Origin of the sequence: Pseudoalteromonas arctica (assembly GCF_012927645.1) — a bacterium.
In the GTDB taxonomy this organism is placed as follows: domain Bacteria; phylum Pseudomonadota; class Gammaproteobacteria; order Enterobacterales; family Alteromonadaceae; genus Pseudoalteromonas; species Pseudoalteromonas arctica_A.
Genome location: NZ_JABBMT010000013.1, coordinates 1 through 57,671, shown reverse-complemented (window position 1 = coordinate 57,671; position 57,671 = coordinate 1). Strand labels below are relative to the sequence as shown.

The following is a 57,671-nucleotide window of genomic DNA, read 5'->3' as shown; positions in this document are numbered from 1 at the left end:
CACTAATGAGTGATGCAAATTCACGTAGTATTGTATCGAATCAACCAGGCTTGCATGAAAAGCTCGATGAGATAGTCACGAAGCATTTAACTGCCGAGTTTAAAAAGCCTATTGCAGCACATACGCAAGCGGCGTTTGATGAAGTGAATGCAAAGGTGCAGGCATTTGCTGGGCCACTTATTTTAGATTCGTGTTGTGGGGTAGGTGAAAGCACCGCTAATTTAGCTAAACGGCACTCTAATGCGCTGGTGATTGGTATTGATAAATCATCACATCGTTTAGATAAGCATGATATAGAATATAAACAAACTGACTCAGGTCAGTATATTTTAGTGCAAGCGGACCTTAATGACTTTTGGCGTTTAGCTGTGGCTGCCAATTGGCAGCCAACGCATCATTATTTACTGTATCCAAATCCGTGGCCTAAGGCTAAACATATTCAGCGTCGTTGGCATGGTGCGGCTATTTTCCCATTTATTGTTAAATTAGGTGGGTTGTTAGAAGTTCGCAGCAATTGGGATATATACGTTAAAGAGTTTGCTCAAGCACTTAAATTAGCAGGGCAATCGTGTGAAGTTGAGCAATATGGAAGTGATATTGCTATCACTCCATTCGAACGTAAATATTGGGCGAGTGGTCAACAGAGTCATCGTTTAGTTATTAACTTAACTACAGGTTGATTTAATCGATCGTAACGGCTTAGTGATCGCAGCTATATGTGGCGCAGGCTTGGCAAGCTAGTTGCTTTACCTTAGCGTCACATTCGGCTTTTTAAGTACATTGGATATGGTTCGAATAACCTGTACCAGAATCATCGATAACAACCCGCACACCACGACTTTTAACCATGGCATATACGTAATTTATATTTAACGTATTATTAACGCGTTAGCTGACTCTGAAAGTTACCGACTTTTTTGTTGGTATTCGGTTGATGATAAATATTAATCAATTTATCATTAATTTGTCATGCAATTGGCTACTTTGGTGGCTTTATACGAGACATTTCTACTCTATTACAGTAAAGTTAACGCATTTCGTAGAATCATTGTAGTTGACGTAATTGATAATGAAGTGCCTTACTTAGGTGCTTTAATTGAAGAAAACTACATTTATTAGGTATAAAGATGGATCAAAAGCGTTGTGCCGTCGCCTCTAAAGAAACTCTGATGCGTATATTTACTGTGCCTGAAGCACCAGACTCAACTTTGAGTAAAATCGAACTTGAGATCTCGAGCAATTTAGCAGGTTTTTTGAATGAGAACATAGCGGCGATTGAAAAACCACTGCATGAAATTGAAAAAGATTTTCAATCGGCAGCGATCCCAGAAGACCCGACTTTTGTATCTGCCTATGCGCAAGATATTATGGAGCAACTTGTTGCTCATTCAGTGCATACCGCTGCACCAAGCTTTATCGGTCATATGACATCAGCACTCCCGCATTTTGTATTGCCATTGTCTAAATTAATGGTTGGCCTTAATCAAAACCTAGTAAAAATAGAAACCTCCAAAGCATTTACTCCGCTTGAGCGCCAAGTATTAGGCATGATGCATCATTTGGCGTACGGACAAGATAATAGTTTTTATAGCAAATGGATGCATAGTGCGAAAACGTCGCTAGGCGCTTTTTGCTCGGGTGGCACAATCGCCAATATTACCGCATTGTGGATTGCCCGAAATCGCTTACTGAAAGCGGACGGTGAATTTAAAGGGATTGGTTCACAAGGTTTGATCAGTGCCATGCTGCATTATGGATATAAAGGCCTTGCAGTACTTATTTCCGAGCGTGGCCATTATTCGCTAGGAAAATCAGCTGATTTACTTGGTATTGGCCGCGATAATTTTATTGCCATTAAAACCACAGATAACAATAAGGTTGATGTTGATGCAATGCGTGCCAAAGCCCATGAGCTAGCAGCACAAGGTATAAAAGTGATGGCGATTGTTGGGGTAGCCGGCACGACTGAAACCGGTAATATTGATCCTCTCGATGCTATGGCGGATTTAAGCGCTGAACTCAACTGCCATTTTCATGTCGATGCCGCGTGGGGAGGAGCTACGCTACTTTCTAATACATATCGATTTTTACTAAAAGGCATTGAGCGAGCTGATTCAATTACCATTGATGCGCATAAACAAATGTATGTGCCAATGGGCGCTGGGTTAGTGCTATTTAAAGATCCTGCGGCTGCGGATGCTATTGAGCATCATGCAGAATATATCTTACGTAAAGGATCAAAAGATTTAGGCAGTCACACACTCGAAGGAAGTCGTCCTGGTATGGCGATGTTAGTGCATGCTTGCTTACGCGTTATTGGCCGTAAAGGCTATGAAATCTTGATAGATAAAGGGATTGAAAAAGCCCGTTATTTTGCTGATTTAGTGGAAGCGGATGACGACTTTGAACTGATCTCAGTTCCGGAGTTGTGTTTACTGACATACCGTTATGTGCCAAAACAGATAAAACAAAAAATAGCGCAAGCAGATGAGCAAACACGGTTAGATATCTTTGCCTCGTTAAATCGTTTTACTGCCAGTATGCAAAAACGCCAACGTGAAGCTGGTCGCTCATTTGTATCACGTACCCGTTTAACCCCAGCTCAGTATGATCATCAACCTACAGTAGTATTTAGAGTGGTACTTGCAAACCCGCTGACCTCAGAGAATATTTTAAAAAATATACTTGCTGAGCAAAAAGAGTTGGCTAAAACAGATCCTGTATTTAAGAAATATCTTAGTAAATACATGGGCTGAGCAGTAACAGTTGCGCTATTCCCTGATTACATGGGGATAACGCAAGCAGTACCTTCTTTGTTAGCTAAAACACGATGTTCTGATCATTTCACTAATAATATACTGTGATGGTTTAATTTTTTCTATCGCCAAAAACTCATCGGGTTGATGAGCCTGATTAATTGAACCCGGTCCCATCACAATGGTTTCACAGCCTAATTGCTGAATAAACGGTGCTTCAGTGCAGTAGTTCACTGCAACGGCTTGCTCTCCTGATATTTTTTCTGCCAGTTTAACCAATGCCGAATCGGTGCAGCCAGTAAAAGCGGGGATTGGCTCGTGCATATCCATCACACTGACTGAATCTGGATATTGGTTATTGATCTCTGTAGCTATTTTTAACAGCATCATTTGCAGTTCTTGCACGCTTAAACCCGGTAATGGGCGCATATCAATATGCATTTCACAGCAGCCGCATATGCGATTTGCATTATCGCCACCATGAATGTGTCCTAGATTTAAAGTAGGGTAAGGAATAACAAAATGCTCAACTGCATATTTATTCTTTAATTGCTCTTTTAAGGTTAACAGTTTTGCAATAACTTTATGCATCACTTCAATGGCATTTAAACCACGTTCAGGATCAGAGCTATGTCCGGAACGGCCGACTACGCGAATCGCGCTGCTCATATGTCCTTTATGTGTGAAAACTGGTGTCATATCAGTAGGTTCACCAATAATACACCGAGCTGGTTTTAAGTTTTTATGCTGACAAACTTGCTGTGCACCGGCCATGGTGGTTTCTTCATCGGCGGTTGCTAAAATCAAAATAGGTTGAGCTTGGGTGGTTTCATCGAGCTCGCTAATTGCTTGCAATACAAAAGCGAAAAAACCTTTCATATCAATACTACCTAAACCATATAATTTATTGTTATCTTCACTTAATTTAAATGGCTCATAACTCCAGCGACTATCATCAAAAGGAACGGTATCTGTGTGGCCAGCTAACATTAATCCGCCATCTCCCAGGCCACGTTTTGCGAGTAAATTAAAGCGACCTTTAGAGCCAGATAATTCAGTAATTTCACATTCAAAGCCTAAGCTGGAACACCAGTTGGCAAGCAGATCAATTACACCCTTATTGCTCATAGACAATGATTCATCCATGGCGCTAATGGAAGGGGCTGCGATCAACTGCTGATACATAGATAAAAAAGAGGGTAAAGGCATAAAAAATCCAAAATAATGATTCAATCTAATTGCATAACAATATAAAAGTATTTATGATGAATATCAATTCACTTTTTAAGCATAAGTATATAAAGAAACGCAATGAATATAAAACGACGATAATCCAGTTTCATTCCCAAAACAGTGTGTTTATACACTGCCTAACCCGATTTGAATGTAAATGTAGTAGTAAAATACCAAAAAGAGTAACGAATGAAAGCAGTGATTATTGGCGCAAGTGGTTATAGCGGCGCAGAATTAGCAAGTTTGATAGTAAAACACCCGCAATTAACCTTAGCTGGTTGTTATGTATCTGAGCAAAGCTTAGATAAGGGTAAATTATTAAGTGATTTGTATCCTGAGCATTTAGGCTTGCTTGATTCTCCTTTATTGCCGCTTAGTGAGAGCGCTTATAACGATATCGAAAGCTCAGCTGATTTTGTGTGTTTATGTACTGATCATAAAGTGAGTGTTGATTTAGCGCCACGTTTTTTGAAGATGGGCAAAAAGGTTTTTGATTTATCTGGTGGCTACCGTTTAAGCAGCAATGAAGATTATCAGACTTATTATGGTTTTGAGCATCAACATACGGAATTACTCAGTGAAGCAGCTTACGGATTGGCTGAGTGGAATAGTGAAGCAATCGCCAATGCGCAATTAGTCGCTGTGGCTGGTTGTTATCCAACAGCGGCGCTGAATGCGTTAAAACCATTGCAGCAAGCTGGTTTGATAGCTGAGCAGCCAGTAATTATCAATGCGGTATCAGGCGTTACCGGGGCGGGACGTAAAGCAAGTGTAGGCACACATTTTTGTGAAGTATCACTGACACCCTACGGCTTGTTTAATCACAGACACAGTCCTGAAATTGAGCAGCATTTAGGTCACAAGGTGTTATTTACGCCGCATTTAGGAAACTTCCCTCGTGGTATTTTAGAAACTATTTATGTGCAATTAAAAGCTGATGTGACACCAGAGCAAGTTACGCAAGCATACCAAGTGCTTGCTGACGAGCCACTGATCAGATTGCTTGGTAATAAAATGCCATCAATTAAAGGAGTTGCAAAGCAGCCTTACGTTGATATTGCATGGCAGCAGCAAGGTACGCAGTTAATTGTGATGGCAGCGATTGATAACTTATTAAAAGGTGCAGCAGGGCAAGCATTGCAGTGTATTAATTTAGCTATGGGTTTAGCTCATAACACAGGTTTAAAAGGGTAGTTAGTAATGCGAACATGGGTCATTAAACTCGGTGGTGCAGTACTCAATACAGAAGACGCGGCAAAAGCGTTATTTAAGGTGCTTGCATCACAAACTCAAGCACAGTTTGTCATCGTTCATGGTGGCGGTTCACTAGTTGATAACTGGTTGACTGAGGCTGGTTTTGCCAGTGTGAAACATCAAGGTTTACGCATCAGTCCGAAAGAGCAAATGCCTTATATTGTTGGTGCGCTTGCTGGGTGTGCTAATAAACAACTAATGAGCCAAGCAATCGTGGCAGGACATAAACCTGTTGGTCTAAGTTTATACGAAGCGGGCATTATTTCGTCACAAAAACTCAAAGCGCTTGGTCAAGTAGGCCAGTGTGAAAGTGGCGTACAAAATGTTATTCCTGAGTTATTAAAACTTGGCCGCTTACCTTTAGTGAGTTCAATCGGTTTTGGTGATGATGGCCTTTGGTATAACGTTAATGCAGATGAAGCCGCAGCGGCGATTGCTAAGGAACTTGATGCGGAAATTATTTTTATGACCGATGTTGAAGCGGTACTTGATGCAAATAAGCTGCCGTTACATCAACTTGACACAAATCAGATCAATACTTTGATTGCAGATGGAGTAATTTTGGGTGGGATGGAGGTTAAAGTTAAGACCAGCCTTCTTGCTGCCCAGCACTTACGACGTGGAGTTTACATTTCAAGCTGGCAAAAGCCAGAAAACTTAGTTGCTCTACTTGCTGGAGAGCACGTCGGAACAAAAATTACACCATAGGTTTTTATATGTTTAATCATTTTTTATCGGGTCTTGAATTAGACCAACAAGGCGCACTTAAATTACTTAATCTTGCGCAAAAAATTAAAGCAAACCCTGCTGATTTTAGCCAAGCACTGGCGGGTAAGTCAGTTGTTACTTTATTTGAAAAACCAAGCTTACGTACACGTTTATCGTTTGATATTGGTATCAATAAGTTAGGTGGTCATGCTGTGTATCTTGATTCACAAAATGGTGCCATGGGTGCACGTGAATCAGTTAAAGATTTTGCCTTAAATATTGCCAGCTGGGCAGATGGTATTGTAGCGCGTGTTTATCAACATAAAACGTTAACCACACTTGCTGAATTTTCGAGTGTACCTGTGGTCAATAGTTTGTGTGATTTATATCACCCGTGCCAAGCATTGGCTGACTTTTTAACACTGCAAGAGATATACGGTGATGTAAGCCAGCTAAAACTTGCTTATTTAGGTGAAGGTAACAATGTAACACATTCACTTATGCTATTAGCAGCAACATTAGGTACTGATTTTGTTGCAGTATGTCCAAAAGGCAGTTCACCAGATTCGCAAATTTTGAAGCAAGCAGAGCAAATTGCGGCAATGAACGGCGCATCAGTAATGGTCAGTGACCGTGTTGAAGCGGCTGTTGGTGCTAACGCTGTGTATGCAGATACATGGGTATCAATGGGTGATGACACGCCACTTGAGCAAGTAAAAGAAAAGTACATGCCGTATCAATTAAATACGGCGTTACTTGAACTAACAGGAGCTGACACTGTACTGCATTGCCAGCCTGCACACCGTGAATTTGAAATTACCTCAGAGGTAATGGATGGCCCGGCGTCAAGAATTATACAACAAGCAGAAAATCGTATGCATGCGCAAAACGCATTGCTTGTTTCATTATTAAATCCAAATTTTGTGTAAGGAACAACCGTGAATTCAATTAAAAAAGTTGTATTAGCCTATTCTGGTGGTTTAGATACGTCGGCCATCGTGCCATGGTTAAAAGAAAATTACGGCTGTGAAGTTATCGCGTTTGTGGCCGATGTAGGTCAAGGCGCTGAAGAGCTTGAAGGCGTTGAAGAAAAAGCGATCGCTTCTGGTGCCTCTGAGTGTTACGTTGTTGACTTAAAAGATGAAATGGTAAGTGACTATATTTATCCAACGCTTAAAACAGGTTCAATCTACGAAGGTACTTATTTACTTGGTACGTCTATGGCGCGTCCTATTATCGCAAAAGCGCAGGTTGAAATTGCTCGCAAAGTAGGTGCCGATGCACTTTCTCATGGTTGTACTGGTAAAGGTAATGACCAAGTACGTTTTGAATCGTGTTTTGCCGCGCTTGCGCCTGATCTTCAAGTTATTGCGCCATGGCGTGAGTGGGACTTATCAAGCCGTGAGTCATTACTTGATTACTTGGCAGAGCGAAATATTCCATGTTCAGCATCAGCTACGAAAATTTACAGCCGTGATGCAAACGCATGGCATATTTCTCATGAAGGTGGTGAGCTTGAAGATCCGTGGTGCCAACCAAGCGATCAAGTGTGGACGTGGACTAACTCGCCAGAGCAAGCTCCGAATGAGCCTGAATTTGTTACCTTAAACGTGGTTGAAGGTGAAGTTGTTGCAGTAAATGGCGAGCAGCTTAAACCGTATGACTGCCTAGTTAAGCTTAATGATCTTGCATCTGTGCATGGTGTTGGCCGTGTTGATATCGTTGAAAACCGTTTAGTGGGCATGAAATCCCGTGGTTGTTATGAAACCCCTGGCGGTACAGTGATCATGGCGGCATTACAAGCGATTGATGAGTTGGTACTTGATAAAGCAAGCCGCAAATGGAAAGAAGTACTGGGCGGCGAATTTTCGCACTTAGTGTATGACGGTCGCTGGTTTACACCACTTAAAGATTCAATCTTAGCGGGCGCAGAAGCGTTATCAACGGTCGCTAGCGGTGAAGTGGTACTTAAGCTTTACAAAGGTCAAGTAACTGCGGTTCAGAAAAAATCACCTAATAGCTTATACAGCGAAGATTTTGCAACATTTGGTGCAGATGATGTGTATGACCAATCGCATGCTGAAGGCTTTATTCGTTTATTCTCGCTTTCAAGCAGAATTTCAGCACTAGCGAAGAAGTAATTTTACTACAGCCCTGTTACAATAAAACGGGGTAATTTCAAGGGTTTGGAGATATTTCATGGCATTATGGGGCGGACGTTTTTCTACGGGTCCAGATGAGGCGTTTAAACAATTTAACGACTCACTTCCCTTTGATTATCAACTAGCAGAGCAAGACATTGTCGGCTCTGTTGCCTGGGCTGGTGCCCTAAAGCAAGTTGATGTACTAAGTAATAGCGAGCATCAATCGCTAGTAGCGGCATTAAATGAATTACTCGACGAAGTAAAAGCGGATCCACAAGCGGTGGCAACATCGGGTGCTGAAGATATCCACTCTCATGTTGAAGCTGCTTTAATCGAAAAAGTAGGCGATTTAGCTAAAAAGCTTCACACCGGACGTAGCCGCAACGACCAAGTTGCCACTGATTTTCGTTTATGGTGTCGTGATACCGCAGATCACATACTTGCAGCGCTTGGTCAGTTAAAAGGTGAATTTATTGCGTTGGCTGAACGTGAGCTGGGTACTATTTTACCGGGTTATACCCATTTACAGCGTGCTCAACCATTGTTGTTTAGTCATTGGTGTATGGCCTACGTGGAAATGATCGAACGTGATGAAAGCCGTTTAGCAGATGCTAAAGCCCGTATGAATTTTTGCCCATTAGGCAGTGGCGCACTTGCCGGTACGGCGTACCCAATTGATCGGCAAGCACTTGCCGTGGGGCTAGGTTTTACCGCTGCGACAAAAAATAGTTTAGATGCCGTATCAGACCGGGACTTTGTTGTTGAGCTATTAAGCTGTGCGTCAATTTCTATGATCCATTTATCGCGTATGTCAGAAGATTTGATCTTCTACAACTCGGGTGAAGCCGAGTTTATAGAGTTGGCTGATAATGTTACTTCAGGCTCATCATTGATGCCACAAAAGAAAAACCCCGATGCGCTAGAGCTTATTCGCGGTAAAACAGGCCGTGTATTTGGTGCCTTTAGTGCCATGATGATGACGTTAAAAGCATTACCACTTGCGTATAACAAAGATATGCAAGAAGACAAAGAAGGCTTATTTGATGCTATGCCTACATGGCTTGCGTGCATTCATATGGCACAAGCCTGCATCAAAGGTATAAAAGTAAATGGGGAGCGTACGTTAGCCGCTGCAAAAGGCGGGCACTCAAACGCTACAGAGCTTGCTGACTATTTAGTCGCCAAAGGGATTCCTTTTAGAGAAGGCCATCATATTGTGGGTGTATTGGTACAAATGGCTATCGCACAAGGGAATAACTTAGAAGATTTAAGTTTAGAACAATTTAAGTCAGTGCATAGTATTTTTGAGCAAGATGTATATGCTGTATTAGAAATAGACGCATGTATAAAAGCGCGCCAAGCACTCGGTGGTACATCTTTAGAGCAAGTTACAGTTGCAGTTAAAGATGCCAAAAAAAAACAGCAAATAACAGTTCGTGACGCTAATCTTGACGATGTCGAGTCAATTGCTAAATTGATCCAGCACTGGGCTACGGTAGGCGAAAATTTACCGCGTGCTAAAAGTGACATGGTGCATTCAATCAATGAGTTTGCGGTTACTGAAGTTGCTGGAGAAGTTGCGGGCTGCGCATCACTGTATATTTATGATACTGGCCTTGCTGAAATTCGTTCGTTAGGGGTAGATCCTGAAACCGGTATTACTGGGCAAGGTCGTCAGTTAGTTGAACATTTATTAGTTAAAGCTAAGAAATTGGCACTCAATCGCATCATTGTTTTGACGCGAGTACCTGATTTCTTTGAAAAACAAGGTTTTACATTCTGTACTAAAGACAGCTTACCGGAAAAAGTAATGAAAGATTGTGAACTGTGTTTACGTAAAGATAATTGCGATGAAGTCGCAATGGAATTTATTTTAAAGCTAAGTAATAGTGCGGAGATCCCGTGTAAAAACGTGGCTTAAAATCCCTGGATGTAAAAGACGTACGGTTACCCCTGTGCGTTTTTTTATATCTCATCTTATCTGGTATGATCTGTTGTATTGGGTATGTTGTAGCAAATAAAAGATCAAAAAAGATCGCTTGCTAAAATATTGGATCGGTAATTGCTTACCTATAAAGTGTACGATGACTCAATTTGGGTTTATCTTAAAAAGCGCCAAGCAGTATTAGAGCGTTAAAAACAGTGGCTTATTTAATAAGTCATTTATTCAACATTTATTGAAAGGATTAATCTTATGCAAGTTACAGCTAACAACCAATTACAAATGCAAGCATATAATAACATGCAACAATCAAAGCCAGCACTTGAACAAAGCGCTAGTAATAAAACCCTGCAGTCTGATACAGTGTCTATATCTAATGAAGCTTTGCTAGCATCAAAAGGCGAAGCTGAAATTCAACGTGGTGGGATCATTGTATTAGATCCAGATAAGCGCCCAAAAAAATAGCAATGAGTTATAGATGTATTTAACAGAACATTTCGGACTTTCGTTGTCAGCATTAGTTGTTTGGGGCTTGATGATGGGTTTGTTTTTCAATATCTTTTTATGGATAGCAGACTTAAAAAGAAACAATGTTCTGTTGATCTCATCTTTTATTGTTTTTATGTCTTATTTTATAAGTGATCATCTATTTACGTGGTTTGATAACTCTAATATTTATCTCAATTGGGCTATTTACGATATCGTAGCAATAGGACTAATAATTATTAGCGCCTACTTGGTAAGAAATAATGCCAAGTCCCCAGCATTCTTCTATGTCATTTCTGTTTTAAGTTTTAATACAGTTTTGTCATTTTCAATGTATTATGATTTACGAATCTCAGAAAATACTACTCCGTGGGTGTTGTGGGATATATATTCTTTTGGTGTTTATTTTCTTGATTTTACAATGATAGTGGCCTTGATTGTCGATCGTGACATTTTAGGTTTAATTAGGCTTAAAAATGCAATTAAAGCATTATTTAAAACGGATCATATAAAACACTCCATTTAGCTTATGTTTATAAATGATGTAGTTGGTCCTTACATCGGTGTATTTAATTAAACTGGTTTATATACGATTTGCTCACTCTTGCATGTATTGGATTGTTGATCAGATATCAAAAGATTAGTCCGTTTCCTGTTTATTGCGATATCTATGTGCGATCAAGTTCTGAGCCTTGGTGGCTTTGGACACTTTATTCTTTTGGTGTCACTATATGCGATGTGATGATAACAGCCTTAGCTATAAATAAAGATTTTTTAGACTTAAACAAATTATTACAAAAGGGTCGAATAATCAAAGGCCTAAATAAACATCAGGCCCCTGTTTCGAAAACTTAAAAGCGGTATTCCCAGCTGGTTTTTAATGCGCTGTTGGTATCTGATTCGTTAGCAAATTTGTCTTTATACACAGAGCCGCTGATCTTCCATAAACCACTAAAAATAGCCTGCTGATAACCAAGCTCTAATTGTAAGCGGTCAAACGTTGCAGTGACTTGGGTCAAGTCGGTGATGTCAGTTTCAAACCAACGTAACTTCGCATAGCCGCCATAACCGTTCATAGTATGGTAATGCGCACCTAATACTGCTGATTTACTTTGCTGTGGCATCGCAGAGCCAATTAATCGATCTTTATGATTATAGGCTTGGGCATAATTAGTAAATGCTTCATTAGCCTCGTTACAACTAAGTTGAGCTGTACAATCTTGCTGGGTATTTGAATATTCAAAATAGGTTTTTAGTAATTGCTCTTGGCCGCCAAAAAAACTCTCAATACCAATTGTATAAAAAGCATCGCTTGGCGCTAAGCCACTGTCATTTTTTCCCATTATCTCGGTGTAAAATGCAATCGGTTGCTCTGCTATCGTGGTTGAGTACTTAGCATCTAAGCTTGTTAAGCGTTGCTTATTTGTTATTACTTCCAGCGTATTAGGATTTACTTCTGTATTGGTTAAGTAATCAGAGCCTGCGGTACTAAATGCAACCTCAAGACCTGGTAATGGGGTGCTGGCAAAACGCATAGCCCAATAATTGCCACTCTCGCTAGTGTTTAAACTTAGCTTTTGTTTTGCGTAAATACCTGTTAACTGCCAGTTGCCAATGAATGATAACCAACTTGGGCCGACATATTGGGTGTTAGCACGGTTAATTCTTAGCCCTTTCATTGGCGCGGCATTATTCGACAGTAGTAACGCATTGTCGTTACCAGGCCCCCACCAATGGCTTACTTGTTCGGCGCTAACAGACCAATTGCCCATTAATACTGCTAAGTAGCTGCCATGATAGTTTATGTGTTTATCATCAAGTGCCTGATCAACGTAATTAACACTTACTTTGGCGCTAACACGGTCGCCAGTGATAGAGCCATAGCTATTAATGCCACTTTTTTGTTGATCGCGTTTGCCAAAGCTTTGTTGCAAAGTCGGCTCACTATTGTAGTTAAGCCTCACACCAGAGCTACTGCCTTGTTTGGCGTTCTGTAAGGCATGTTTTACGTGTTGATAAGCAAATTGACTTTGTGTTGATAAACTGCTGCTTTCAATTGTATTTAAATCTCTGGCAATACCTTGCCACATCAAGGGGTAGCTATTGATCGGTTGTTTAATCACACCTTGGTTAAAGAGCATCTCAATTGAGGCTCGTAATAAAGGGTCGTCACTTTCAATCCAAGGTGATGCAAACGCGGGTGTGGCAATCACAACAAGGGTGCTCAAATAGATATTTAACTTCATCCGTGTAACTTTTCCTGTAATGCTTTTACTACAATAGGGTGTACAAACTCACTGACATCGCCTTTATGACGCGCGACTTCTTTAACGAGGGTTGAAGAGATAAATGAGTTCTTTTCAGCTGGGGTTAAAAAAACACTCTCTAAATCAGGATTTAAACGACGATTCATATTGGCAAGCTGAAACTCATAATCAAAGTCAGACACCGCACGAATACCGCGGATTAGCACATTCGCACTATGATCGCGTGCTAAATCAGCTAGTAATCCAGAAAAGCCAATAACACTGACGTTATCTAAATGAGTGAGTAAACTATTGGCAATTGCTACCCGCTCATCCAGGCTAAAGCAGGGTTTTTTACTAGGATTGTGAGCAACTGCAACAATGACAGTATCAAACATTTTAGCTGCCCGCTGGATCAGATCTGTGTGTCCATTGGTTAATGGATCAAAGGTGCCAGGATAAATTGCAGTGACTTTCATAAATATCATCTTAGTGTTATTTTGAGGGTTATATTAACAGTCTTTGTGCTCCAGATCAGCCTGCAAATTGCGACTGCATATTTTCATTTGTAAATGAGTTTATTTCAATAAGAAACAATAACTACGAATTATGAATTAGAAATTTTCAAGGTGGTATTTTATTGGATTATATTTGTATATACTGCGCGGCTAATAATACTGAGTGAATTATGGGCATTTACTCTAATAAAAATAATCAGAGTAGCAGGATATGAGTACCAAGGATAAAATAATTACAACCAGCATAATGCTATTTAACCAACATGGCGAGCGTGCGGTCACAACCAACCATATCGCTTCTCATATGGGCATCAGTCCCGGTAATCTTTATTATCACTTTAAAAATAAAGAAGACATTATTCGCCATATTTTTGCATTATACAGTAAGCATTTACACACTCAGTTTGTGCCAATGGAAAAGCAGGATGAAGCACTAACACACTTAACTGGGTATCTTGATGCTTTGTTTGAGTTGATGTGGCGTTTTCATTTTTTCTATGACAATTTGGGTGACATTTTATCTCGCGACGACGTACTGAAAAAAGATTATATTGAGTTTCAAGAGGCTTTGTTAAGTCAAGTGCGCGAAATTGTGATTGGCCTGCGTGAAGGTGGGATGATCGCAATTGATGATGAAGATACCGTTGAACTTGCTCATGTGCTAAAAATCACCGTCAGTTTTTGGACTCCTTACATTAAAGCCAGACGGTTAAGCGGTGAGTTAATGCAGCAAGATATTTATAATGGTATTTTAAAAGTGTTAGCGCTTTTTAAAGCATTTGGTACCGAGCAAAGTATCCCAAGAATTAACTTGTTACGCGAAAAATACAGTAAATTAGCGGCACAAGCAGAGCCTGTTTAATTAAACGCAGCGGTTGTTTATTTCCTAGACGTTAGATTTTTTGTTATAATCGCGCGCCCAACACGTGGGTGCGTGAATCCTAAATATTCTAACGAGTAAACTATGCTTAAATTTATCGTCAAACTTCATCCTGAAATAGCCATTAAAAGCCGCTCTGTGCGTAAACGCTTTACTAAGTTGTTAGAAAACAACATTAAAATTGTGTTACGCAAGCTTGACGAAAAAGTACAAGTACAAAATAACTGGGACAATATATCCGTTGTAACTAAATCAGATGACGCACAAATGCGCCTTGATTTTATCGATGGCTTACAACGGATCCCTGGTATTGTGCAGTTTATTGAAGTGACCGAAACTAACTACGAAAACCTGCACGATATTTACGAAAAAGCGTTAGATATGGTTGGTCACACCGTCGTGGGCAAAACATTCTGTGTGCGTTGTAAGCGCCAAGGTAAGCATGATTTCACCTCCACCGATGTAGAACGTTATGTGGGTGGTGGTTTAAATCAGCACGTCGATGGCGCGAGCGTAAGACTAAAAAACCCTGAAGTAACTATTCGTCTTGAAATTAAAGATGATAAAGCTTATGTAGTAACGCACACTCATCATGGTATGGCTGGTTTCCCATTACCAACGCAAGAAGATGTCTTGTCGTTAATGTCAGGTGGATTTGACTCGGGCGTTGCGAGTTATCAAATGATCCGCAAAGGCGCTCGTACGCACTTTTTGTTCTTCAATTTAGGCGGTGCGGCGCACGAGATTGGTGTTAAACAAGCCAGCTATTACATTTGGAAGCGGTTTAGCTCAACCCATAAAGTTAAATTTATCAGTGTTGACTTTGACCCCGTTGTTGCCGAAATTTTAGAAAATGTTGAAAACAGTCAAATGGGTGTGATTCTCAAGCGTATGATGATGCGTGCAGGTAGCCAAATAGCTGAAAAGATGGGGATTCAAGCACTTGTTACCGGTGAGAGTCTAGGCCAAGTTTCAAGTCAAACATTAGCAAACTTAAATGTGATTGACCGTGTTACCGAAACACTTATTTTACGCCCGTTGATCCAACACGACAAACAAGAAATTATAAACATCGCTCGTAAAATCGGCACCGCAGAAATGGCCGAAACTATGCCTGAATACTGTGGTGTGATCTCTAAAAAGCCTACGGTTAAAGCTAAAATTGCCGTAGTAGAAGCTGAAGAGCAAAAGTTTGATTTTGATGTGCTCAATACTGTTATTGAAAATGCACGTATTATGGATATTCGTGACATTGACGTTGAAGCTAAACATGAGCTAAAAGAGGCCGAGTCAGTTGCTGATTTACCTGCTGATGCTGTGGTTGTAGATATTCGTTCGCCGGAAGAAGAAGACGCAACACCGCTTGAAATTGATGGAATAGAAGTTGTGCATTTGCCGTTTTTCCGCTTAGCGAGCAAATTTGCAGACCTACCGCAAGACAAAGACTACTACTTATATTGTACTAAAGGTGTAATGAGTCAGCTACAGGCGCTTATTTTACATGAAAATGGCTTTGCCAATGTTAAGGTTTATCGCCCGTAAGTTTGATGGATACTAATAACAAGCGCGAGTTAGATCGCGCTTTTTTTATCTCTGATAGCATCGAGTAAATATTGATTGTGAGGGGTATTAATACCGAATTGATTGCCTTTTTGGCAAATATAACCGCACATCGCGTCAATTTCTGTGATGCGATTATGGGCGATATCTTGATGCATTGATGAGTAATTCTTTTTTGTATCACTCATCACTTGATAGGCGTTCGCCAATGCTTCAGCAAGTCGCACATTAATACCTAATTTATTTGCTACGGTACACGCTTCATTTAAGATATTTAAAATTATGCCACTAAACTGTGGTGCAGTCAGAGAGCCATTTTTTACATTGTGCAGCGCACTGAGTGGGTTAATGGCAATATTAACGAGTAATTTTTCAAAGCGTAGTTGCTGTATGTTATTTGTGGTTGTTAATTCAGGAATAGCGTTTAGTAGATTTTTAACTTCAGCGAGTTGTGTTTTTGCTTGCTGGTTACAATCACCTAAAATGCTGCTCCCGATACCAGTATGCAACACACTAAAAGGTGTATCTTTGTAGCCCGCTAAACGTGTTGTTAAAAAATATAGTCCTTGTTGTTTTGTAAGTTCGTTATTTATTTCATCTACATTACCCATGCCATTGTGAGATAAAATCAATTGGCATTGAGCGCTTAAAAAAGGTTTTAGTTGCCCAAATGCGGTAGCGACTTGATATGCTTTGACAGTAAAAATAATAACATCAATTCTGCCGCACTCGGATAATTGAGTCAGGTTTGTTAGTTGGCAATTAATTGTTTGTTTTGGCGCTTTAGCTTGTTGATAAAATCGAGGTTCGTCAATAGCATGCTTGGTAAGTAGGGTAACCCTGTGCTGTTGACTCAAATAATGGCTATAGAGTAGCCCAATGGCACCATCGCCAACAACGAATATACTAGCCATTTTGATTCTTTTTAAAACGAGAATAAATACCGAACAACAAAAAGAAACTAGCAGCTCCAGAAAAGTCAGCAACAACATCAGCAACAGAGGCGCTACGATAAGGGATCGTGCTTTGCATTAGCTCAATAGCAACGCCATAAAATGCTAATAACACGAGGTGAACGAAAATAGGTAGCTTGAACGCTCTGACCATGACGGCTGCCAGAACAAAGAAAATAATAAAATGTACTAACTTATCTAGATGAGGCAGTGACGATACCCCAACGCCTCTAAAATCGCGGGCAAACAAAAAGGTAAACACCAGAATACTGATTAAAAATAGGGTTTGATAAACACGCCGAGTCACGAAAAATCCTAAATCGTTTAAAAATAGAGCTGCAGTATATCAAACAAACTTCGTATCGCAGCTGAACAAAGCATAGAAAAGTGTAAAGATTTATAAAATTTATATAGTATAATTATCGACAATATAAATTTGAATTAAAAATATCTTGCTAGGAGAGATTTATGCCTTCATTTGACATTGTTTCGGAAGTCGAAATGAACGAAGCAAAAAATGCTGTTGATAACGCCAACCGTGAGCTGGAAACTCGCTTTGATTTTAGAGGCGTTGATGCGTCAATAGAGCTTAATGATAAAACCATTAAACTAAAAGCAGAAGCTGATTCACAGGTTATGCAGTTGTTTGATATTTTAGCGAGCAAAATATCAAAACGCGGTATGGACGTAGCAAGTTTAGAGCTGCAAGATATTAGCCGTGCGGGTAAAAATGTATTTCGTAATGTTGCGCTAAAGCAAGGTATCGAAAAAGATATGGCTAAAAAAGTAGTTAAAGCCATAAAAGACTCTAAAGTAAAAGTACAAGCCGCGATCCAAGGCGAAGAAGTACGTGTAACGGGCAAAAAACGTGATGACCTACAAGAAGCCATGCAAGTAGTACGCAGTGCTGATTTAGGCCAGCCATTTCAATTTAAAAACTTTAGAGATTAGCAAGCTAGGAGCTAGGTTTTTAGGTGCTAGAAAAAGCCAAATTGCAGTAATGTAGTTTGGCTTTTTTAGTTTAGAACTTATGATTATTCCTAGAACCTAGAGTATTTAGATGTATAGCCGTCCGTTGACTTTTGTGCTTAAAATAATCACAATAGCGGCCTATTTTCAAGGTGCTTGTAGTTACTTTTCAGGTTGTTGATAGGTACAGCAAGATAATCGGGAAGTTGGTGGCGTTTATAGGATATAAACGAAGTCCAACACTGCCCCCGCAACGGTGATACATACTTTTAGCTAAATTTATTAGCGAGTTATGTTAAGTCCGGAGACCGGCCTTGAAGTCAACTTACTATTACTTGTGCGGTGGGCGCGGGTCAGGGGATATCATGTTAAACAAATCTACTCTAGGCGTAGCAATTACCGCTGCGTTATCTTTTTCTGTGTCCGCAGAGCAATCAATTGAACGCCTTACGGTAACCGCTAATAAATTTGAACAATCAATTACTGATGTACTTGCCAGTGTTGCTGTTGTTGAGCGCAGTGATATTGAAACCAGTAATGCCCGTGATTTACCAAGCTTGTTAGCAACCCAAGTTGGTTTTCAAATAAATTCCAATGGTGGCTTTGGGCAAAATTCAGGCGTGTCACTTCGCGGTTCAAGCTCGCGACATACACTTATTTTGGTTGATGGCGTACGTACGGGCTCTGCAACCCTTGGTTATAAATCAATTAGTAATATTCCTCTAAATTCAATAGAGCGCATTGAAATTATTAAAGGCTCGCGTGCGGCTGTATATGGTTCTGATGCGCTTGCTGGTGTGATTAATATTATTACACGTAAAGAGCAGGCATTAACGCTTGAAGCAACATTTGGATCTGATGCTTATCAAAATTATCAAGTTGCTGGTACAGCGGTAGTGGATACTGTTACAGCGTCTGTTAATGCTGGTTTTGAAAAAACGGATGGCTTTGATGTGTTACAAGGCGTAGCGCCAGATGATGATGGTTATGAAAACAAAAATATTGGCTTTAACATTCAATATGTCGATGAACTGTTAGGGGAATTAACCGCGAAAGGACAATACAGTGAAGGTTATGCTCAATATGACAATGCTTTCTCACCTGTCGATAGTACTGTTGAAAATAGTGATTTTGAAAATTATCAGTTAGGATTTGGGTGGGATAAATCATTTACTGACCAGCAACATTCCGTCGATATAGCGCTATCAAGAGATGGCTCAGATAATGCGCGCATAGATTTTACTGGAGCCACGGTTGTAAATATATTTGACACAAAGCGCTCTCAAATTGACTACAATGCCCTGTATTTAGTTAATGAAGAGTTCGATATTAATGGTGGTTTAAACTGGTATAAAGATGATATATCAGGAACGTCAGGTGATTATACTGAAAAAAGTCGTGAGGTGTATGCAGGATACATTGGTGGTTACTATGATGATGAGCAATTTTTAGCTAATTTAGCAGTTCGTTATGATGACGACCAGGATTTTGGCGATGAGACAACTTATACAGCCGCGATTGGCTATCATTTACATGAAAATGCAATATTTAGACTAAGTCAAAGTTCGGGCTTTAAAGCGCCAACATTTAATGATCTATATTATCCAATGTCAGGTAACCCAGACTTAGTCCCAGAAACATCGGTAAATCAAGAGCTAGGCCTGAGTCTTGATTTTGCACAAGTGAGTGTTGATATATCTATTTTTAGAAATGATATTGAAAACCTAATTGCATGGGCACCTAATGCAGCCGGTAATTGGCGGCCAGAAAATATCAACGAAGCACGTCATGAAGGTGTTGAGTTTAGCTTTGCCAATACAGTACTTGGTTTTGATAATCAGTTTAATTTTACTTATTTAAATGCAGAAAATACTGAAACGGGGGCAGCACAAACTTATGTTTCACCACGCACTGTAAACTGGTCTGTTGCGAAAAAGTGGGGCGATTTTGATGCCGGTTTTGATATGCAGTACCGCAGCGATCGTCAAGGTAAAGTAACAGAGCTTAGTTCTTATACGTTATGGAACTTAACTGCAAATTATCAATTTAACAGTGCGCTTTCATTTTCTGCTCGTGTTGAAAACTTATTTGATAAGCAATACAACGCGGTTGACTCAAGTATGGATTATGCAACTGGCGAAGTGTTTTACTATAATACAGCTGATCGTCGTTTCTTTGTTGGTGCCAGCTACCAGTTCTGATCCCGTTCTAGCTTAAATAAAAAAGCCCGACACCTTTGCGTGTCGGGCTTTTTTATATTGAGATGAAAATGCTTATTTAGCAGTTTGCTTAGTTTACTAAAAACTGTTTATAGTTTTTTTCAAACTTTTTCAGCTTTGGTGCTATCAATAAACTGCAATAGCGTTGCTCAGGGTTCTCGTTGTAGTAGTCTTGGTGATACTGCTCTGCTGGGTAGTAAGTGGTTGCAGGGCTAACTTCAGTGACGATATCTTCGCGTATTTGGCTTTGTAATTTTGCAATATATTGATTAGTTTGCGCTTGCTGCTCGTTATCATGATAATAAATCACACTGCGATATTGGGTGCCTATATCATTACCTTGGCGGTTTAGCTGAGTGGCATCATGCAGGGTAAAAAACATCGCTAATAAGGTTTCATAGCTTACTACAGTGCTATCAAATTCAATCTGTACGACTTCAGCATGACCGCTCAATCCCGTGCAAATCTGTTTATACGTAGGCTCAGCTGTTTCGCCCCCAGTATAGCCAGAGCTTACTTGTAAAACGCCTTTCACACGCCTAAACGCGGCATCGATACACCAAAAACAGCCACCACCAAAGGTTGCAGTTTCAATTGCTGTGCTCATATATACTCCTAAAAACGTTAAATTACGCCAATGTTCTAGCCTAGCAGAAGAACGGCTAAGACGGTGTTTTATTTCGTGGGCTAGAATGAAGAAAGAGGAACAGCGTTGCAGCTTAATGCAGCAACGCTATAAGTAGATTAAAGCTCTTTAAGTGGTTTTTCCGCTTCTTGTTGGTTAAGCTTTTGTTGTAAAAACTCAGGTGATTGCGTGTTGCGAGCCAGTGCATAGTACGCCGCAGGAACAACAAATAGCGTAAGTATGGTTGCGACAATAACGCCAGTAAACACCACTACGCCAATTACCATGCGGCTCTCTGCACCCGGGCCTGAGGCTAGCACTAATGGCACCGCGCTCATTACCGTGGTCAAAGAAGTCATAATAATTGGTCGCAACCTTTGGGTTGCTGCTTGTAAAATAGCTTCACTAAACTCTACGCCTTTATCGCGCAATTGATTGGTAAATTCGACAATCAATATACCGTTCTTAGCACTGAGACCAATCAGCATTACAATGCCTATTTGGCTATAAATGTTTATGGTTAGTCCTGCAACCCATAAACCAAACATTGCACCCATCAAACCCAGTGGCACAGTGAGCATGATCACAAAAGGGTGCATAAAGCTTTCAAATTGAGCGGCTAACACTAAGAAGGTAACGGTAAGCGCTAGAATGAAAACATACGTCATTGCTGAGGCACCTTCATAATATAATTGCGATTCACCTTTATAATCAATGGCGCCATCAATATCGTTTTCTTCCATTGCTACTTTATTTAAAAAGTTAAGCGCTTCTTCAAGGGTGTAACCATCGGCAAGGTTAGCGCTCAGAGTAATAGCACGCATTCGGTTATAACGATTTAGCCTTGATGCAGTGGCTTCTTCTTTCAAGCTTATCAAGCTATCAAGAGGAACCAGTTCATCACTGCGTGATTTTAAGTAAATATTTGATATATCAGTAGGAGCCGCAAAGTCAGCTTTGGTGCCTTTTAATATCACATCGTATTCTTCACCACGGTCAATAAAGGTGGTAACACGGCGTTGGCCTAACATGGTTTCAAGGGTGCGGCCAACATCCGAAACTGAAATCCCTAAATCCGCAGCTTTGTTTTTATCAATACTGATCAAAAACTGCGGGAAGGTTTCTTTGTAGTCATGGTCAATACGTACCAGCCCTGGGTTTTTCTCTGCACGTTCAATGATCCGGTCTCGCCAATCAGCTAATTGTGCATAATCATTACCTTGCAGGACAAACTCAATGGGTCGTGATGAGCCACTGCCACCAATACCACGGCGCATAATGGCAAAAGCGCGCACATCGGTGACTTCAGTCATTTTTGCGCTGATCTCATCCATTACTTCCCAAGTTGAACGTTTACGTTCATCCCAGTCTGCCATACCAACAATTGCCACACCGCCGCTGCCACCCCAGCCAGGTACGCGTACCAGTACTCGACTTAGTTCGCCCGCTTGGGAATAAGGCATTAAACGTTCTTCAATTTTTGCCATGTTAGCGGCGTTATTTTCATAACTTGCGCCTTCAGGGCCACTCATCATGATAAAGAAAGTACCACGGTCTTCTTTTGGCGTAAGTTCTGAAGGAATTTGTTGGAACAATAAATAACTAACAAAGCCAGCCAGCAGTAGGGAGATCGTTAAACCACCTGAACGAGTCATATTTGAGCGTAAAGAGTTTTTATAGCTTTGTTCAATCTTACTAAAAAGACGGTCCATCCATTGGCTGAATTTACTCTCTTTTGAGGATGGTTTAAGTACTAATGAACACAACGCTGGCGAGAGTGTCAATGCGGTAATACTTGAGAAGAATACCGCAGCGCTGACGGCCATCGCAAACTCGGTAAATAATGCGCCGATACGGCCATCCATAAATACCAAGGGAACAAACACCGAGATCAGTACTAAGGTGGTGGCAATTATAGCAAAGCCAACCTCGCGGGCACCACGATAGGCGGCAAGTAGCGCAGGCTCGCCCAGTTCGATACGGCGGTGAATGTTCTCTAGCATTACAATGGCATCATCAACGACTAAACCAATTGCTAACACTAATGCGAGTAGTGTCAATAAGTTAATTGAATAACCCATCGCTAGTAAGAACATAAAGCTACCGACTAACGCAACAGGTACTGTGACTGCTGGGATCAAGGTCGCGCGGATGTTCCCTAAAAATAAAAAGATAATTAATACCACCAAAGCCATTGAAATAGCCAAGGTACTGTAAACCTCGTTAATTGATTCTTTAATAAATATTGACGAGTCGTAACTGTCTTGAATAGTAGTGCCTTCTGGTAGGTTACGTTTGATTTTTTCAAGTTCCGCACGGGCATTATCGACTACGGTAAGTGTATTAGCTTTAGCTTGTTTAACAATACCAAGGCCAACCATGTTGCGACCATTACCACGGAATAAGCTTTCATCGTCAGCGGCTTCTAAGTTTACATCCGCCACCTCACCAAGACGAACTAGGTAACCATCATCACCACGTTTAATTACCAAGTTTTTAAAGTCACGCTGCTCTTTATAACTACGCGCTGTTCGTACTGTAAAGTCACGGTCGATAGATTCAATTTCACCTGCAGGCAGCTCAACATTTTCTGTACGTAGGGTGTTTTCTATGTCACTACTGGTAATACCTCGCGCTGCCATTGCTTGACGGTTGAGCCAAATTTTCATGGCATATTTACGTTCGCCACCAACACGTACATTGGAAACGCCATCTACCACGGCTAAACGATCAACAATAAAGCGCTGTGCATAATCAGATAGTTGCAATGAATCCATCGTGTCGCTATTAAGTAAAAACCATGCGATTGGACTTTCATCGCTATTCGATTTTGAAACTTCAGGAGGGCGTACTTGTTCAGGTAAACTATCAAGTGCACGCGCTACACGTTCACGGACATCGTTTGATGCGGCATCAATATCTCGGCTAATATTAAACTCAATAATAATATAAGAGCGGCCATTTCGACTGGATGAATTAATACTTTTAATACCTTCAATACCCGATATACGGTTTTCCAGCACTTGGGTTATTTTGGTTTCAATGATCTCTGCTGACGCACCCGTATATTCAGTGCTCACACTAACTATTGGCGATTCAATATCAGGGTATTCGCGCAGCGGTAACATCGAAAATGCCACTAAACCAAAGGTTAGTAACAGTAGGTTAATTACAATTGCAAAAACGGGGCGTTTGACACTGGTATCAGTAATTTTCACAATTTACCCCTTCACAGTAACTTGGCTGCCTGAGCGAATTTTAATAATTCCTTCAGTAACGATTTGTTGCCCATTACTAATACCTTCATCGATGGCAACCCAGCCATTGTGACGGCCTGTAACATGAACCTCTACCTTGGTGGCTATACCGTCTTCAATTTGAAAAACATAATGTTTATCTTGTTGTGGGATCACCGCTTTCTCTGGCACCATCATCGCTTGATTAGAGCTCAGTTGCAGAGCTGTATTAAGCAGCATACCAGGGCGTAATAAGCCACTTTTATTGGCAAAACTTGCGGTTACTTCAACACTGCGAGTAATTGAATCAATTCGTGCACTTACGTGAGTTACTTTACCGGTAAAAGTTTTTTCAGGGTAAGCATCATTTTGGGTCATTACTTTCATGCCAACCTTTAGTTGCGCAAGGTACTTCTCAGGGACTTTGAAATCGACTTTAATTATACTTATGTCATCTAAACTGGTAATAATTGTGCTGTTATTTACATAAGCACCTACCGAGATTTGACGCTTACCTAAAATACCTGAAAAAGGCGAAAAAATAGTCATTTCAGCCAATTTAGTTTTGGCGTTTTCAAACTGCGCTTCGGTCGCATCAACGCGAGAAAGTTGCTCTTCGAGTAATGATTTTGCAGTTGCTTGAGAGCGAGAAAGCTCCGTTAAGCGTTCAAGTTGGCGTTTTTCTTCGCGTAAGTTAATTGCGAGTTCTTTAACCGTGAGTTCTTCTTGCTGCGATTGCAATTGTACGAGCTTTTGACCTTTACTGACTAAATCACCGTCTTTAAAATAAATGTCAGTTACATAATCATTTTGTGCGCTTTTTATATAAATTGCTTGATTAGCGCGGGCACTGCCGATAGCCTCAATGAGAATAGCATTTTCTTCACTTGCTACAGTGTGAGCGGTTACTTGGGTAGCAGTTGGTGTGAAGTCAGATTGTTCACCTTGGCTGTTGGGTAGATAAAGATAAACACATAGCCCCAGAAGTAGAGTAATAATAAATGGAAATAGCGCTTTGCCAGATTGCTTTGCATACATTGTTAAAAATACCGGAAAATTAATTGCCTCTAGTGTACAAAATTACAGCGTGAATTGGCGGCTGCGTATCTCATAAATCTGTCGGTTAAGCGTAAAAGTTAGTTATTTTTTGTTTGTTCCTGTTCTGTGCTTGTATATGAGAGAGTTATGAAGTTAGCAACTAAATGTCCGCGCTGTATGAAAATACGAAAATTGATTATTAGGACTATAATCATGTACGTTTTTTATATTATTTTTTATCGTTATGGTTAAACGCAAAAATGCGGTTTTAAAATTGCGTGCGCAAGGTGCACGCAATGGCATTGAAATTCTCACTGTTGGTGCGGTGGGGCTTATATTCATTATGTTATTTAATTTACTGCGGCCCGACGAAATTAGCATTTTCGAAACTTTTTTAGTGAGTTTGTGTTTGGCTGCTATTTTTATTGGTTTTTTAAAAACTCAAGAGCCATATTACAGTTTAGTTATTACAGAACAAGAACTTACTTATCAGCACAAATATGGCTGCTGGTGTATTAGATCTGCAAACATCCACCACAGTGGGATCCCTAAAGTAGAACAACAGCTTGAACAACTTGAGTTAAATGCAGTAGGTATTAAACTTAATGACACGGATGAATTTTTATTGCAATTAGCACCAAGAATTGCTGGTAAATTATTGATCGAACAACGGCATTTATTTATGCAAGTGGTTCAAAAACATTGCAAAAATGGCAATTGCCCATCAGAATGGTTAATTGAGGATAATTATTACACTTCAGTGAATGGTCGCAGTTTTAATGGCTTGATAGCCATGTTTGCCAATAGGATGCGGCATCTACGGCAATTAACAGGATATGATTTACTGTTACCCGCAAGTGTATTAGACAGAAGTATTTGGGATTTTAGTCATAGCTTAAATGCATGGCGGAATAACCCAGTCGTATTTATAGAATCTCAATTAGAGAGTAAAACGCCTGAAAATAGGCGTTAGTTAGTAGGATGAAGCGATGAGTCAAGATAGATCTTTTATAAAAAGTGGCCGAAATACCATAATCCATAAAGATAAAAAACTCGATTTAGTGATCGTGAATTCTGAAGTGCACCCAAAAATAAAGGTAACTCCACATGGTTTAGAGCCATTTAAAGAAGAGCTACCAAAAAATCGTCGCGAAGCTAAAGAGCGCTACCTTGATATGGTTTACATAGGTAGTGCTGATGTATTTGGTGAAGAGAAACGCTTGCTGTTTATTCAGGCGCTGGATGGTCGTGAGTATAAGGTCGATTATAGTAAAATAGGCACAAAGTTATTTGTCCGTATTCACCAAGATAGCTATTTATAGTCCCTTTTAAGAAGTAACATCGCCGTTTAAAAATACTGCTGAAATACCTCTAACCGCGCTTGTTCTAGCGCGGTTTTTATTTGCGCACCGGTTATCCCTTGGGCAATAAATTGCTGTGGATTGATTGCTCTTGCCGTTTTGATTGCCGTTAATAATTGTTGTTGGTTGGAAAGAGGGGCTGCTTGATTAATCTCGATAGCGCTAAGTATTGTGTCAAATCGCTCAGGGCGGCGCCATAAATCAAGTTGATTACAGCAAGCTAGTAATTGCTCTGCGGTGATTGTTTGGCTAGTTAAGGTTGCTTGGTGAGCATTGAGTTGTAATGCTAAGTCGCGTACATCATTAGGTAAGCGAATCGTTTCGCTAACTGCTTTTATGTCATCGGCGGTTAATGAGTTGGTGGCTTGTGCAAATAATAGTGGCTGAACGGTGATATTTTGGCTTTGTGCGTAAGCGTAACGGTTTTTTAGTTGTTGATATAACCCATCGCTCCAGTTACATGCAAGGGCAGGGCTGATTGCACTAAGCGCACCTAACTGCGCTAAAATATTCAAAAACTCAGCAAATGCGCCATCTGTTAATGATTTTTCGCATTCTAGCCAAATTCGTTCTGCGGTGAGTGTTTGTAATTCACCTTGGTTGATCATCTGTGTTAGCAATTGCAGAGTTTCTTCGGCAATAGTAAAACCAAGATAATGATAACGAGCGGCAAAGCGGGCAACGCGTAATATACGTAGAGGATCTTCGCTAAATGCGTCAGATACATGGCGTAAAATGCGGTTGTCTAAATCTTGTTTGCCGCCGTACGGGTCAATTAAGCTGCCATCGTGTGCTTTTGCAATGGCGTTAACCGTTAAATCGCGGCGGCGTAAGTCATCTTCTAAGGTGACATCTGCTGAAAACTCGCATACAAAGCCCGTGTAACCTTGACCTTGTTTTCGCTCTGTACGAGCTAATGCGTATTCTTCTTTAGTTTTAGGGTGTAAAAAAACGGGAAAGTCTTTACCGACTTGTTGATAGCCTTGCTTGAGTAATTGCTCTGGCGTTGCCCCTACCACCACGTAGTCGCGTTCTTTAACAATTCGCCCTAATAGCTCATCACGAACGGCTCCACCGACCAAATAAACTTGCATAACTTCCCCCGGAATATTAACTGTGCAAACTATTTTACGTTATTTAGCTAATAAAACACTAACAAGGTTTTCACTTACGCTGTTTTTTTGCCATTATAGGCCGTGATTTAATCAGTAAGGAAATTCAGGGTGTATTTAAGCTATTTTGGCTTGTCAGAAAAACCGTTTTCAATCGCGCCAAATCCACAGTACTTATTTTTAAGTGGACGTCATAAAGAAGCGTTGGCGCATTTAACTTATGGCCTAGGTGAAGCCGGTGGGTTTGTATTATTAACTGGTGAGGTGGGAACAGGGAAAACCACCTTAACCCGCAGTTTGCAAGAGCAATTGCCAGAAAATACTCAAGTAGCGTTGATCCATAATCCAGCACTGTCACAATTGGAACTGTTAGCGAGTATTTGCGATGAATTTCATATTGTTTATGACGAGCAAAATGCAACGTTAAAAACCTTAACTGATGCAATTAAAAAGCATCTTGAAGAAAATCATCAAGCAGGTGGCCACACTATTTTGATTATTGATGAAGCGCAGTTACTCGCTCCCGATGTACTTGAGCAGCTGCGATTATTAACGAATATAGAAACAAATCATAAAAAATTACTGCAAATAGTATTAGTTGGTCAGCCAGAGTTACAAGCGTTACTGAAGCGTAATGAGTTGCGTCAATTAGCGCAGCGGATCACTGCTCGTTATCATTTACTACCGTTAACTGAAGGACAAACTATTGCTTACGTTAAGCATCGTTTGTATGTTGCAGGTTGTGATCGGGGGCTATTCTCAAATGATGCGTTAAAAACGATTCACTTAGTTACTGCAGGTATTCCGCGTTTAGTAAACTTATTATGTGAACGCTGTTTAATGGGAGCTTTTTCTAAGCAGCTAACGATGATTGATAGTGATATAGTAATGCGCTCAGCACAAGAAGCGTTACCGCCAAGTGCATTAAGTAGCGTTAGCATAGAGCAGCAGTCGTCGTTTAATTGGCTCTATCCGTTGGCATTTTTAACTGTGCTCAGTCTGGGTATTGGTTTGTCGTTTATTCTTTAATTAATGGTCATATATGTCGTATTTATTAGATGCCTTAAAACAATCAGAACAACATGATGAAGCGTCAGCACATGACAGAAACGCTGAACAATTAAAACAGCAGCAAGAACTGCAGCGTTATCGTTTTATTGCGATTTCGCTTGGCTTGTTCGTTGCTTTTTTACTGACCTTGATGGCAGGATTTTCAATTGGCAAATGGTTACAAAAAAATCATTTAAATACGCCTGAGCAAGTGGTAACGACTGTTCAGGATCAATCAGTGGAGCCTGCTGATGACAAAACACCTGTACCTGCCACAGTAAAGCCTGAGCAATCGATACCTGTGCAAACAAATCCAGTACAAACTAGCCCAGCGCAAGTTGCTAGCACGCAGCCGATATCTCAGTCGCAATTTGTTCAACCTCAGCAATACCAACAAGCAGCAGGGCAATATCAGTGGGTGCAAGTGCCAGTAAATACTGCACCAGCTTATCCGCAAGGTCAGCCAATGCTGGTGCAAACACCTAATGGTTATCAGCAAGTATATGCAGCGCCTCAGCAGCAATATAATCCTAATACAGTGCAAGTGCAGCCAATGATTAACAATAGCGCTAGCAATATCGATATAAGTAAATACAAAGTATTGGGGAAGCCTATTGGCGAACCGACTAGTGAGAAATCAAAGCCAGTGGCAACTGTCAGTGATGAAGAACTTGAAACTGTGCCAACGGCGCTTAAAAACGCCTTTGCTCGGGCTATCGAAGATACTCAAAGCACCCAATCTCATCAAGTAACGCAAGGCACTAAAAACTCATCTTATGCTGAGCCGATTGAGTTACTACCAGATGCTTTGCTGGCATTGATGCCAGAAATTAAATACCAAGCGCATATTTACTCATCATCACCTGATAAACGTTGGGTTAAGCTCAATAATCGGGAGTTATATGAAGGAGATAGCATTGGGGATTTAAGAGTATTAGAGATCACTCCAGAGCAAACAGTGCTGAGTTTTGATGATTATGAATTTAGCTTAAAAGCGCTGCAAGATTGGCCCGAATAACTGATTTTTATATGAATATTCCTGCCGTAGTATTACGGCAGGATTGAATGTTTAAAAAACCTGACTAAATCAATATTGAAATCTTTAGGTTTCACGACGGACTCTAGTGCATCATGTGTTCTGCTGTGGGCGAGGTCAATATCTTCAACGCCTGTGTAGCGTGCATGTTTTGCATGATAAAAGGTTTTAACCTGCGGCTTTAGCGGACTTGCTGGGTTGCTTTTTGTTACCAATCCGACTTTTTGACTCGACAGTTTAACTAACGTGCCAACAGGGTGGATACCAATACATTGAATAAACTTGGTCAGCAGCTCGCCATCAAAGCTATCTGGGCAACCGTCTTTGAGTATTTTAAAGGCTTTAATGGGCTCCATGCCTTCTTTATAAACTCGCTCAGCAGTAAGTGCGTCATATACATCAACAATCGATGCCATACGCACATACTGACTGATTTCATCAGCTCGCTTGCCAAACGGGTAGCCACTGCCATCTAAGCGCTCATGGTGAAAGCCTGCAATATCAACAGTAATGCCTTTTAGACCTGACTCTTCTAGAATTTGCTTACTATAAAGTGCATGATTTTGAATTGTTTTATACTCTTGCTCAGTCAACCTTCCAGGTTTATGAAGGATCTCATCAGGAATTTGTATTTTACCAATATCGTGTAGCAGCGCACCTGTCGCTAGTTCTTCTATGAGCTCTTTTTCAAAATTTAGATGCTTGGCAAAAATACTAATTAAAACAGAAACATTAATTGAGTGCTCTAATAGGTAACTGTCTTTTTCTCGCATCCGTGTAATACAGGCCAGCGCATCTTGGTTACGAAAAACAGAATCAATAAAGCCACTTGCAAGCTCTTTAAATGGCGCTACTTCAATTGTTTTTCCAGCTTTAATGTCAGTAAATGCCTTGCTCTGTAAGTCCTTAGCTTCACAATAAAGTTTTTGGGCTTTGCCCATTTCTTGTTCAACAGAGTGGGTGGTATGCCATGGGTCACGCTGTTTTGGAGTGTCACTAACAATGGGGGCATCGTTTAGCTCTTTAGATTGCTCTATGATGGTTTTATCAGGGTCAATCTCGACCTCTAAAATACCCGCTTTTATTAACTTATCGATACCAGTCTGTGTTTTTACCCATCCTTGGTTTTTTATTTTGATATTACCTGACTGCTTCGTTACTTGTTGCACGAACATACCGGGTAGAAGCTGTTTTATAGGAATGGTTTTAAACATTACTTACTCAAAAAAATTCGCATACATTAAAGTTAGCAAACTTTTCATTGTATACGTAGCAAAAAGGGCGCTAAAAAGCGCCCTTTAATACTTAGTTGTTGATTTTATTCGTCGTCTTCAACTAAAGTCATTAGTGATGTATTACCGCCTGAAGCCGTTGTATCAATACTTATGGTCTTTTCTGTTAATAAGCGCTTGATTAACGTGTCGTAGTACTCAGCACTGATCACAGGCAAGATAGCTCCTTTACGTTGCGCTAGCTGCTGGCTAAAGTAGCCTAAGCGTGATGAACGCGCTGCAACAACAGCACCAGCTAAATGAGGGTGCGCCAAAATAGCTTGTAACTGATTCGGTTTAGCTACTTGGAATACCCCTTCAGCTACACCTGTAGAGATAAACTTATCTTTAAACGCCACCGCTTCGTCATAAAATAACTCTGACGCTACAGTGATCACGGTATTACCCGCAGCAAGGGCGGTGATGATCGAAATAGCCCAGAAGTTAAACGAGGTACTCTTATCGGCATAACATACAACGCAACCACGCGCTTCAAGGTGTAGAGTATTTGATTCACCTGTTGGCCCTGGCAAAGTGGTAAACTTACGCATGTGTTTTTCAAGGCGGTTAAGCTGGGCACGGGCATCGGCAAGTGTTAATGCTAAATCGTCGGCGAGTTCATCGATAATATCAACCGTTGCAACTTTTGCTAATAACTGACGTACTGCTGAAACACGGTCATTTAATGGTGTTGCGCGCCAGATTTTTTCATCGCGCATTGAGTTAGCCATTAACTTTTCAACTTGCTCGGCAGCGCCTGAATAGTGGTGAGTGTCAAGCTCGTCTGGTGTTAGGTTAGTCATTTGCACGTTTTCTGGCGATGCTTTCTCTTTCACTAAACGAGCTAAGTAGTTAGGGCCACCTGCTTTAGGGCCAGTACCCGATAAACCACGGCCACCAAATGGTTGCACACCAACGATTGCACCAATCATGTTGCGGTTAACGTAGACGTTTCCGGCACGCGACATTTTCGCTAAGTACTCACAACGCTCTTCAATACGTGAGTGAATGCCCATGGTTAAGCCAAATCCAGTGTTATTTATTTGGTCAATCACGTTGTCAAGCTCTGTGCCTTTAAAGCGAATGATATGCACACATGGGCCAAAGACTTCACGTTTCAGTACAGATAAATCGTTGATTTCATATAAACGTGGCGCAAAGAAATACGCTCCGTTTTCGCTGTTATCTGGAATGTCACATTCATAATGTAGTGTTGCGTTGCCTTTTAAGTACTCAACGTGTTCATTTAAGTTCTTTAAGGCTTTTTCATCAATTACTGGGCCGATATCAGTTGATAGTAATGATGGATCGCCAATGTGTAGCTCTTTTAGCGCGCCTTTGATCATATCAATAACGCCATCAGCGATGTCTTCTTGTAAGAATAATACACGCAGTGCTGAACAACGTTGACCGGCACTTTGGAAGCCAGAGCTGATCACATCATCAACAACTTGCTCAGGCAGTGCTGTTGAATCTACGATCATACAATTCTGACCGCCGGTTTCGGCAATCAACGGTACTTGAATATCATTACGTGCAGCCAATGTTTGCGAAATAAGAGTGCCAGTTTCTGTTGAACCGGTAAACATAACCGCTTGAATGCGCTCATCAGGAACAATGGTTTTGCCTACTTCACTACCGCGAGCGATAACAGGCTGTACTACGTGCTCTGGTAAGCCAACTGATAACATAAGTTCAATAGTACGTAGCGCGATGTAGCTTGTTTGCTCAGCAGGCTTTGCGATAACCGTATTACCCGTTACGATAGCGGCAGCGACTTGACCTAAGAAGATTGCTAGTGGGAAATTCCATGGGCTAATACATAAGATCACTCCACGGGCTTCAAAGCGTTCATCTTCACTTAGTTCTTCGGCTCGAGCTGCGTAGTAACGACAAAAATCAACGGCTTCGCGTACTTCATCAATACCATCTTGGGCTACTTTACCGGCTTCTTTGATACAGATGGCCACAAGTTCATCATGATGACGTTCTAGAATATCGGCAATACGGCGTAGTAAATTAGCGCGCTCTTTAACTGGCGTTTGTGACCATGACTCAAAGGCGGTTTCTGCATTGCTTAGTAGCGTGAGCATATCATCGCTATTTTGTAACTTGATATGGCCGATGATCTCTTGATGATTGGCTGGGTTTTTAACTGCAATTGAACCCTCAGGAATATCGCTTTCACTAATGCGATGCTCTGCAAACCAGGTATCAAGATTTTCCTTGAATGGCGTGATCGCATTGATATCGGTTAAATCCATACCTTTTGAGTTAGCACGTTCAGCGCCGTATAAATCAATTGGCATCTTAATTTGGGTGTTGTACTTATTACGTAATCCTTGCAGTGTTTCTACTGGATCAGGCAATAACGATTCTACAGGTTTAGTAGTATCTACAATGGCGTTAACAAACGATGAGTTAGCACCGTTTTCAAGTAGGCGACGTACTAAATAAGCCAATAAGTCTTCGTGTTGACCAACGGGGGCATATACACGGCACTGAATTTTTTCTTCAGTGACGATTTGGTCAAATAATGATTCCCCCATACCATGCAGACGTTGGAATTCAAAACCTTGGTTATCACCTTTAGCAACTTCTAAAATTGTTGCGGCAGAGTAGGCATTATGCGTTGCAAACTGTGGATAAAGTACATCACGAGCTTCTAACATTTTGATAGCACACGCTTTGTAAGATACGTCAGTTGTCGCTTTACGGGTAAATACTGGGAAGTGCTCTAAACCATCTTGTTGTGTGGTTTTTATTTCAGTATCCCAGTAGGCACCTTTAACCAAACGCACCATCATTTTACGACCAACACGGCTGGCAAGCTCAGTTAACCATTCAATCACAAAAATTGCGCGTTTTTGATACGCTTGCACGGCTAAACCAAAACCATGCCAACCAGCTAGATCATCATCACTAAATACAGCTTCAATTACATCAAGTGAAATATCAAGACGGTCCGCTTCTTCAGCATCAACAGTAAAACCAATATCGTAGCTTTTAGCTGCCATGGCCAGCTCTTTAAGCTTTGGCACAATTTCGCTCATTACACGTTCTTTATGTGTGAACTCATAACGAGGATGAATCGCAGACAGCTTCACTGAAATTCCAGGGCTCTTAATTGGGCCACGACCATTTGCCGCTTTACCAATTGCATGAATCGCATTCATATAGCTATTAAAGTAACGCTGTGCATCTTTCATGGTGCGTGCGCCCTCGCCTAGCATATCGTATGAATATACATAGCCTTTTTGTTCTTTTTCAGCAGCGCGCTCGATAGCTTCATCAATGGTGCGACCCATGACAAACTGCTTACCCATGATCTTCATGGCAAAGTTTACTGACTTACGAATAACCGGCTCGCCTAGACGGCCAATGGTTTTTTTCAATACACCAAATTGCTGTTCTTTAGTTTTATCAGTGTAGTTAACCATTTTACCGGTCACTAATAGGCCCCAAGATGACGCATTAACGAATAGTGAGTCGCTGCTGCCTAAATGAGAGCTCCAATCGCCTTTGGCTAACTTATCACGAATTAGGGTATCTTGAGTGGCTTTATCTGGCACACGAAGCAGGGCTTCTGCTAAGCACATTAATACCACACCTTCTTCACTTGAAAGCGAGAACTCATTTAAAAGTGCATCAACACCACTTTGACCATCTTGCTCGCGACGAATAGTGTGAACTATTTGGCGAGCACGTTCCCAAGCACGGCTGCGGGCTTTTACGCCAACTTCAGCAAGCGGTAAAATATGATCAATTACAGCATTTTCATCAATGCGATAAAAGTCACGGATTTTTTGTCTGATTGGACACGTTGTTGTCAAATCGCCGTCAAATAACATAAACAACCCTCTGGTGTATGGAGTCTTGCAGCTAAAAATTTCGCTGCCCGATTTTCATCTGTGTAATGCGTGCATTCTAATTAAATTCCAGCAGAATATGCTGGTTAAATTTGGCGTTTTACGATAATTTACAGGGCATACTTTAAACTTATCCGCATAAAATTCTGTTATGACAAGTTCGAATAGATTACGCATGCTCGATCGTATCGATTTAGCAATTTTAGATGTTCTGCAAAACAACGGCAGAATATCTAATGTTAACCTCGCAAAGCAGGTTAATTTAAGCCCTAGCCCGTGTCTTGACCGAGTGAAACGGCTTGAACAAGAAGGCTATATACAAGGCTACTTTGCCAAGCTTAGCGAAGCAAAACTTAATCAAAGTTTAGTCGCGCATGTGCAAGTGTCATTGGTGACATCGAATACCGCGGTATTCAAAGTATTCAAAGAGCATATTTTAAAAATCAAGCAAGTGGTTGAATGTGACATGGTTGCTGGTGGCTATGATTATTTATTAAAAATTCGTGTTTGCGACATGGACGAGTATCGTCAAGTGCTTGGAGATTTAGTTGATATACCGGGTGTCGGTACGCACCACACCTATATGGTGATCGAAAAAATTAAACAAGACACTGGCCTGAGATTAGATACTTAACCTCGCAGTAACCAGAAGTAGGCGCGGGTTCCCCCGCGCGATTAAAATTTATGCACAAAGAGGTTATGAGGACGCTGCGCTTTAGAGGTAAAAATAGGGGCTAGGTTCTAGGAAGTGACTAGGTGCTAGGGTGTATTCGGAGCTTGTGGCATTTTTCTCTTCTCATTTGCTCTCATTCATTTCTCTTTGTGCTTTCGGTGGTAAAATAGGTTTATCGGTGTAAATGTAAAAACAGTCGCGAGGTAAACTCGCTGCTACCTATGCGTAGGCGCGGGTTTACCCCGCGCGATTAAAAAAGCACCCGAGGGTGCTTTTTAGTATCAAATATTTGTGGTTATCGTTTACGCCCAGCCGTCGTAGCGTTTACGGCGTGATAATACGATAGTCAAAATAATACCTAAAAATAAACCGATGAATGCAATTGCTCCACCATAAGTTAGTAGCTGACGTTTTTCTTTTGCACCGGCTTGTTGTTTTTCAGTGCGTTCAGCATCAAGTGTGTTTTTAAGCTTAGCAATCTGCTCTGATAGAGCACTATTTTGATCGACTAAAGTTTGGCTTTGCTCTTGTAGCTGCGGTAATTCAATTTGTGCTTGACGAAGTTGCTCTTGCATTGATGCCATTTCTTCACTCAAAGTGCGGTACTGTTGATGAATCCCCGCTGTTTTTGACACAAACTTAGCTTCAACCCAGCCTTCACGTTCTTTATCATCAATAACTTTAACAAAGCCATTTTCTTCAGCGGATAACTGGGTTAACTTTGTACCAGCATCAACAGAGCCAATAATGCGGTAATTTTTACTCGCGCCAGAGTGCATAAATGTATAAAGATTATCGACTATATAAGCGGTGTTTGCATCGCTAGCTGAATTACTTTCTTCTGCGTGACTCATAAATGCAGCCGCCGCGAATAGCAAAGCTAATAAAGAATGTTTAAACATCAATCTACCCTGTTAATGTAACCGTCTGTGGGACAGCAATCGTATTATTCATAGTTAAGTATTGAGATAGTATGGATTTAGCGCCCTAATAGCAAGACTGATATTGTAATCATAGCTGCTGTTTACTGATCCAAATAAGCTAAAAAATTTGCAATGTTGGGCTGCTTTGTTTATTTTGAGCTCTTAATTATTTTAAAGGTAATCCTCAAGCCTAATGGATACTGAGATAGAACTGAAGTTTTTGGTGTCAGACATCGTAATTCCACTGATCCCCGCGTTAATTACTCAATTTGCAAAAACGGTTACTAATAAACCCTCGCGTAGTTTACAAAATGCTTATTTTGACACGCCAAGTCGTGAATTAAGAGCGCTCGATATTGGTTTTCGTACCCGATGTGCTGATAATCAATGTGAGCAAACTATCAAGCTTGCTGGAGAAGTTATGGGCGGGTTGCATCAACGTCCTGAATATAATTTACCGCTGGAAAGTAGCCGACCAAATATAACAGCATTTGATGCTAGTATTTGGCCACATGGTATGCAAATAAGTGCAATTGCCTCTAATCTTTACCCTATTTTTAGTACTAATTTTATTCGTCGTACTTGGCTTATTGAAACTGACAGCGGCGCTAAAATTGAGGTGGTGTTAGATAAAGGCGAAGTATCTGCATCTGGTTTGATGGAGCCAATTAGTGAGCTTGAAATCGAATTGATAGAAGGCAGCCGTGATGAATTATTTATTTTGGCAGATAAACTCGTGAGCCAAGGTAATATTCGATTAGGGCTCTATTCAAAAGCTGCACGAGGTTATCGTTTAGCTGATAACAAACCACTGAAACCGAGTAAATCAATCGGTTTTGTGTCGTTACCTAAACATGCAACACAAGAGCAAGCACTTATAGCCGCAATTAGTTTTGGTATTCGTTTTGTGCAAAAGCATGAGCAATGTTATTTTGACAAACCAAGTTTAAAAACGCTTAAGCGTGTTACCGATGGTATTAGTTTGATACGCCATACGTTTTGGTTGTTTGACGATATTGTAGATAAAAGCACCACCGAACTATTACGCACCGAGCTAAAATGGCTGTTAAGTGAGCTTGCATGGGTTGAAAACGCGATTCAGCTAAAAACTTACACTTCTAAACGTCACGCCTATTATAAAAAAATCAACAGCGCACCTGAGTTAACGCAAGTAATTAATGATTTAAAAGAGTTACAGCCAAGTATTGATGATATTAATCGGTTGTTTCATAGCGCTCGCTATAACCGTCTCTTGTTGTCTTTAACGACCTGGCTGGTGGATAAACAATGGCGTAGCAGTTGGGGGCAAGTACAGTTTCAAGCAGCTGAACAACCAGTCGCAGAGATTGCTAATCGATTATTTGAAAAAGATTGGCAAGATCTTCATCAGTTACTGCCAGAACAAAAAACTCTAACAGTTAAGGATTACCTGGATTTACGCATGCGTTTAGAAAATAGCTTACTCAGTGGTAACTGTTTAGGTTCGTTATTTGCAAAAGATGAACGTAGTGAGTTTCGTATTCCATGGTTAGATATTTCACACGGCATGTACGAGCTCAGTACGCTTGAGTATTTAAAGCAGTTATGTGCAGGGCAAGATGATGAAGAGTTGGCAAAAATTCAAAGCTGGTTGGAGAGAAAGTCTGAATTTTTAGTAAGTGCCATGGAGCAAAGCCGATTGGCTTCATTTAAAATTCTTCCTTATTGGCAATAACCAGTTTTAAATTAAAACATAGAGAATATGTATGGTGCAGTTTGCTGTACTTATATTTATGCTGGTTTTTAGTGCGAGTGTGTTTAGTGACGTTCAGCAGTGGTATCAATAAATAATAACGTGTTAATTTTAGCAATTAGTGTGATGCGGGTTTTAGTTAATTCGTTGTTATTACTCTATTTTATTGGGTTTTATTACAGATAATTACAAAAAAAAGATTGTTGCTATAACTTAAATGGGTAATATTCCCGCGCCGGGAACATACTACTTTAAGGACACTATCGTGTTTGCATCATCAGTCGCATCATCAGTTGCAGAGTCAAGTCGTTGGTTTTCATTTGTTAACGAAAGTTGGCGCATCGCTACATTATGGTTAGCTGGTGTTCTATTGTTTATGAGCTTTCGCGTTTTCTTTTTAGTCTACTTTTATGATCGGATCACCACTCCAATTGATTTTGACGTCATTTTAAACACCTTAGAAACAGGGTTTGCTTTTGATTCAGCTGCCAGTGGTGTGTGTTTTAGTATTCCTTTTCTATTAAATTGTATTTTACAACCGATGCGCTTAGGTCATTGGGTAAGAGTGGTGCGTAATTTTACGGGTAAACTCTTTTTTGTAGTCGCTATTTTACTCTGTATAACCAGTATTACGTATATTTCAGAGTACGGTAGCCAATTCAATCACTTTATGTTTGAAGGGTTGCACGATGATCAGCAAGCAATTGCTTTGACCGTGATTGAACAATATCGGCCATGGGGCAGTTTTCTGGGGTTATTGGCACTGTTGGTGGGCGCATTTAGGTTATGCGAGCGCGTTGATAAGCAGCCTAATAGCTTTTTACAGCGTATATTTACTGACTGTAAATGGAAGCGTACATTGTTAATTAGCATCATTGTGGTGTTATTTATCTGTGCTATTCGTGGTTCTTTTGAGTCACGTCCGGCATCGCGGAAGTGGTCTGCGGTTACGCCAGACCCGTTTATCAATAATTTGGTGATCAATCCATTTCGCAGCTTTTTTTATGCCATTAAAGATTACACTGATCTACAAAGCTATGGTGTAAACGGCGAAAACCCATATTTAAGCCATAACTCCGAGCTTGATACCCTACCTTTAAATGCGCTGAGTAAACACACGATAGCGCCTTTGTTAGCTGCACCATCACAGGTGTTTGTGATTGTTATGGAAAGTTATGATTCTTGGCCGTTACAGCAGAAGTATGCTTCACTTAATTTAACTAATCAGTTGAAAAACCTAGCTAGTAAAGGTATTTACCTAGATAACGTTTTACCAGCAGCTAGCAGTACCATGAATTCGCTATCCAGTATTGTATCTGGGATCCCTTATGCAGGGGTTAATATGAGTTTGATCGGGCCGCAAAAACCAAGCAGCAAGCTATCGTTATTTAATCAATTAGAGCAGTTAGGGTATACCAGTCAGTTTTTTTATGGGGGGTTGTTATCGTGGCAAAATGTCGGTGAGTACGTTCTATCTCAAGGAGCTGATAACGTTTATTCAGCCACAGATGCTGGTGGTAAAGGTAGCGCAGGTGTCTGGGGTATTGATGATGGTCAGTTATTTGACTTAGTTGCAGAAAAAACAACGCAAAAAAGTTTTAATGTGATCCTCTCCGGTAGTTATCATGGCCCGTTTAATCTTGATTTAGATAAATATGATTATCCGTATAAATCACCATCTGATTATCCACAAGAAATACAGCAATTAGAAGGCGAGTTATTAAATCCTTATGTATTAGGGCACTTATGGTATGCAGATAAAATGTTGGGTGAGTTTGTAGCAAAAATGGAACAACGTTATCCTGATGCATTATTTGTTATTACAGGGGATCATTATAGTCGCCGTAACTTTCATCAGCGTCCAAATTTATATGAGTTAACGCATGTGCCGATGGTGATTTATGGTAAAGGTATTCGTGCAGATTTAGTACCAGCGCAACAAGTGGCAAGCCATATGGATATAGCTCCAACATTATTAGGTTTAATTGCCCCAGCAAATACTCAGTTTTATAGCATGGGACAATCATTATTTAATGCAGCACCAGATAGGAAGGTATTTGGTTTTCAAACAATACGCCATAATGAGCAGCTCTGGCGTGGTGATTTATCGGCACTTTATGAGTATTATAGGGTTAATGAGCGGGATAAAACTCAGCTTTTACCGACAACACCATCGCAATTTGTCGAAATAGATGCACAGACAGAGCAAGCATATACCCAGTATATGGCGACAGCCTGGCAGTTATTAACTCAAGGTATGGATTAAGGTAATGGTTTGAGCCATCACCCGATAAGCAAAACTTACACGCTAAAGATCATAAAATGACTAAACCAGAAGTTAACTTAGTAAACAAACCCAATGGCATAGGCTTTGGGCGTATTTTAAAGGCAACTCAATGCTCAATTAAAGGCTTTAAAGCAGCGTTTAAAGAAGAGTCAGCTTTTCGAACCGAATTGGCGTTAGGGATTGTGTTACTGCCATTATCATTTTGGCTTGCGCAATCACTGCAACATTGGGTGATATTGGTTATTAGCTTTTTATTTTTATTAGTTGTTGAGCTACTTAACTCAGCTATTGAAGCGTTAACCGATAGGGTTGGGGTTGAATACCACGTTTTATCGGGGCGAGCGAAAGACATTGCCTCAGCAGCAGTTAGCCTAGCGCTACTCGTTTTGCTAATAGTGTGGGGTGTTGCAGGGTATGAAAAAATACTTACATTGATAGGTTAGGGTGTGAGGCAAAACCGCAACGGGTTCCGAATACACCCTAGCCCCTAGTTTAAATTACTTGGGCTAAACCCGCGCCTACGTCAGGTAGCAGCGAGTTTAGCTCGCGACAATAACTTTACCTTCGCGGTGGTAAGCAACTCGCCTACAAGTAATATCTGCTGTGCTTCAGTAGGTCGTCATTTATGGCGACAAGTCTATTTCACCACTGAGGGCAGGAGGCGCTTCGCGCTACACAGAGAATACAAAAGTAAAAAGTCACTAATTCTTCTCTGCGTTCTCGGTGGTAAATTAATCACTTAAAGAACATTTCATTAAATCTCGCGGGGTAAATCCGCGCCTACGCCAGGTAGCAGCGAGTTTACTTCGCGACAAACATTTTATCCTTCGCGGTGGCAAGCCACTCGCCTACAAGTAACACCCAGCCCGCTCCTGTAGGTCGCCATTTATGGCGACAAGCGATTTACCACTGAGGGCAGGAGGCGCTGCGCGCTACACCGAGAAGAGAAGATATTAACAACTTTATTTAATTGCGCGGGCTAAACCCGCGCCTACGGCAGGTAGCAGCGAGTTTACCTCGCGACAAAAACTTCACCATCCGCGGTGGTAAGTCGCTTGCCTACAAATAATACTCACCGTCAAAAACCTTTTTGCACAAAGAGAAGTGAATGAGAGCAAATGAGAAAAAAACGCCACTGGCTTCGAATACCCTCTAGTAGCTAGCCACTTCCTAAAACCTAGCCGCTATTTTTTCAATTACTTCTCTAAAGCGTAGCGCCTCATAACCTCTTTGTGGATAAATTACTTAAAGCACATAATCAGCAGGCATAAAAAAAAGCGCCAATTGGCGCTTTTTCTGCATTCACACAAAGGCTGATATTAAAAACCAGCTGCTGCGCGAAGTGCGTCTGCTTTATCTGTACGCTCCCAAGGGAATTCATCACGACCAAAGTGACCATAAGCGGCTGTTGGCTGATAAATAGGGCGCTCAAGATCAAGCATTTTAATTAAGCCGTATGGGCGTAAGTCAAAATGTTCACGAATAAGTTCGATCAAACGTGACTCTTCAAGCTTACTTGTACCAAACGTTTCAACACTAATAGACGTTGGCTCTGCAACACCAATAGCGTAAGACACTTGTAGCTCACACTTATCAGCAAGGCCCGCAGCAACAATGTTTTTAGCAACGTAACGTGCAGCGTATGCCGCGCTACGGTCAACTTTTGATGGATCTTTACCAGAGAAAGCACCGCCACCGTGACGCGCCATACCGCCGTAGGTATCAACGATAATTTTACGACCAGTAAGGCCACAGTCACCCATTGGGCCACCGATAACAAAACGGCCAGTCGGGTTGATAAAGAACTTAGTTGCTTTAGAGATAAGCTCTGCAGGCAATACTGGCTTGATGATTGTTTCCATCACCGCTTCTACTAAATCTTTTTGTGAAATATCCTCACTGTGTTGAGTTGAAAGTACTACTGCGTCAATGCCTACTGGCTTGCCGTTTTCATATGCAAAAGTAACTTGTGATTTTGCATCAGGACGTAACCAGTTTAGCTCGCCACTTTTACGTACTTGCGCTTGACGTTGTACTAAACGGTGTGAGTAAGTGATTGGTGCAGGCATAAGCACTTCAGTTTCGTTACATGCGTAACCAAACATTAGGCCTTGGTCGCCAGCGCCTTGTTCTTCTGGGCTAGTACGGTCAACACCTTGATTGATGTCAGGTGATTGCTTACCAATGGTGTTTAAAATTGCACATGAGTCTGCATCAAAACCCATATCAGAATGAGTATAACCAATTTCACGTACAGTTTTACGGGTGATCTCTTCAATATCAACCCATGCGCTGGTAGTGATTTCACCACCAACCATCACCATACCGGTTTTTACGTAAGTTTCGCACGCAACACGGGCATGAGAGTCTTGCTCTAGGATAGCATCAAGTACCGCATCAGAGATTTGATCGGCGATTTTATCCGGATGACCTTCAGAAACAGATTCAGAAGTAAATAAATGTTTTGCCATTGTCTTTCTGCTCACAAATATTGCGCTTCACAAACGTCGGTATTAGCGCTAAAAAATTAAGGGGCGTATTTTATCTAAAACAACGATAGTTGCATAGTGTTTTTACGCCTAGACGTCTAAATAAAATTACTAATAACTTTTTGTTCTTAAAAAAATTTCATAATAGCTAATTTAATCAAGGTTTTTAATTGCACACAGGCCCTACAATAAGTAAGAATGGGTGTTCTTGAAAAATACACAATAACCAGCGCAAATACAGTTAAAGGTAGGAGAATCCATGCCGTCTCGCAAAGAACTTGCAAATGCTATTCGCGTCTTATCAATGGACGCAGTACAACAGGCCAAATCAGGCCACCCTGGAGCCCCTATGGGCATGGCTGATATCGCAGAAGTACTATGGCGCGATTATCTAAACCATAATCCAACTAATCCAGAGTGGGTAGACAGAGATCGATTTATACTCTCAAACGGCCACGGTTCAATGCTTATTTATTCTCTACTGCATTTAAGTGGTTATGATTTACCAATTGAGGAAATTAAGAACTTCCGCCAAATGCATTCAAAAACACCAGGTCACCCAGAGTATGGATATGCACCTGGGATTGAGACTACTACGGGCCCGCTTGGTCAAGGGATCACTAATGCAGTCGGTATGGCGATTGCTGAAAAAGCATTAGCGGCACAATTTAACCGTGAAGGCCACGACATTGTTGATCATTACACTTATACATTCCTAGGTGATGGCTGCTTAATGGAAGGTATTTCTCATGAAGCATGTTCACTTGCAGGTACATTAGGCCTTGGTAAGTTAGTTGCATTTTGGGATGACAACGGTATTTCAATCGATGGTGAAGTTGAAGGTTGGTTTAGCGATGACACCCCCGCACGCTTTAAAGCCTACGGTTGGCATGTAGTAAGTGGCGTTGATGGCCACGACTCAGACGCGATTCGCACTGCAATTGAAGAAGCACGCAGCATCACCGATAAACCAACCCTGATTTGCTGTAAAACTGTGATTGGTTATGGTTCACCAAATAAATCAGGTAGCCACGATTGTCACGGTGCACCACTAGGTGAAGACGAAATTAAAGCAGCACGCGAGTTCCTTGGCTGGACTGGTGAAGCATTTGAAATCCCAGCTGATATTTACAGTCAGTGGGATGGCAAAGAAAAGGGTAAACAACTTGAAGCGAGCTGGGATGAAAAGTTTGCCGCATACGCAGCAGCACATCCAGAATTAGCAGCAGAGTTCAAACGCCGTACCAGTGGTGAGTTACCAGCTGATTGGGCTGAAAAGTCTCAAGCGTATATTGAGCAACTTGATGCAAACCCAGCAAACCCTGCATCGCGTAAAGCGTCGCAAGATGCATTAAACGCATTTGGCCCGTTACTGCCTGAATTTATGGGCGGCTCTGCGGATTTAGCAGGTTCTAACCTAACAATTTGGAAAGGTTCTAAAGGCCTTGAAGCAAATGATGCCAGCGGTAACTACATCTATTACGGTGTGCGTGAGTTTGGTATGTCAGCGATTATGAATGGTATTGCACTGCATAAAGGTTTTATTCCTTATGGTGCGACTTTCTTAATGTTTATGGAATACGCACGTAACGCAGTTCGCATGGCTGCATTAATGAAAGTGCCAAGCATTTTTGTATACACGCACGATTCAATTGGTTTAGGCGAAGATGGCCCAACTCACCAACCAGTAGAGCAAATTGCCAGCATGCGTTTAACGCCAAACCTAGTTAACTGGCGCCCATGTGACCAAGTTGAATCTGCGATTGCTTGGCAACAAGCCATTGAACGTAAAGACGGCCCAACGTCACTTATCTTTACGCGTCAAGGTCTTGCTCAACAATCTCGTTCAGCGCAGCAATTAAGCGACGTGAAAAAAGGCGGTTATGTACTTAGCTGTGATGGCGAGCCAGATCTTATCTTTATCGCGACAGGTTCAGAGGTGCAATTAGCACAAGACTCAGCCGCTGAATTACGTAAGCAAGGTAAAAAAGTACGTGTTGTATCAATGCCATCGACTGACGTATTTGATGCACAAGACGCTGCATACAAAGAAAGCGTATTACCAGCAAGCGTTACACGCCGCGTAGCAGTAGAGGCAGGCATTGCAGACTACTGGTATAAATATGTAGGCCTAAACGGCGCAGTAGTGGGTATGACCACCTTTGGTGAGTCTGCACCAGCTAATGAGCTGTTTGAGCACTTTGGCTTCACGGTAGAAAACATCGTTAGCAAAGCGAACGAATTGTTTTAATCTTTAACGATTAAAATTTAAAAGCCCGCACTGGGTTTACGCAGTGTGGGCTTTTTTTGTGTTTGGCTGGTAGGTTGGGTAGAGCGAAGCGAAACCCAACGAAAGGAATTTGAGCCGTCAGCCGCCAGTTAGCGACTTAGCTAGAGGGGGAAGATTTGTAAGTCGTGCTTTAGCGCGTCAATGGTAAAATATTAAAACAGTCGCCATAAATGACGACCTACAATAAGTCACGCAGGGTGAGTAGAGAGAAACGAAGCCAAGCAGCTTTAACTTGATTAAGTGAATGTCTTCACCACCGAGATGTATAGAGGCGCTTCGAGCTTCACAGAGGAAAACCCCTATGAAGAATCTCTATCACTACATTTTTCTCTGTGAACTCGGTGTTCTCTGTGGTGAATGCATTTAAAAACCTCTAATGTTCAAATACATCTTTTAGCCTTAATTTATGTTTTAAGTGAGTATTTTTCACACCTTGTCACTTGCAAGCTTGGTACGGTTAAGGCACTGTGAACATAATTAAAATTATAAACTTAAATAAACAGGAGTGAGGATGTCTCAGTTTGATAATGTAAGTGTGGTTAAAACAGCGAACGTATATTTTGACGGTAAAGTATCAAGCCGTACGGTAATTTTTGCTGATGGTAGCACTAAAACGTTAGGTTTTATGCAAGCCGGTGAATTTGAATTTGCTACTAGCAAAAAAGAGTTGATGGAATTAAACGGCGGCCAGTGGGATGTATTACTGCCTGGCGAGAGTGAGTGGCAAACCATGTCAGCGGGTGAGTCATTTAACGTTGATGCTAACGTAACTTTCCAAGTAAAAGTAACTGACTTTGCCGATTATTGCTGTTCGTATAATTAATGTACAAATATTCCGTACGTAGCTAGAAACCCCGCTATATAAGGGTTTTGGGTATACTGACAAATAAATGTCATATTTATGCTTTGCTGCCTTGTGTTAATCTAAATAGCCCCCAATACTAGTTATGAGGTAACATAAAAAAGGATACCCTATGAAAATTAATCTTTCTGGTCACCATGTTGACGTTACTGACTCTATTAGAGAGCACATCAACGAAAAATTTTCAAAAATTGCGAGCCATTTTCCATCTCTGATCGCACTCGATATCATTCTTTCAAAAGAGCACCACAAGCTTCAAGCAGAAATCAGCACTATATACGAAGGGGCGCGTTTATCGGTTAAAGGTGAAGACGAAGTTCTTTATCCTGCAATTAAAAACGCGGCTAAAAAACTCGATGCAGCACTAAAACATCGTAAAGGTCAAATTAAAGCCAATCTACACGAAAAACCAGTGAGCACTACACCTGAAATTGCTCATGAAATTATTCAGGAAATGAACTTACGTTAACTTATTTTAAAATAAAGGCGCTAGATCCTAGGTAACTAGGATCTAGCAAACCGTTTCATCTTCTACTAATATCTCACTTTCAATCCACGCTAAAACGCTGTAACTTGCTTATTAATAAAAACAATATAGTAAGCACGCATATGCAATCAGCAGTATCAACTTGGCAAACCCGTTTAAACGCACTCGGTCCTGGTATTTTAATGGCAACTGCCGCTATTGGTGGCTCACATTTAGTGGCATCAACACAAGCTGGAGCTATTTTTGGCTGGCAGCTTTTTTGGTTAATCGTGGTGGTTAATTTACTCAAATATCCGTTTTTTCGCTTTGGTATTGAATACACACTCGCCACCAAAAAAAGCTTAGTTGAAGGCTATCAAAGCAAAGGCCCGTGGTTTTTTTATAGTTTTATTGGCTTAAATATTATTGCTGCGGTGGTCAATACCGCTGGAGTTTTATTACTTACTGCAAGTCTGCTGCATTATGCGCTGCCGATCACTATTTCAGTGACCTTTTTATGTTGGTTGATATTAGCCGTTTGCTTGGTCATTTTATTACTCGGTCACTTTAAAGCACTCGATAACGTCGCAAAGGCTATTATGGGGCTACTTACACTAGCAACGGTCATAGCCCTAGCCATTGCATTTAGTAACGGCCCAATGGCACCTGCTGATTACGTTGGACCATCCCCCTACGAGCTTGCCATGCTGGGTTTTATGGTTGCACTAATGGGGTGGATGCCAGCACCGATTGAAATTTCAGCATTAAGCTCATTGTGGCTTAAAGAAAAGCAAAGCCAACAAACGGTAACGAGAGCGCAAGGGTTATTTGATTTTAATTTAGGTTATTGGTTAACCGCTGGGTTGGCATTAGTATTCTTTTCACTCGGTGTGTTAGTGCAATACGGGCAAAGCGCGAATATAGAGCTCGGCGGCGTAGCATTTGCTAAACAGCTTATTGATATGTATGCCCTGACTATAGGTGAATGGGCTCGACCATTGGTTTCAATTATCGCGTTTTTATGTATGTTTGGCACAACTTTAACCGTGCTTGATGGCTACGCTCGCACATTAAACGAATCACACAAATTATTAGGTTTTAAACAAAGTAAGCACAGTTTAAATATCTGGCTCATTTTGCAATCTCTGGCAGGTATGGCGGTGATCTTATTTTTTAAATCAGCTTTAGGCCCTATGCTCACGTTTGCTATGACTTTAGCATTTTTAACCACGCCGATATTTGCATGGCTTAATTTTAGCTTAGTTCGCTCAGTGCCAAGTATTCAACATTCCAAAGTAATACGTGGCTTGAGTTGGCTAGGGCTGATTTATTTAGTTGGTTTTGCGTTAGTGTTTTTAGTTTGGAAGTTGGGTTAACTGCAAAGCACCTAGCAGGTATTTGCACGGGGCAAACCCGCGGCTACGCAGGTAGCAGCGAGTTTACCTCGCGACTGTTTATACATTTACACAAACAAACCTTTTTCAGACTTACTTGAAAAAGTCATCGTCGTTTTTAGCAAGCATAGCTTCAATATCTTCAATCATATCTTGGCTTAAATCATCAGCAGAGGTGATTGGAGCAGAGATTTTATTGTTTTCAAACGACCATTCGCCTAAGTCAATCAACTGACAGCGTTTAGAACAAAAAGGGCGGTGCGGGCTTTTTTCTGACCATGCTACTTGGGTTTTACACGTTGGGCAGTTAACTATAGTTGGCATATCAATCTCTTAACAATTGGGTCAATTATATAAAGGGCGGTTAATTTTTATAAATTACAACATTGTGTAGCATGAGCCACCCCTATGTTATTATCGAGCTTCGTGCTCAGCACCTAAAAACTAGTGACACGGTTTATCTCAGCCAGAGAGGTGACACCCTCGGCAGCTTTTCTGAGGCCTGATAAACGTAAGTTATTAAACCCTGACTTTAACGATACTTCAGCAATTTCTAGTGAGTTACCGCCACGCATAATGATTTGCGCTATTTCTGGAGTAATTTGCATTACTTCATAAATACCTACCCGGCCTTTATAGCCATCTGTGCAACTATCGCAGCCTTGGGGGACAAATAAAGTGAGTTCACTTATTTGTTCTGGCGTGAAGCCTTGTCGTTGTAACTCTTCATCAGGAAGTGTTTCGGGCGTTTTGCATTTAGGGCATAAACGTCGAGCTAAGCGCTGTGCGATAATTAAGCTAATAGAGCTGGCAACGTTATAAGCAGGTACACCCATATTAAGTAAACGGGTTAGGGTTTCAGGTGCAGAGTTAGTATGTAAGGTTGATAATACCAAGTGACCCGTTTGTGCCGCTTTTATTGAAATTTCAGCGGTTTCAAGATCACGTATTTCACCTACCATTACTACATCAGGATCTTGACGTAAAAACGCTTTTAGCGCATTAGCAAAAGTCATATCAGCACGTGGGTTTATTTGTACTTGGTTGATACCTTCGAGGTTAATTTCAACCGGATCCTCTGCGGTGCTGATATTGCGCTCAGGCTGGTTAAGAATATTCAAACCAGTATAAAGAGATACCGTTTTACCCGAGCCTGTAGGGCCTGTTACTAATATCATGCCTTGCGGTTGTTGCAGTGCATTCATATAGAGCTTTTTCTGCTCAGGTTCGTAACCAAGTACATCAATGCCGAGCATGGCACTGGATGAATCAAGGATACGCATTACGATTTTTTCGCCCCACAAGGTTGGCAGCGTACTCACCCGGAAATCGATACTTTTACGTTCAGTGATTTTAAGCTTAATACGGCCATCTTGCGGTTTACGTTTTTCAGCAATATCTAAGCGTGCCATTACTTTTATACGCGCTGATAAACGCGTAGCCAAGCTATTCGGCGGGCTGGCCATTTCATGCAAAATGCCATCAATACGAAAACGCACGCGGTACTTATGCTCGTAGGGTTCAAAGTGTAAATCTGATGCGCCTTTTTTAATTGCATCCATCAAAATTTTATTGATGTAGACGATAATCGGGGCATCGTCTTTTTCGTCTTCACCGTTGTTTTGTATTTCGCGCGAGCCTTCAGTATCTAGCTCACTAAATTCTTTAAATTCTTCATCACTTAAATGCAAGCTGCCCGACGCATCAAGCAGTTGATCTATTTTGACTTCAAGCTGGCGATAATCAACAACGACCACCTCACAGGCAAGCCCGGTACTGAATTCAAAGTTTTCAAAAGCACCATAATCAGTAGGATCCGATGCGGCAATGTAGAGTTTACTGCCTTTTTTAACTAAAGGCAGAATATGGTGATCTTTGATCAGTTTTTCTTTAACTAGCTCTTTGGGGATCAGCTCGACGTCAAACTCACGTATATCAAAATAAGGCACTCGGAATAGGTCGATGCATTGCTCGGCAAGTTCATGGCCATCAATACCGCAGCATTTAGCTATTAACTCTGCGGTTGAGGCATATTCACGTTGCTTTAATTTAACTGTTTCTGCGTCAATACGGCCAAGCGTAATAAACTTTCTAAGTAATGGTGAATTAATATTCATTGCGCACCTTGGTTAGATCCTTTCATAGCCTGCAATTTACCAGAAGAAAGGAGGGGATAATATTAGTCTTATCGATTTAAGATAATTTGACAACAAAAACCCAGAAAGTTTTTGTGTAAATGCCTTTAATCTAATTGCGTGGGGTAAACCCGCGCCTACGTATTGGTAGCAGCGAGTTTACCTCGCGACTGTTTATACATTTACACAGATAAACCTATTTTACCACCGAGGGCACAAAGACGCTGCGCGCTACACAGAGAAACCAAAGTAAAAATCACTTATTTCTTCTCTGTGTTCTCGGTGGTGAATTAATCACTGACAGAACTTGAATCTATTGCGCGGGGTAAACCCGCGCCTACGTATTGGTAGCAGCGAGTTTACCTCGCGACTGTTTATTTTTTCGCAGGCAGTGCTAAATACTGTGCATGTAATTGTTGTATTACAGTAGCTACTTGAGCCAGCGGTCGGTTGTTATCAATCACATCGTCAGCGCGGTTAAGTTTATCCTCGCGTGACATTTGTGCGGCGATAATACTGCGTGCTTGCTGCTCCGAGGTGTTATCGCGGGCAATAGTTCGTTCAAGCTGCACCGCAATAGGTACATCAATAACCAGTGTGCGATCACAATATTGCTCAAGGCCATTTTCAAATAACAGTGGCGCAACAAGTACCACATATGCGCTGTTTGCTGAGTGTAAATCAGTAAGGGTTTTTTCACGGATCAGAGGGTGCAGCAAATTATTAAGCCAAGTTTTTTGCGCTGTATCGGCAAAAATAATTTCACGTAATTGCGCCCGGTTTAAACTGCCGTTGGGATTTAGCACTTGGGCACCAAAATGCTCACTAATAGCAGCTAAACCATGGCTATGCGGTTTGACTACTTGGCGTGCAATAATGTCAGCATCAATTACGGTAATAGCGAGTTTTTCAAACATGGCGCTAACGGTGCTTTTTCCGCAACCAATACCGCCAGTTAAGCCCAGCACCCAATTTTTTATCGGTTTATGAGTGGATGCATTCATATTAATAACCTAACAAATTAAAATAAAATACTTGGATTTGCGTGCCCCATAATAAAGTAACCCAACCGGCAATGGCTAAATAAGGCCCAAATGGAATTGGTGTGGCTTTATCTTTGCCTTGAATACTCAATAACGCGATCCCAATAATAGCGCCCACTACACTCGATAATAAAACAATAGTGAGTAATGATTGCCAGCCCAGTAATGCGCCAAATACCGCCAGTAATTTAAAGTCACCATAGCCCATGCCTTCTTTACCGGTGATCAGTTTAAACAGCCAATAGACGCTCCATAAACTTAAATAGCCACATGCCGCCCCAATTATTGCATCTGTTGGGGAGAGAGTGATACCCATTACCGCAGCAATTAATGCTAACCAAACTAATGGTAGGGTGAGTTGATCAGGTAGTAGCATATGATCAATATCAATAAAGATCAGGGCAACGAGCACCCAAGTAATTAAAATATACAGCAGTGCCTGCTCAGTCGCGCCAAAAGTGTAGGCCACTATTAAGCTTAAAACCGCAGTAAGTATTTCAACAATAGGGTAACGTACTGAAATTGGGTTACTGCAACTAGCGCAGCGACCTTTTAACAATAACCAGCTAAGAACAGGGATATTTTGCCAAGGCTTAATTGCCGTTTTGCACTTTGGGCAAGTAGAGTTCGGCTTTACTAGATTAAACTCAGCTTCTGTATTACCAGCTTTTGTGGGTTTTAAATCGTCAGCCAGTAAAACACGGCATTCAGTTTGCCATTCGCGTTGCATCATTATCGGCAACCGATAAATAACTACATTCAAAAAACTGCCAATACACAGGCTCACTAAGCCAACGGTGAGTAAGTAAAACCATAATTGGTTTTGCATAACAGTGATTATGTCGAGAAAGAAATTTTGCATTCGCTAAAACCTAAAACCTAAAACCTAAAACCTAAAATCTACTAAAAGCCCGCGCTTACGTGTATGTAGCAGCGAGTTTACCTCGCGACTGTTTATACATTTACACAAACAAACTTATTTTACCACCGAGGGCACAAAGGCGCTGCGCGCTACACAGAGAAACCAAAGTAAAAACCACTTATTTCTTCTCTGTGTTCTCGGTGGTGAATTAATCACTGACAGAACTTTAATCTATTGCGCGGGGTAAACCCGCGCCTACGCATTGGTAGCAGCGAGTTTACCTCGCGACTGTTTATACATTTACACAAACAAACCTATTTTACCACCGAGGGCACAAAGGCGCTGCGCGCTACACAGAGAAACCAAAGTAAAAAATCACTTATTTCTTCTCTGTGTTCTCGGTGGTGAATTAATCACTGACAGAACTTTAATTTAATTGCGTGGGGTAAGCCCGCGCTTACGTGTATGTAGCAGCGAGTTTACCTCGCGACTGTTTATACATTTACACAAACAAACCTATTTTACCACCGAGGGCACAAAGACGCTGCGCGCTACACAGAGAAACCAAAGTAAAAACCACTTATTTCTTCTCTGTGTTCTCGGTGGTGAATTAATCACTGACAGAACTTTAATCTAATTGCGTGGGGTAAGCCCGCGCTTACGTGTATGTAGCAGCGAGTTTACCTCGTGACTGTTTATACATTTACACAAACAAACCTATTTTACCACCGAGGGCACAAAGGCGCTGCGCGCTACACAGAGAAACCAAAGTAAAAATCACTTATTTTTTCTCTGTGTTCTCGGTGGTGAATTAATCACTGACAGAACTTTAATCTAATTGCGTGGGGTAACCCCGCGCTTACGTGTATGTAGCAGCGAGTTTACCTCGCGACTGTTTATACATTTACACCGATAAACCTATTTTACCACCGAGGGCACAAAGGCGCTGCGCGCTACACAGAGAAACCAAAGTAAAAATCACTTATTTTTTCTCTGTGTTCTCGGTGGTGAATTAATCACTGACAGAACTTGAATCTATTGCGCGGGGTAAACCCGCGCCTACGTATTGGTAGCAGCGAGTTTACCTCGCGACTGTTTATACATTTACACAAACAAACCTATTTTACCACCGAGGGCACAAAGGCGCTGCGCGCTACACAGAGAAACCAAAGTAAAAAATCACTTATTTCTTCTCTGTGTTCTCGGTGGTGAATTAATCACTTAAATAAAAAAGATGTTTCATTGCTTAATATAAATTAGGAACATTTTTGCTTACAGCTTACAGCTTACAGCTTACAGCTTACAGCTTTTATATAACCGACCCAAGTTGGAAAATAGGTAAGTACATAGCAATGATCAAACCACCAACTAACACGCCGAGTACCGCCATAATAAGCGGCTCTAACAAGCTCGATAGGCCATCTACTGCATCATCAACTTCTTGCTCATAAATAGTGGCGACCTTTGCCAGCATGCCATCCAAAGAGCCTGACTCTTCACCTATAGCGACCATTTGTATCACCATATCGGGGAATATTTTTGAGTTGCGCATCGCCCAGTTCATTTGATTACCCGAGCTTACTTCAGCTTTTATATCTAAAATAGCATAACGATAAACCGCGTTACCTGAAGCCCCAGCAGCTGAGTCCAGCGCATCAACTAGAGGTACACCCGCCGCAAAGGTGGTCGAAAGCGTACGGGCATAGCGCGCCACCGCAGCTTTATTTAAAATCATACCAATTACGGGTAATTTTAAAATAGCACGGTCGTTGGCATCGCGTAGTTTTTTGCTTTTTAGTAGCGCTTCCTTATAAGCCCAGCCAAAGCCTACTAAGGCAATGAGCATCATCCACCAATATTCTTGCATAAACTCAGAAATACCTATCACCATTAAAGTAAACGCAGGGAGTTCTGCACCAAAGCCGGCAAAAATATCTTGAAATTGCGGCACTACGAATATAAGTAAAATAGAGGTTACAATTAACGCCACTACCAATACAGCAATTGGGTAGAACATAGCTTTTTTAATTTTTGATTTCAGCGCTTCTGACTTTTCTTTATACAGGGCAACGCGGTCGAATATTTTATCCAGTGCACCAGATTGCTCACCGGAGGCGACTAAATCACAATACAAATCATCAAAATAGCGAGGGTGTTTACGCAGTGCATCAGATAAAGCACCACCTGCTTTTACTTCATCGCCGACGGTTTCCATTAGCTTTGTAACGCTTTTGTTTGTTGACCCGGTGCCTATCATTTCGATTGATTGAATAAGGGGAACACCTGCCATTAACATAGTGGCAATTTGCCGCGTAACTAAAGCAATATCTTTTGGCGTAATAGCCTGCATACGCACGCCGAACAAAGGCTTGGCTTTTCGTTTAACTTTTGAGGGTGTGATACCTTGTTTACGTAATTGGGCCTTGACTAAAGCTATACTTGCGCCTGTCATTTCGCCTTCAAGGCGCTTCCCGCGAGCACTCACGCCTACCCATTCAAAAGTATCAAATCCTTTTTTGTCCGGTTGCTTTGCCATTATTAATCCTCGAAGTAAGTAAGTTTACAATTTTCAAAAGATAATTGTCCGTTAGACCAAAAGCTAGGGCCGTATGGTTTAGGGTCTAAACAGCTGTAGCTAAGTATAACTAATGCCGCGTAAAGTAAAGATATTGTGAATGTAATAATTAGTGCTATTTTTTTATGTGTGTTATTTTTTCTTTCAAATAGATTATAACCTAAATACCCAAGTAAAATCCCAACTAAAACAAATAAAAAAGTCTGCGGAATTGGCATGACTATCACGCCGCTGACTAGTGAGTAAATTAGTAAGCTTACGAATGAAGTAAAACAGGTTAAAAACTCATTGTTACCTTTGTTTTTCTTAATGAATGCTAGTGAGTGAGTGATTAATTTATATATAAACCAAACAGTAATAGATAAAACAATTACCCCCCAGTTATTCAATATTTGAAGGATGCTATTATGGGGGTGGCCAAAATCGAAAGTCTCAGATTTATACCCACCAGGGCCATTACCGATAAGTAGTGTTTTAAAGCTTATATTGTTGATAACTTCTAGCCATAACTCGTATCTTTTTGAACTACCAGTTCTTATTATATATTCGGCTGAGTGGTAAAAACTAAGATAAAAATAATGAAGTAAAAATAATAAAATAGCAGCTAATACATAAAAGAGTATCTCTTTTACCATGCTTTTATTTATGAAATAGCAATAAATTAAAGTTGTTATCAAAATTGCTATTGAAGCCCCTCGCGCGCTACTGAAAAGTAGCAAAAAGAAATTAAAAGTCAGAGTGACTTTGGCAACTCTATGTAACTTAGAGTGTGAAAGAAAATAGATGACAAAGGGTATGCTTAGGACTTGAAATTGATTAAAAAATCGAATGTTATAGAAACCATATAAAACGCCATCAGGAAATGGCGCCTCACTTGATAGAATAAAAAAAGAATAATTAAGTAATGAATAAGATACTAAAAATACGTTAGAGAAAAATATCGTATAAAATAAAATAGAGTTATTATCTTTTATTTTATAACCTAAAAAAACAAGGCTTATTAGCATTGTAGCGTGAAGATAGCTCAAGCTTGAATATAATAAGTTTTCGCTTAAAAGTGTGCTTATTAAACCAATGAATAGAACTGAAACTAAAATCAGCTTCGATTTTTTTTCTAATTTGAATGAATGAAAATAAAGTAAGGCACATAAAATAAGGAGTATAGATTGGAAAAATCTTTTTTCATTAAATAAACCCAAAAAATACTCATCAATAAATGGAATTAGACAAAAAAATAAGAATAAGGAAGGAATGTTTGAGTGAAGTAAATATTTTCTAGTATCCATAATGCAAGCTCTTTCATAGAAAGAGCTTCTTTTACTAATTGTCAATTAGCTTTTGCGACAGTTTTGCGGCACATATTTATTTAATGCACTATCGTCAATTTCGCATTTCCATGTAACTCCACCGTTTGCTGCATTTGGAGTAAAAACTAAAGTAGAGCCATCTAAAGCACCAACATTAGTTCCTTTAACAGTAGTTGTGATTACACCAGAACCACTTACTTCAACGGAGGCAACATAAGTAGATGAAATACCTGTAGTATCTAAACCTACTTTTGCATTGCTATTACAGGCAGTAATATCACCTGTAGTAATTATACATTCACTAACTGCTGTTTTAGCTGAACCAGCAAATGTAACAACTTCACTCATTTTTGCACGAGTCGTATAATCTTGATAAGCAGGCAAGGCTACCGCTGCTAAAATACCGATGATTGCTACTACAATCATTAATTCAATTAGGGTAAAACCCTTTTGACTTTGTTGTGTCATTTTTTCCATGTTCCTCTCCTAAAGGATAGTGTTTTTTGTAAGCTAAATAAATTATGTTAGTAAAGTGTGTAATCACGTTAGCTATTGTAACTGCTTTATCTTACGGTTTTTTTAAAATCGTTAAATTACTAATACCTAACCCAGTGCCTAGCTAAATAATGCTGGATAGGTTTTAGCAACTATTAAAATTACTCTGTTAGATCTACTTTAGCACTAAAACAGCTGATTGAAAGCGGCTTTAACTGCATTTCATCGAATTTTAAAAACTTTCTTCACCCACTACTTGGTATTAATGTTGTTTATTTAACTCACAGCTTTCATCAAAGTAGCCGTGCGGTGTAAAACAATACCCGTAAGTAGTTCTTTAGGATTGGTTGAAAGTTAATTCATTCATCCTAGAGGCTTACAATAACACTGTTTTGTATTATATAAAGCACCCAGTTTAACAGTTTGTTATGGTGTATAAGCCTTTCGGCTTATTTAATGCTTTATTAGGCAGTTTGTCAATGTGTTATGGCTATATAATTGTTATTTTTAGTTTGATTTTCACTCAAAGCGCATTGATAAATCAATTGATTGTAAGTTTTTTGTAAGTGCGCCGCAGGAAATAAAATCAACCCCCGCTTGTGAGTAAGTGCGCAGTGTTGCTAGGGTCATATTGCCTGAAACCTCTAATTTAGCACGCTTATTGGTCAGTACCACTGCTTGTTGAATTTGCTCAACGCTAAAGTTATCTAGCATTATAATATCAGCACCCGCTGTAATGGCTTGATCTAGCTCAATAAGTGATTCAACTTCTACTTCTACTGGTTTAGTTGGATGATTAAGTTTTGCTTGCGCTACGGCGTTATCAATTCCCCCACAAGCGGCTATGTGGTTTTCTTTAATTAAAAACGCGTCAAACAAACCTATACGGTGGTTAGTGCCGCCACCACATTTAACTGCGTACTTTTGTAATGCACGTAAACCAGGAATGCTCTTACGGGTATCTAATAGTTGTGTTGTTGTGCCTTCAAGCTCTTTTACATAATGTGCGGTAGTAGTTGCAGTACCTGACAAGGTTTGTACAAAATTAAGCGCGGTACGTTCAGCGGTTAAAATGGCGCGCGCTGATCCAGATGCTGTAAATAGTGTGTCGTTAGTTTTAACTGTATCGCCATCATTTACCAATACATTAACTGCTACACTCGGATCAACTTGTTTGAATACTTCTAAGATAATGTCTTTACCGCAAAATACGCAATCTTCACGGGTGATCACTTTGGCGTTAGCTTGCTGCGCTGCTGGAATTAATTGTGCGGTGATGTCGCCTTGTTCGGCTGTTTGGTAATTTAAATCTTCATCAAGGGCAAGTTTAACTAGTTGGCTTAACAGGCTGTGTGGGATAGACATTATAAAGCTCATTATAATTAGGAAATTGCGCAATTTTACATGGTTTGAAAGTGAAAGAGAAGGCTGAAGCTATAAGTTTGATTAGGTTCTAGAGAGTGAGGTTCTAGGTTTTAGGAAGTGACTAGATGCTAGGGCATATTCGAAGCTCGTCGCTCGAAGCCCGTGGCATTTGTTCTTCTTATTCACTTCTCTTTGTGCAAAAGTCTTTTAGTGATTTATTCACCACAGAGAGCACCGAGCTCACAGAGGAAAAACCAATAGGTAATAGTGATTAACTTTACTTTTGTCTTCTCGGTGTAGCAAAGCG

At 40.7% G+C, this 57,671-nt stretch carries 47 protein-coding genes and 1 riboswitch (1 of these 48 running past the window's edge); of the genes, 26 read left to right on the top strand and 21 right to left on the bottom strand.

What is annotated here, in order from left to right; all coding sequences use genetic code 11:
• From HHO47_RS10100 to panP, 3 genes are all read left to right on the top strand, one after another.
• A protein-coding gene (locus HHO47_RS10100) for an ABC transporter permease (RefSeq protein WP_169020199.1) crosses the window boundary here: on the top strand, window positions 1-6 show its 3' portion. 762 nt of this gene lie to the left of the window's left edge; only the last 6 of its 768 coding nucleotides appear in the window; its start codon lies beyond the left edge, outside the window; the stop codon is at window positions 4-6.
• The gene (trmB, locus tag HHO47_RS10095; protein WP_169020198.1) at window positions 6-680 is read left to right on the top strand and encodes a tRNA (guanine(46)-N(7))-methyltransferase TrmB; all 675 of its coding nucleotides are present in this window, start codon (window positions 6-8) and stop codon (window positions 678-680) included. Before HHO47_RS10100 ends, trmB begins: the two co-directional genes overlap by 1 nt.
• A gap of 447 nt (window positions 681-1,127) precedes the next feature.
• On the top strand, window positions 1,128-2,756 hold the full coding sequence (gene panP, locus HHO47_RS10090) for a pyridoxal-dependent aspartate 1-decarboxylase PanP (RefSeq protein WP_169020197.1): 1,629 nt from the start codon (window positions 1,128-1,130) through the stop codon (window positions 2,754-2,756).
• A gap of 60 nt (window positions 2,757-2,816) precedes the next feature.
• On the opposite strand, the gene argE is transcribed toward panP, so the two are convergent.
• Window positions 2,817-3,965, bottom strand: coding sequence for an acetylornithine deacetylase (argE, locus tag HHO47_RS10085; protein WP_169020196.1), 1,149 nt, complete (start codon window positions 3,963-3,965; stop codon window positions 2,817-2,819).
• A 213-nt stretch (window positions 3,966-4,178) separates the two neighbouring features.
• Here argE and argC point away from each other — a divergent pair, with 213 nt between their 5' ends.
• From argC to HHO47_RS10050, 7 genes are all read left to right on the top strand, one after another.
• Entirely contained in the window at window positions 4,179-5,183 is a 1,005-nt protein-coding gene (gene argC, locus HHO47_RS10080) for an N-acetyl-gamma-glutamyl-phosphate reductase (RefSeq protein WP_169020195.1), read from the top strand.
• 6 nt (window positions 5,184-5,189) lie between these two features.
• Window positions 5,190-5,951 carry an acetylglutamate kinase gene (argB, locus tag HHO47_RS10075; RefSeq protein ID WP_169020194.1) on the top strand — a complete coding sequence of 254 codons (762 nt, stop codon included), beginning with the start codon at window positions 5,190-5,192 and terminating at the stop codon, window positions 5,949-5,951.
• A gap of 8 nt (window positions 5,952-5,959) precedes the next feature.
• Window positions 5,960-6,880: an ornithine carbamoyltransferase gene (locus tag HHO47_RS10070; RefSeq protein ID WP_169020193.1), complete on the top strand. Its 921-nt coding sequence runs from the start codon at window positions 5,960-5,962 to the stop codon at window positions 6,878-6,880.
• Between the two features lie 9 nt (window positions 6,881-6,889).
• Entirely contained in the window at window positions 6,890-8,092 is a 1,203-nt protein-coding gene (locus HHO47_RS10065; RefSeq protein ID WP_169020192.1) for an argininosuccinate synthase, read from the top strand.
• 58 nt (window positions 8,093-8,150) lie between these two features.
• Window positions 8,151-10,016 (top strand): argininosuccinate lyase, encoded by a 1,866-nt coding sequence (gene argH, locus HHO47_RS10060; protein WP_169020191.1) that lies wholly within the window; start codon window positions 8,151-8,153, stop codon window positions 10,014-10,016.
• Between the two features lie 273 nt (window positions 10,017-10,289).
• Window positions 10,290-10,502: a hypothetical protein gene (locus HHO47_RS10055; protein ID WP_169020190.1), complete on the top strand. Its 213-nt coding sequence runs from the start codon at window positions 10,290-10,292 to the stop codon at window positions 10,500-10,502.
• Window positions 10,503-10,515: 13 nt separating this feature from the next.
• Window positions 10,516-11,049 (top strand): hypothetical protein, encoded by a 534-nt coding sequence (locus tag HHO47_RS10050; protein WP_169020189.1) that lies wholly within the window; start codon window positions 10,516-10,518, stop codon window positions 11,047-11,049.
• A 325-nt stretch (window positions 11,050-11,374) separates the two neighbouring features.
• Here the strand turns inward: HHO47_RS10050 and HHO47_RS10045 are convergent, their stop codons facing one another.
• Window positions 11,375-12,769 carry a capsule assembly Wzi family protein gene (locus HHO47_RS10045; RefSeq protein WP_169020188.1) on the bottom strand — a complete coding sequence of 465 codons (1,395 nt, stop codon included), beginning with the start codon at window positions 12,767-12,769 and terminating at the stop codon, window positions 11,375-11,377.
• Window positions 12,766-13,248: a pantetheine-phosphate adenylyltransferase gene (gene coaD / locus HHO47_RS10040; RefSeq protein ID WP_145235133.1), complete on the bottom strand. Its 483-nt coding sequence runs from the start codon at window positions 13,246-13,248 to the stop codon at window positions 12,766-12,768. Before coaD ends, HHO47_RS10045 begins: the two co-directional genes overlap by 4 nt.
• A gap of 250 nt (window positions 13,249-13,498) precedes the next feature.
• Here coaD and HHO47_RS10035 point away from each other — a divergent pair, with 250 nt between their 5' ends.
• Both HHO47_RS10035 and thiI read left to right on the top strand, forming a co-directional pair.
• Window positions 13,499-14,149 (top strand): TetR/AcrR family transcriptional regulator, encoded by a 651-nt coding sequence (locus tag HHO47_RS10035; protein ID WP_169020187.1) that lies wholly within the window; start codon window positions 13,499-13,501, stop codon window positions 14,147-14,149.
• Between the two features lie 102 nt (window positions 14,150-14,251).
• Window positions 14,252-15,709 (top strand): tRNA uracil 4-sulfurtransferase ThiI, encoded by a 1,458-nt coding sequence (gene thiI, locus HHO47_RS10030; protein ID WP_169020186.1) that lies wholly within the window; start codon window positions 14,252-14,254, stop codon window positions 15,707-15,709.
• Window positions 15,710-15,738: 29 nt separating this feature from the next.
• Here the strand turns inward: thiI and HHO47_RS10025 are convergent, their stop codons facing one another.
• Complete coding sequence (locus tag HHO47_RS10025; RefSeq protein ID WP_169020185.1) at window positions 15,739-16,641, bottom strand: ketopantoate reductase family protein; 903 nt, start codon at window positions 16,639-16,641, stop codon at window positions 15,739-15,741.
• Window positions 16,634-16,987: a VanZ family protein gene (locus HHO47_RS10020; RefSeq protein ID WP_169020184.1), complete on the bottom strand. Its 354-nt coding sequence runs from the start codon at window positions 16,985-16,987 to the stop codon at window positions 16,634-16,636. The genes HHO47_RS10025 and HHO47_RS10020 overlap by 8 nt, the downstream gene beginning before the upstream one ends.
• 161 nt (window positions 16,988-17,148) lie before the next feature.
• Between HHO47_RS10020 and HHO47_RS10015 the strand changes: the two genes are divergently transcribed.
• Together HHO47_RS10015 and HHO47_RS10010 are read left to right on the top strand one after the other, a co-directional pair.
• Window positions 17,149-17,631 (top strand): YajQ family cyclic di-GMP-binding protein, encoded by a 483-nt coding sequence (locus HHO47_RS10015; protein ID WP_064667966.1) that lies wholly within the window; start codon window positions 17,149-17,151, stop codon window positions 17,629-17,631.
• A gap of 172 nt (window positions 17,632-17,803) precedes the next feature.
• A riboswitch (cobalamin riboswitch) is annotated at window positions 17,804-17,980 on the top strand.
• 34 nt (window positions 17,981-18,014) lie between these two features.
• Window positions 18,015-19,850 (top strand): TonB-dependent receptor domain-containing protein, encoded by a 1,836-nt coding sequence (locus tag HHO47_RS10010; RefSeq protein ID WP_169020183.1) that lies wholly within the window; start codon window positions 18,015-18,017, stop codon window positions 19,848-19,850.
• Between the two features lie 88 nt (window positions 19,851-19,938).
• Here HHO47_RS10010 and msrA read toward each other — a convergent pair whose 3' ends face one another.
• The 3 genes from msrA to HHO47_RS09995 form a co-directional block, all read right to left on the bottom strand.
• Window positions 19,939-20,475, bottom strand: a complete 537-nt coding sequence (gene msrA, locus HHO47_RS10005; RefSeq protein WP_169020182.1) for a peptide-methionine (S)-S-oxide reductase MsrA — start codon at window positions 20,473-20,475, stop codon at window positions 19,939-19,941.
• A 137-nt stretch (window positions 20,476-20,612) separates the two neighbouring features.
• On the bottom strand, window positions 20,613-23,711 hold the full coding sequence (locus HHO47_RS10000) for an efflux RND transporter permease subunit (RefSeq protein WP_169020181.1): 3,099 nt from the start codon (window positions 23,709-23,711) through the stop codon (window positions 20,613-20,615).
• 3 nt (window positions 23,712-23,714) lie between these two features.
• Entirely contained in the window at window positions 23,715-24,767 is a 1,053-nt protein-coding gene (locus HHO47_RS09995; RefSeq protein WP_169020180.1) for an efflux RND transporter periplasmic adaptor subunit, read from the bottom strand.
• Window positions 24,768-25,011: 244 nt separating this feature from the next.
• Between HHO47_RS09995 and HHO47_RS09990 the strand changes: the two genes are divergently transcribed.
• Together HHO47_RS09990 and HHO47_RS09985 are read left to right on the top strand one after the other, a co-directional pair.
• Entirely contained in the window at window positions 25,012-25,740 is a 729-nt protein-coding gene (locus tag HHO47_RS09990) for a DUF2982 domain-containing protein (RefSeq protein WP_169020179.1), read from the top strand.
• Between the two features lie 16 nt (window positions 25,741-25,756).
• The gene (locus HHO47_RS09985; RefSeq protein ID WP_169020178.1) at window positions 25,757-26,089 is read left to right on the top strand and encodes a hypothetical protein; all 333 of its coding nucleotides are present in this window, start codon (window positions 25,757-25,759) and stop codon (window positions 26,087-26,089) included.
• Window positions 26,090-26,115: 26 nt separating this feature from the next.
• On the opposite strand, the gene HHO47_RS09980 is transcribed toward HHO47_RS09985, so the two are convergent.
• Window positions 26,116-27,222, bottom strand: coding sequence for a tRNA nucleotidyltransferase (locus HHO47_RS09980; protein WP_169020177.1), 1,107 nt, complete (start codon window positions 27,220-27,222; stop codon window positions 26,116-26,118).
• A 129-nt stretch (window positions 27,223-27,351) separates the two neighbouring features.
• Here HHO47_RS09980 and HHO47_RS09975 point away from each other — a divergent pair, with 129 nt between their 5' ends.
• Window positions 27,352-28,269 (top strand): AAA family ATPase, encoded by a 918-nt coding sequence (locus tag HHO47_RS09975; protein WP_169020176.1) that lies wholly within the window; start codon window positions 27,352-27,354, stop codon window positions 28,267-28,269.
• A 13-nt stretch (window positions 28,270-28,282) separates the two neighbouring features.
• The gene (locus HHO47_RS09970) at window positions 28,283-29,308 is read left to right on the top strand and encodes a general secretion pathway protein GspB (RefSeq protein ID WP_169020175.1); all 1,026 of its coding nucleotides are present in this window, start codon (window positions 28,283-28,285) and stop codon (window positions 29,306-29,308) included.
• A 32-nt stretch (window positions 29,309-29,340) separates the two neighbouring features.
• On the opposite strand, the gene HHO47_RS09965 is transcribed toward HHO47_RS09970, so the two are convergent.
• Together HHO47_RS09965 and putA are read right to left on the bottom strand one after the other, a co-directional pair.
• Complete coding sequence (locus tag HHO47_RS09965; RefSeq protein WP_169020174.1) at window positions 29,341-30,540, bottom strand: HD-GYP domain-containing protein; 1,200 nt, start codon at window positions 30,538-30,540, stop codon at window positions 29,341-29,343.
• Between the two features lie 104 nt (window positions 30,541-30,644).
• Complete coding sequence (gene putA / locus HHO47_RS09960; protein ID WP_169020173.1) at window positions 30,645-34,448, bottom strand: bifunctional proline dehydrogenase/L-glutamate gamma-semialdehyde dehydrogenase PutA; 3,804 nt, start codon at window positions 34,446-34,448, stop codon at window positions 30,645-30,647.
• Window positions 34,449-34,617: 169 nt separating this feature from the next.
• On the opposite strand from putA, the gene HHO47_RS09955 reads away from it, so the two are divergent.
• Window positions 34,618-35,100 carry a winged helix-turn-helix transcriptional regulator gene (locus HHO47_RS09955; protein WP_169020172.1) on the top strand — a complete coding sequence of 161 codons (483 nt, stop codon included), beginning with the start codon at window positions 34,618-34,620 and terminating at the stop codon, window positions 35,098-35,100.
• Between the two features lie 341 nt (window positions 35,101-35,441).
• Here the strand turns inward: HHO47_RS09955 and HHO47_RS09950 are convergent, their stop codons facing one another.
• Window positions 35,442-36,041: a TIGR04211 family SH3 domain-containing protein gene (locus HHO47_RS09950; protein WP_169020171.1), complete on the bottom strand. Its 600-nt coding sequence runs from the start codon at window positions 36,039-36,041 to the stop codon at window positions 35,442-35,444.
• 214 nt (window positions 36,042-36,255) lie between these two features.
• On the opposite strand from HHO47_RS09950, the gene HHO47_RS09945 reads away from it, so the two are divergent.
• From HHO47_RS09945 to HHO47_RS09935, 3 genes are all read left to right on the top strand, one after another.
• Window positions 36,256-37,776 carry a CYTH and CHAD domain-containing protein gene (locus HHO47_RS09945; protein WP_169020170.1) on the top strand — a complete coding sequence of 507 codons (1,521 nt, stop codon included), beginning with the start codon at window positions 36,256-36,258 and terminating at the stop codon, window positions 37,774-37,776.
• A gap of 283 nt (window positions 37,777-38,059) precedes the next feature.
• Window positions 38,060-40,060 carry an LTA synthase family protein gene (locus HHO47_RS19345; protein ID WP_348981647.1) on the top strand — a complete coding sequence of 667 codons (2,001 nt, stop codon included), beginning with the start codon at window positions 38,060-38,062 and terminating at the stop codon, window positions 40,058-40,060.
• Between the two features lie 56 nt (window positions 40,061-40,116).
• Window positions 40,117-40,524, top strand: a complete 408-nt coding sequence (locus HHO47_RS09935) for a diacylglycerol kinase (RefSeq protein ID WP_169020168.1) — start codon at window positions 40,117-40,119, stop codon at window positions 40,522-40,524.
• An 876-nt stretch (window positions 40,525-41,400) separates the two neighbouring features.
• On the opposite strand, the gene metK is transcribed toward HHO47_RS09935, so the two are convergent.
• The gene (gene metK / locus HHO47_RS09930) at window positions 41,401-42,552 is read right to left on the bottom strand and encodes a methionine adenosyltransferase (RefSeq protein WP_169020167.1); all 1,152 of its coding nucleotides are present in this window, start codon (window positions 42,550-42,552) and stop codon (window positions 41,401-41,403) included.
• 277 nt (window positions 42,553-42,829) lie between these two features.
• Between metK and tkt the strand changes: the two genes are divergently transcribed.
• The 4 genes from tkt (at window position 42,830) to HHO47_RS09910 (ending at window position 47,564) form a co-directional block, all read left to right on the top strand.
• Window positions 42,830-44,821: a transketolase gene (tkt, locus tag HHO47_RS09925; RefSeq protein ID WP_169020166.1), complete on the top strand. Its 1,992-nt coding sequence runs from the start codon at window positions 42,830-42,832 to the stop codon at window positions 44,819-44,821.
• A 550-nt stretch (window positions 44,822-45,371) separates the two neighbouring features.
• Window positions 45,372-45,683, top strand: a complete 312-nt coding sequence (locus HHO47_RS09920) for a pyrimidine/purine nucleoside phosphorylase (RefSeq protein WP_169020165.1) — start codon at window positions 45,372-45,374, stop codon at window positions 45,681-45,683.
• A gap of 151 nt (window positions 45,684-45,834) precedes the next feature.
• A complete protein-coding gene (hpf, locus tag HHO47_RS09915) occupies window positions 45,835-46,191 on the top strand; it encodes a ribosome hibernation-promoting factor, HPF/YfiA family (RefSeq protein ID WP_169020164.1) in 357 nt (118 codons plus the stop codon).
• Window positions 46,192-46,331: 140 nt separating this feature from the next.
• Entirely contained in the window at window positions 46,332-47,564 is a 1,233-nt protein-coding gene (locus HHO47_RS09910) for an NRAMP family divalent metal transporter (protein WP_169020163.1), read from the top strand.
• A 111-nt stretch (window positions 47,565-47,675) separates the two neighbouring features.
• Here the strand turns inward: HHO47_RS09910 and yacG are convergent, their stop codons facing one another.
• From yacG to nadC, 8 genes are all read right to left on the bottom strand, one after another.
• Entirely contained in the window at window positions 47,676-47,906 is a 231-nt protein-coding gene (gene yacG, locus HHO47_RS09905) for a DNA gyrase inhibitor YacG (protein WP_169020162.1), read from the bottom strand.
• A gap of 113 nt (window positions 47,907-48,019) precedes the next feature.
• Complete coding sequence (gene pilB, locus HHO47_RS09900; protein WP_169020161.1) at window positions 48,020-49,699, bottom strand: type IV-A pilus assembly ATPase PilB; 1,680 nt, start codon at window positions 49,697-49,699, stop codon at window positions 48,020-48,022.
• Between the two features lie 392 nt (window positions 49,700-50,091).
• On the bottom strand, window positions 50,092-50,721 hold the full coding sequence (gene coaE / locus HHO47_RS09895; protein WP_169020160.1) for a dephospho-CoA kinase: 630 nt from the start codon (window positions 50,719-50,721) through the stop codon (window positions 50,092-50,094).
• Between the two features lies 1 nt (window position 50,722).
• On the bottom strand, window positions 50,723-51,622 hold the full coding sequence (locus HHO47_RS09890) for a prepilin peptidase (RefSeq protein ID WP_169020159.1): 900 nt from the start codon (window positions 51,620-51,622) through the stop codon (window positions 50,723-50,725).
• Between the two features lie 1,309 nt (window positions 51,623-52,931).
• Window positions 52,932-54,158 carry a type II secretion system F family protein gene (locus HHO47_RS09885; RefSeq protein WP_145235200.1) on the bottom strand — a complete coding sequence of 409 codons (1,227 nt, stop codon included), beginning with the start codon at window positions 54,156-54,158 and terminating at the stop codon, window positions 52,932-52,934.
• 2 nt (window positions 54,159-54,160) lie between these two features.
• Entirely contained in the window at window positions 54,161-55,483 is a 1,323-nt protein-coding gene (locus tag HHO47_RS09880) for an O-antigen ligase family protein (RefSeq protein ID WP_169020158.1), read from the bottom strand.
• Window positions 55,484-55,528: 45 nt separating this feature from the next.
• Complete coding sequence (locus HHO47_RS09875; RefSeq protein WP_169020157.1) at window positions 55,529-55,981, bottom strand: pilin; 453 nt, start codon at window positions 55,979-55,981, stop codon at window positions 55,529-55,531.
• 537 nt (window positions 55,982-56,518) lie between these two features.
• Window positions 56,519-57,364, bottom strand: coding sequence for a carboxylating nicotinate-nucleotide diphosphorylase (gene nadC, locus HHO47_RS09870; RefSeq protein ID WP_169020156.1), 846 nt, complete (start codon window positions 57,362-57,364; stop codon window positions 56,519-56,521).
• Window positions 57,365-57,671: the final 307 nt, after the last annotated feature.

Excerpts from the sequence above, each read along its gene's own strand:
- trmB (WP_169020198.1), top strand. The coding sequence starts at position 6 with ATGAGTGATGCAAATTCACGTAGTATTGTATCGAATCAACCAGGCTTG.
- panP (WP_169020197.1), top strand. The coding sequence starts at position 1,128 with ATGGATCAAAAGCGTTGTGCCGTCGCCTCTAAAGAAACTCTGATGCGT.
- argE (WP_169020196.1), bottom strand. The coding sequence starts at position 3,965 with ATGCCTTTACCCTCTTTTTTATCTATGTATCAGCAGTTGATCGCAGCC.
- argC (WP_169020195.1), top strand. The coding sequence starts at position 4,179 with ATGAAAGCAGTGATTATTGGCGCAAGTGGTTATAGCGGCGCAGAATTA.
- argB (WP_169020194.1), top strand. The coding sequence starts at position 5,190 with ATGCGAACATGGGTCATTAAACTCGGTGGTGCAGTACTCAATACAGAA.
- HHO47_RS10070 (WP_169020193.1), top strand. The coding sequence starts at position 5,960 with ATGTTTAATCATTTTTTATCGGGTCTTGAATTAGACCAACAAGGCGCA.
- argH (WP_169020191.1), top strand. The coding sequence starts at position 8,151 with ATGGCATTATGGGGCGGACGTTTTTCTACGGGTCCAGATGAGGCGTTT.
- HHO47_RS10055 (WP_169020190.1), top strand. The coding sequence starts at position 10,290 with ATGCAAGTTACAGCTAACAACCAATTACAAATGCAAGCATATAATAAC.
- HHO47_RS10050 (WP_169020189.1), top strand. The coding sequence starts at position 10,516 with ATGTATTTAACAGAACATTTCGGACTTTCGTTGTCAGCATTAGTTGTT.
- HHO47_RS10045 (WP_169020188.1), bottom strand. The coding sequence starts at position 12,769 with ATGAAGTTAAATATCTATTTGAGCACCCTTGTTGTGATTGCCACACCC.
- coaD (WP_145235133.1), bottom strand. The coding sequence starts at position 13,248 with ATGAAAGTCACTGCAATTTATCCTGGCACCTTTGATCCATTAACCAAT.
- HHO47_RS10035 (WP_169020187.1), top strand. The coding sequence starts at position 13,499 with ATGAGTACCAAGGATAAAATAATTACAACCAGCATAATGCTATTTAAC.
- thiI (WP_169020186.1), top strand. The coding sequence starts at position 14,252 with ATGCTTAAATTTATCGTCAAACTTCATCCTGAAATAGCCATTAAAAGC.
- HHO47_RS10025 (WP_169020185.1), bottom strand. The coding sequence starts at position 16,641 with ATGGCTAGTATATTCGTTGTTGGCGATGGTGCCATTGGGCTACTCTAT.
- HHO47_RS10015 (WP_064667966.1), top strand. The coding sequence starts at position 17,149 with ATGCCTTCATTTGACATTGTTTCGGAAGTCGAAATGAACGAAGCAAAA.
- HHO47_RS10010 (WP_169020183.1), top strand. The coding sequence starts at position 18,015 with ATGTTAAACAAATCTACTCTAGGCGTAGCAATTACCGCTGCGTTATCT.
- msrA (WP_169020182.1), bottom strand. The coding sequence starts at position 20,475 with ATGAGCACAGCAATTGAAACTGCAACCTTTGGTGGTGGCTGTTTTTGG.
- HHO47_RS09995 (WP_169020180.1), bottom strand. The coding sequence starts at position 24,767 with ATGTATGCAAAGCAATCTGGCAAAGCGCTATTTCCATTTATTATTACT.
- HHO47_RS09990 (WP_169020179.1), top strand. The coding sequence starts at position 25,012 with ATGGTTAAACGCAAAAATGCGGTTTTAAAATTGCGTGCGCAAGGTGCA.
- HHO47_RS09985 (WP_169020178.1), top strand. The coding sequence starts at position 25,757 with ATGAGTCAAGATAGATCTTTTATAAAAAGTGGCCGAAATACCATAATC.
- HHO47_RS09980 (WP_169020177.1), bottom strand. The coding sequence starts at position 27,222 with ATGCAAGTTTATTTGGTCGGTGGAGCCGTTCGTGATGAGCTATTAGGG.
- HHO47_RS09970 (WP_169020175.1), top strand. The coding sequence starts at position 28,283 with ATGTCGTATTTATTAGATGCCTTAAAACAATCAGAACAACATGATGAA.
- HHO47_RS09965 (WP_169020174.1), bottom strand. The coding sequence starts at position 30,540 with ATGTTTAAAACCATTCCTATAAAACAGCTTCTACCCGGTATGTTCGTG.
- putA (WP_169020173.1), bottom strand. The coding sequence starts at position 34,448 with ATGTTATTTGACGGCGATTTGACAACAACGTGTCCAATCAGACAAAAA.
- HHO47_RS09955 (WP_169020172.1), top strand. The coding sequence starts at position 34,618 with ATGACAAGTTCGAATAGATTACGCATGCTCGATCGTATCGATTTAGCA.
- HHO47_RS09950 (WP_169020171.1), bottom strand. The coding sequence starts at position 36,041 with ATGTTTAAACATTCTTTATTAGCTTTGCTATTCGCGGCGGCTGCATTT.
- HHO47_RS09945 (WP_169020170.1), top strand. The coding sequence starts at position 36,256 with ATGGATACTGAGATAGAACTGAAGTTTTTGGTGTCAGACATCGTAATT.
- HHO47_RS09935 (WP_169020168.1), top strand. The coding sequence starts at position 40,117 with ATGACTAAACCAGAAGTTAACTTAGTAAACAAACCCAATGGCATAGGC.
- metK (WP_169020167.1), bottom strand. The coding sequence starts at position 42,552 with ATGGCAAAACATTTATTTACTTCTGAATCTGTTTCTGAAGGTCATCCG.
- tkt (WP_169020166.1), top strand. The coding sequence starts at position 42,830 with ATGCCGTCTCGCAAAGAACTTGCAAATGCTATTCGCGTCTTATCAATG.
- HHO47_RS09920 (WP_169020165.1), top strand. The coding sequence starts at position 45,372 with ATGTCTCAGTTTGATAATGTAAGTGTGGTTAAAACAGCGAACGTATAT.
- hpf (WP_169020164.1), top strand. The coding sequence starts at position 45,835 with ATGAAAATTAATCTTTCTGGTCACCATGTTGACGTTACTGACTCTATT.
- HHO47_RS09910 (WP_169020163.1), top strand. The coding sequence starts at position 46,332 with ATGCAATCAGCAGTATCAACTTGGCAAACCCGTTTAAACGCACTCGGT.
- yacG (WP_169020162.1), bottom strand. The coding sequence starts at position 47,906 with ATGCCAACTATAGTTAACTGCCCAACGTGTAAAACCCAAGTAGCATGG.
- pilB (WP_169020161.1), bottom strand. The coding sequence starts at position 49,699 with ATGAATATTAATTCACCATTACTTAGAAAGTTTATTACGCTTGGCCGT.
- coaE (WP_169020160.1), bottom strand. The coding sequence starts at position 50,721 with ATGAATGCATCCACTCATAAACCGATAAAAAATTGGGTGCTGGGCTTA.
- HHO47_RS09890 (WP_169020159.1), bottom strand. The coding sequence starts at position 51,622 with ATGCAAAATTTCTTTCTCGACATAATCACTGTTATGCAAAACCAATTA.
- HHO47_RS09885 (WP_145235200.1), bottom strand. The coding sequence starts at position 54,158 with ATGGCAAAGCAACCGGACAAAAAAGGATTTGATACTTTTGAATGGGTA.
- HHO47_RS09880 (WP_169020158.1), bottom strand. The coding sequence starts at position 55,483 with ATGGATACTAGAAAATATTTACTTCACTCAAACATTCCTTCCTTATTC.
- HHO47_RS09875 (WP_169020157.1), bottom strand. The coding sequence starts at position 55,981 with ATGGAAAAAATGACACAACAAAGTCAAAAGGGTTTTACCCTAATTGAA.
- nadC (WP_169020156.1), bottom strand. The coding sequence starts at position 57,364 with ATGTCTATCCCACACAGCCTGTTAAGCCAACTAGTTAAACTTGCCCTT.